Source organism: Phytohabitans sp. LJ34, from assembly GCF_052068095.1.
GTDB lineage: Bacteria > Actinomycetota > Actinomycetes > Mycobacteriales > Micromonosporaceae > Phytohabitans.
The window spans coordinates 1-57,671 of the sequence record NZ_JBQHDG010000023.1 but is presented as its reverse complement, the minus strand read 5'-3'; the positions used below and the strand labels follow the sequence as shown (position 1 = coordinate 57,671).

Genomic DNA, 57,671 nt, shown 5'->3' with positions numbered 1-57,671 from the left:
CTCGTTCATCGAGCGGCGCTATAACTCCTGCCTGGACGACGGCCAAGCGACCGCGGACCTCTGCTGGCGCTCGGAGAACGCCACGATCGCGCTCCAGGGCCGCACCTCGGAGCTCGTCCCCGTCCCCAACTCGAACCCGAAACAGTGGCGGCTCCGGAGCGACCCGCGCTGGCGGGTGGAGTGGCGGACCGGGGCGGACAACGGCGACAACGACGGCGAGCACTGGGTGGTCACCACACCCGACGGCGTGCGGTACTTCTTCGGCCTCGGCGAGAACCCCGACGTCGGCGTCGAGACGAACTCCGTGTGGACGGTGCCGGTCTTCGGCGACGACGCCGGCGAGCCGTGTGCCACGGCAACCCCCGTGGCGTGGTGTACCCAGGCGTGGCGGTGGAATCTCGACCTCGTCATCGACCCCAACGACAACGTGCAGCAGTACGAGTACACGAAGGAGATCAACCATTATTCGGCGCTCAACGGCTGGCCCGGCTTCGAGCACGTCGAGTACGTGCGGTCCGGTGTGCTGCGGGTCATCAAGTACGGCAAGCGTCGGGTGGAGACGGAGCCCTCGGCCGAGGTGCACTTCGACACCGACTACCGCTGCCGTGCCCTGGAGGGTTGCGCGGCGCCTACGCCCGCGACGGCCGCGAATTACCCGGACACGCCGGTCGACCTGATGTGCTTCACCGCCGTGTGCGGCCAGCACACACCGACGTTCTTCACCGCGCTGCGCTACACCGAGGCGACGGCGCACGTCGACGACGGCGGCACGATGGTCGAGGTGGACTGGTTCCGGCTCTCGCACTCCTTCCCCGACCCGGACCTCAACCGTTCCGGCGACGAGAAGCTCTACCTGCTTTCCGTGCAACGCATCGGCCGGTACGGCGAGGACATCGCGCTGCCGGCGGTCATCTTCTTCCCTGTCCTGCTCGCCAACCGGGTGGACACCGCGGGCGGCGCACTCTCGGCGATGCCGCACTACCGGGTAGGCGCGGTCGTCAACGAGTTCGGCGGACAGGTCGCGGTCACCTACGGCCGGCCGCATCCGTGTCCGGACCCGATTCCCAGCACACCGAACTGGGATCTGAACACCCGTAACTGTTTCCCGCACTGGCACGCGCCGGAGGGCGCGGCCGCGGGCTTCGCGGTCTTCCACAAGTACGTGGTGACCCGGGTCGAAGCGCGTGACCCGATCGGCGGGTCGCCGACCGTCGCCACGAACTATCTCTACGGCGACCAGGTGCAGGCCGGGCTGCCCAACGGCGCCTGGCATCACGACCGCGACGAGTTCTCGCCCAACAGCGTGCAGAGCTGGTCGGAGTGGCGCGGATACCAGGACGTGAAGCTGACCCAGGGCACGTCGACCCGGCGGCTACGCGTCTTCCGAGGGATGCATCGCGACCGGCTGGCCGGCGACGCCTTCCCCGGGCCCGGCTCTCGCGTCGCCACGGTGTCCAGTATGGACGGTACGGTGACCAACGTCGCCGACGAGAACTGGCTGGCCGGTCGGGCCCTGGAGGAGCTCAACCTGCGCTCGGACGGCACTGTCGAGTCGGCCGTCATCCACGGCCACCACACCGCGCGTACCGTCGACGCGCTCGGCCCCGATCCGCTGGACGACGCGTGGTTCGTGGTGCCCAACGACACCGTGGAGCGGCTGCGCCAGGCCGACGGCGGCTATGCCCGGCGCCGGATCCAGGTCGTCGTCAACGGGTTGCTGGGCACGCCGGACCGCATCATCGAGCACGGCTGGACCGCGGTCGCCGGTGACGAGCGCTGCACCCGCATGGAGCCGGTCGTCAACGCCGACGCGTGGCTGCTGGACCACCCGTCGTCGACGACCCGCTACGCCAACGGAACCTGTACGGGGGCCGAGGTCGCGCGCAGCGAGTACGCCTACGACGGCGGTACCGTCGGGCAGGCGCCCACCAAGGGCAACCGCACCACCGAGCGCACCAAGGTCGACGCCACGACCTGGTCCGTCACTCAGACCACAGTGGACGCGCTGGGCCGGCCGACCCGGGTCACCGACGCCAACGGGCACCACGTGACCACCGCCTACAGCCCACCCGTGCGGTACCCGGCCGTCATCACGGTCACCAACCATCTAGGACACGTCGCACGCACGGACTGGAACAGGCCGATGCAGGCGGCCGCGACAGAGACCGACGCCCGCGGCCGGCGGACCACCTACGTGTACGACTCGCTGGGCCGGACGGTCGACGTGCGCCGGCCGACCGAGCAGGGCTCCGGCGCGCCGGCGACGTTCCACTTCGGATACGACATCGACCCGGACCGGCAGCGCCTGCCGGTCGTGCGCACCAGCGCGCTCCAGGACAGCGTGGGCGGGTCGCCGCGGTACGTCGACTCGTGGGCCGTCTACGACAGCCAGCTCCGCGAACGCCAGACCCAGCGCCTCTCCCCCGAGGCCGGCAAGGTCATCGTCCGCGCCACCACGTACGACGACCGAGGCCTGGTGGCCTTCGCCTCGGCGCCGCAAGCTGTCACGGGCGTCGCCGGCGCCGGCCTCCTCGCCGCGCCGGCCGGCGGCTGGGCCAACGACGTTCAGACCGCCTACGACGAGCTGCGCCGGCCGGTGTGGGAGATCAACCGGGTCGGCGGCGCATACCGCAGCTCGACCGCGATCGAGTATGCCCACGACTCCATGAAGAAGACGCCGCACCCGCCGGCGGGCGGCGTGACCCGCACGGTCTTCGACGCCTACGCCCGGCCGGTCCGGGTCGAGGAGCTCGACGGCTCCACGTGGCGCGCCACCACCTACGGCTATGACAGCGCCGACCACCTTGTGTCGGTGCGCGACCCGGCCAACAACACGATCACCGACACCTACGACATGGCCGGGCGCCGCGTCGCCACATCCGATCCGGACACCGGCAACTGGACGTTCGGCTACGACCTGGCGGGAAACCAGACCCGGACGACCAGCCCGACCGGCTTACAGCTGCACACCATCTACGACCCCCTGAACCGTGTCGTGGAGAAGCGCCGCGACTCCGTCACCGGGACGCTGCTGGCCAGCTGGGCCTACGACCGGGCGGGCGAGACCGGCCTGCTGGACCGGTCGACCCGGTTCGACCCGACGGGCACCTGGGTGCTGGACGTCGCCGGCTACGACGACCGGGAACGGCCGACCGGCCACACCTGGGTCGTACCGACCGGAGCCACCGGGCTGTCCGGCTCGTACACGCTCAGCTACGGCTACGACGCCGCCGACCACCGCACCCGGATCACCTACCCGGCCGTTGGTGGCCTGCCCGCCGAGACCGTCACCACCTCCTTCAACACGGTCGGATTGCCGGAGACGCTGACCGGCGACGCCGAGTACGTCTGGGGTGCCGCCTACGACGACCGGACCCGACCGGTCTGGATCCTCTCCGGATCGCGGACCGTCCCGTTCTCGCGCACGTTCGAGTACAACAGCGACCAGCGACTCGCGCGCCAGGCCGCAGGCGGTGGAAGCACGCTGCTGCAAGACATCCGCTTTACCTACAACGACACCACCGGCGACGTCGTCCAGCGGGACACCACGTTGAACGGCCAATCGTGGCGCGAGTGCTACGGCCACGACGACCTGCGCCGCCTGGTGCGCGCCTACACCACGACGGGTACCTGCGCCACCGGCGCCCCGGGCACGGGCGCGGCGCCGTACGACCACAGGTACCAGTACGGCGTCGACGGAAACCTCACCGCACGGGTCGAGGGCGGCACGACGACGAACTACACCTACCCGGCCGCCGGCACCGCCCACCCGCACGCCCCGACCGCCGTGGGGAGTTCCCTCTACACGTGGAACGCCAGCGGCGAGCTAGCCACCCGCACCGTCAACGCGCAGGCCGAAACGTTCAGCTGGACCGCGGAACGGCAACTGGCAAGCGTCACCGGCCCCGGCGGCGGCTCGTCGTTCGTCTACGACGCCGACGGCCAGCGGGTGCTGCGCCAGAGCGCGGGCGGCCGCACCCTCTACATCGAGGGCCACGAGATAACCGCGACCGGCTCCGGCGTCACCGCCACACGTTCCTACACCTTCGGCGACTCGCTGGTCGCCACGCGCGGCGCGACCGGCGTGGAGTACCTGGCCACCGAGAACCAGGGTTCGGTGCAACTCGCCGTGCCTACCGGCGCGACCACACCGAGCCGCGTACGCACGTACCTGCCCTACGGCAAGGAACGGTCGGCCACCGGCACGGCCCGGACCGACCGCGGCTTCGTCGGCCAGTTCGAGGACACCTCCACCAGGCTGGCCTACCTCAACGCCCGCTACTACGACCCCGCCATCGGGCGGTTCATCTCGGCCGACCCGGTCTTCCGGCCAGAGACACCACAGACCCTCAACCCATACGCGTACGGCCTGAACAACCCGGTGTCGCTCTCCGACCCGTCCGGATTGGACGCGTGCGACACCCCGGACTGCGGCGACAGCTTCACACCCACCAAGAAGAAAAAGAAGAAGCCCACCAAGGGTGCCGCGAAGGCCAAGGTCGCGAAGAAGGTGAAGAAGGGCATCAGCATCAGCCAGAAGGCCGAAAGCCCTTCGTTGTCCGAGGCGACCGCGGACGCGATCGACAAGGCCATCGACGACGTAATGAACAACGAGTTCAGCGGGCGTGGCGTCTGTCTCGGCGGGACCGCAGGCCCCAAGAAGGAGTCCGCCCTGTACGCCAACGGGTGTCTCGTCGTCCTCGAGGACGAGTGGGGCGTGCTGCTCGACGTGGGCGACATGATCGGCAGCACGGGGCCGAGCGGAGAAGCCACGACCCTGATCACGAACGCGCACACGCTCGATGACCTCAGGGGGTACGGCACGTGCGCGAACGCCACCGTGAACCACCTGTCCGGCACCATGTGTGTGAGCCTGATGCAAAGTGGCGACGGCCTGGTGCCCAGCGGCATCTTCGTCTGGATGCCCGGGGTGTCCACCAGTAAGTCCGGCGGCGGTGTCAGTTTCGGGTACACCCGGGCGCACTCGTTCGGCCGCCCGCCTCCGCTGGCCAGCCGGATCCTCGACTATGGGCTCGAACGCTTCGTGATGCAATGCCACGGCGATTTGGTCGGCTGCGCAGAAGGCATCATCGGCGACACCGTCGACCAGTTCATCGACCAAGTCCTCCCCACCGAAATCTCCTTCCCGGAGCTGCCTGACATCGGGTTCGAGAGTCCGTTCGAGTGGCCGTGACCGGGTGAGAGGGGGCGGGCCTACCGGCCCGCCCCCTCGTTGTCCGCTGTCCGAATAGGCCGGTGACGCACGTCGATCTGGAGCGCACCCCAGCGCCTTACGCCAAGCTGTACGGATGAGATGGCGGGTGCTCGGCCCGGTAGGGGTCTGGGACGGTCACACCTGGATGTCCGTGCCCGCCGGCAAGCAGCGGGAGCTCCTGGCGATCCTTCTGCTGCACCCGGGGCAGTTACTGGAGCGGGTGTGGCTCGTCGAGACGCTATGGGACGGCAGCGGCCCGCCCTCCGCCGGCCGCCTCCTGGCGCACTACGTCTGGCGGCTGCGGGGCCTGCTCGGCCACCACGCGGACCGGCTGCGCACCGTGCCGTCCGGCTACCTGCTGGCCGCGAGCGACGACGAGCTGGACCACCAGCGGTTCGGACAGCTGCTCGCCCTGGGAACCGACGCGGCACGCGAGGGAGATCCGCGCCGGGCGACCCGCGCGCTGACCGAGGCGATCGCGCTGTGGCACGGGCCGGCGCTGGCCGACGCCCGGACACAGCCGGTGTTGCTGGAGGCCGCCCGCCGGCTGGACCAGCAGCGGGTGGTCGCCCGGGAGGCGCTGGCCGACGCGCTGCTCGCCGTCGGCCGGCCCGCGGACGCGCTGGTACACCTGGAGGAGCTGACCGCGGACGAGCCGTACCGCGAGGCGTCCTGGCGGCTGCTGATGCTTGCGCTGTACCGGGTCGGACGCCGCGTCGACGCGCTCGCCGCCTACCAGCGGCTGTGGAGGTTCTGGACCGATCAGCTGGGCATCGAGCCCAGCCACGAGCTGCGGGACCTGCACCAGCGACTGCTCGCCGACGACCCATCGCTCACCACGGTCCCGACCGTGGCAGCCACGACCGCACCCGCCAATGCCTGGGTGACCGCCCGGCAGCTACCCACGGCGGTCCCGCACTTCGTAGGCCGGGCCGCCCAGATCAAAGAGCTGAGCGGGTTGCTAGACACCGACGGCGGAGTGACGATCTTTGTCATCGGTGGCACGGCCGGCGTGGGCAAGACCACGCTCGCCCTGCACCTGGCGCACCGGGTCGCCGCGGACTTTCCGGACGGGCAGCTGTACGTCAACCTCCGCGGCTTCGACCCCGCCGGTACCATCATGACCTCGGCCGAGGCCCTGCACGGGTTCCTGAACGCCTTGGGGACACCGCCGCAGCGGATACCGGTCGGCCTGGACGCGCAGGCCGCCCTCTACCGAAGCCTGCTGTCCGGCCGGCGGATGCTGGTCGTCCTGGACAATGCCCACGACTCCACGCAGGTCCGTCCGCTGCTGCCCGGCGCTCCCGGCTGCCTGGTGCTGGTCACCAGCCGCAACGACCTGTCCGGCTTGGTCGCCGCCGACGGCGCCCACCCCCTCGGCCTCGACCTGCTGCCCCGAGAAGAGGCACACGAGCTGCTGGCCCGCCGGATCGGCTTCGACCGGGTCGCCGGCGAGCCGGGCGCCGTCGACGAGATCATCACCCGCACCGCCCGGCTTCCCCTGGCCCTGACCATCGTGGCCGCCCGCGCCGCCACCCACCCACGCTTCCCCCTCGCGACACTCGCCGCGGAACTCGCCGACGCCCGAGACCGGTGGAACTCGCTCACCGGCGACGACCCGGGCAGCGACGTGCGGACCGTCCTGTCCTGGTCCTTCCGCACCCTCACCGCCGGCGCCGGCCAGCTGTTCCGCCTGCTCGGCCTGCACCCCGGTCCGGACATCTCCGCGCCCGCCGCGGCGAGCCTCGCCGGGCTGTCCCTGACCGAGCTGCGGCCGCGGCTGGCCGAGCTGACCCGTGCGCACCTGCTTACCGAGCACCTCCCGGGCCGGTACAAATTCCACGACCTGCTACGGGCCTACGCCGCGGATCTCGCCCGTGCCCACGAGCCCGAGGACGGGCGACAGGCCGCCATCCACCGGATGCTCGACCACTACCTGCACAGCGCGTACGCCGCCGACCGGATGCTGGACGAACACCGCGACCGGATCACCCTGGTGCCGCCGCGGCGCGGCGTCGTGCCCGAAGTCCTTGCCGACTACCGGCAGGCGCTGGCGTGGTTCACCGCCGAACGCGCGGTCCTACTGGCCACTGTGGACCAGGCCGCGGGTTCTGGATCCGACAGCTACGCCTGGCAGCTTGCCTGGACCCTCACCCCCTTCCTCGACCGGCAAGGGCACTGGCACGAGTGGATCACGACCCAACAGGCCGGCCTTGACGCCGCGCGCCGAGTGGCCCACCTCCCCGGCCAGGCCCACGCCCACGTCTACCTCGGCCGGGCCCACGCCCAACTAGGCCTACACGACCTCGCGCACGCCCACCACCGGCAGGCCCACCGGCTCTACACCGAACTCGGCCACCGCACCGGACATGCCTACACCCATATCAGCGCGGGCATGATGGCCGGCCAGCAGGGACACCACCAGGAAGCGCTCGACCACACCCAGCAGGCCCTCGACCTCTACCTGGCCGCCGGCAACAGCGCCGGACAGGCCCGAGCTCTAAACAACATCGGCTGGTACCTCATCCAGCTCGGCCACCATCAGAAGGCCATCACCTGCTGCCAGCAGGCACTCGCCCTACACCGCAAGATCGGCCACCGCTACGACGACGCCGCCACCTGGAACACCCTCGCCCACGCCCACGACCGCCTCGGCCACCACCAGCAGGCGATCGACTGCTTCCACCAAGCCCTGCGGCGGCAACGGCACAGCGGCTGGCGCAACGGCCAAGCCTCCACCCTCAACAGTCTCGGCGACACCTACCACACCGTCGGCAACCAAGACGCGGCCCGCCAAGCCTGGCAACAGGCCCTCGACATCCTCGACCAACTCCACCACCCCGATGCCGACCACGTCCGCGCCAAACTCGGCGCTGCCAACCCACAGGCCACCTAGTGTGGCGTGTCTGAAGTGATTTGACGGTTGGCTTTGGCGAGGATCGGGCCAATGTTCGGTACCTCGCACTCCGCCGCCCACCGGGTCATCGACACCCTCGGCCCACTGCTGCCCTGGCGCCGGTCCGCCGCCGGCCGGCCTCGATCGCGCGGGCCAGCATCCGCAACCCCAGCACCGGCTTGGTCGCGAAGCGGACCTCGCCGCCGATGCCAGCCTCCGGCCGGCGGGCCAGGTCATCGCACCAGGCGCGAGGCAGGTACAGCTCCCGGTCCAGCAGCACCCGCCCACGTGGGCTGGCATACGAAAGAAACACCCCGAGCTGGCAGTTCTCGACCCTCCCGGCGGTGCCGGAGTACTGCCGCTGCACCCCGGCGGACTTGACACCCTTCTTCAGGAAAGCCGGTCTCATCGACGATGAGGACCCCGTCCCGGTCGCCCATCTGCTCGGCGACATAGCCGCGGAGGTCGTCGCGGACCGCGTCGGCGTCCCAGCGGGCCGCGTTGAGCAGACGCTGCATCTTGTCCGGAGTCCGGTCACCGGCCGCCTCGGCCAGAGTCCAGCCGTTCTTGTCCGCCAGCGGCGACAGCAGCCCGAGCAGGTAACTACGCGCCTGTCGACGTGGCTCCACCCGACCGAAACGCGGCGCCACCACTGCCATGAGATCATCGAACGCCGACATCCACTCGGGCACCGCATCGACCGACACGATGCGACAGTCTATATAGGACGGTCGCTACCCCCGACCGGGCCACAGGCTGCCCCAAGACGGCTTGCTGACCAGGCAAGACGTCAAAGCGGAAGTGCGGCTGGAGTACTAGTGACGGCACCGGCCTGTAGGGGCGCCGCGCCCAGGCTGGCCGTCCGGCTATGCACATCGAGCTCGTCATCCTGGATCCGTCGTCGCCCATTCGGACCAACCCGAGCCGGGCGGAGCCAATGCCCTACGCCGCATCTCGAACAGACGAGGCACCTACGAGCCGCTCGTGTCCACATGGGACGCTGCGTCCCGCCAGTAGGCTGAAGAGCGGCAGGTCAAGCCCAAAATGCAGAGATGGGTATCGATATCAGTGGCGCACGCCTAAGGATTAAAAGTCCGTAGAGGTGAGGTTTCTCCCGTTTCGGAGCGTGAGGAGCTTCCGTCCAGGTTTCTCGCCGGCAATCCATGCCGCTGGTATTGCGTAGTCCCAGGTCCGGGCGTTGATGGCCGACACGATTGCCCTCGGCCGGGCGCGGGGCGTCGACTTCCTCGTCGCGGTGCACTACGACGGCCGCACACGCATCTTTGAGGCCCTGACCGGCAAACGGATCCCGGACGTATCCGAGCTGGCCTTCCGGTCGTTGGGGGTGACCACCGGACACCTCCTCGGGCAAGACGTCGTCGTGCTTGGCGGCACAGACGGCGTGGCCCGCATCGTCGAGCCAACCACCGGCCGCGTGGTGCGGCAGCTCACCGGGCACACCGCCGAGGTCCACACGGTAGCGATCGGACAAGCGGATGGCCGCGCCCTCGTGGTCACCGGCAGCACCGACGCCACCGTCCGCCTGTTCGATCCCGCAACAGGGACCAGCACCGCCATCGACGTCGTCGACATCGTCAACCAGGTGACCGCGTCCGCAGGTGGTTCCATCTTCATCGCCAGCGGCTGCTCCATAATCAACATCGGTCCCAAATTGTCGGGCTAACACCCACGCCCGACGCAACACCAGCGATACCTGCCCAGCCCTAACGATGACTGCTCGATGCTCATGCCCTGCCCCAGCAGGCCGATGACCGTTGCCACTGGAATGCGGGTACCGGCGACGCACGGCACGCCACCCGTGACCTGCGGGTCGATCGAGATGTCAGCCGCCATGGCGCCATCACCCTCCACCGACCGCGGAGAGGGCCTAACGTCGAGGTCGTGGCCGTGATCGAGGGGTGGCGCACCAAAGACCAGGAGTACTGATCCTGATCCACGAGGACCAGACGGCCGAGCTGTTCGCCGGCAAGAGCCGCGACCGGCTCACCAGCCGCCGGCCCTTGTACGTGATCACGAACAAGCCGGCCCAACTCGGCGTCGAGTGGGAAGACCTGGCGAAGGATTAGCTGCAGGTCACGGCCTTGATCAGCGCATTGGCGCGGACGGTCCTAGGCTGTGGGATACAACGCCAAACGCTGGGATCAAGTGCGTAAAAGTTTGCGCATATGCAAAACTGCTCCGCAGCATGGCTGATGCATCTGCGGATGACCTGTTAGCCGGCAGTGAAGAGGCCCCCCGCCCCCGGTGTCGGATCCATGAGGCGAGGGACTCTCCCGCTCGGGCCCGTCTTCTTAGGCGGGCCCGCAGCCGTACCAGGACGCGAGCGCCCCGAACAGCGTCACGCAACCAGCAAGGATCTTGAGTACCAAGACGCTGGCATCGCCCGCCTTCCTCCACCGGTTGGTGAACGGCGGGTTTTTGCTCGGATCCGAAGATCCGCCAGGCACATCCATAGAACCACCTCTTCATCGGGGGGAGGGCGCTCGCCTCCCCGCGCGGAGGAGGCGGGGTTTGTGGTCACCACCCGACTCCGAGGTAAGTTCGCTCGATGTCCTGCGGGACACCTTAAACCACACATCCCGGCCCACCCTGCACACGAAGAATCGGGCCGTTTCCACGAACCTGTGGACAACACGTGGACAACCACAAGTTCTTGTGGATTACCGGGATGTCGTCGCGGCCTGGTGTGGCATACGTCGCTTTGGTGATGTGCGTTAGTTCACATCTGTCGCGTAAAGCCGTTGCCGGTGAAATACATGCAGGGCCTCCGCTGGAGATAGAAGGTGCCCTCATCAGGTACGCGCACTGGTCGACGATCTCGGCCCTGTAGATCAGGCGGCGCAGAAGTCTACGGTCGGGTAGAGCTTGCGGGAGACGAAGTGGTCGTCGGCGAGCGCGAATCCAGCACGGCCGCAGGGAGTAGGAGGCGCTGCGATGGGCAGGCGAGGACCGCACCCGGCGCCGACCGCGCTGAAGTTGGTGCGCGGTACACGGCCGATCGGGTCAACGACGCCGAGCCTGTGCCAAGCGCGACCGGCGTCGAGCCGCCGGCGTGGCTCGACGACCAGGCGGTGGAGATCTGGGACGAGTACCCGCCCGACCTGATCCACAGGGCGTGCTGACCGCCTGGGATGTCGAGGCGTTCGCGGTCACGTGCGACGAGGCCGCCCGCCGCCGGCGCGCGGCCGCCGCGGTCGCCAAGGAGGGCGAGGTCGTCGAACTAGAGGTGTTCGGCAAGAACGGCGAGCTGACCGGGCACCGCAAGACGCGCAACCCCGTGGCTGGTCGTGCTTAACCACGCCGACGCCCAGCTGCAGCGGTGGGCGGCCCGGTTCGGCATGACGCCCAGCGACCGGGCCCAGCTGGCCGGCGGCGACGGACACCGCCAGCCCGGCGGCGGCCTGCTCACCGGATCGGGATAGGCGCTCGCCGCGTCCGCTTGGCCGTTCGGCGGGTCGGTTTCACAGTGGGCGCGGCGTCCAACACAGGGCGTGCAACAAGGTGCGCGGAAGGTGCGACGCGGGAGGCTCTAGCGCTTCAGCGCGCGGCCGACCACCTTATCGAGGTAACCGGCGAAGCGGTAGAAAAGGAACATCATCGGACCTGTACCGACTAACCCGATCGCGACGCCAAGCGCGAACCCGTTGCCCCTCAGGTAGCCAAAGAGCACGGCGGCCAAGTAGACGATCGCTGCCGCGATTAGATTCGCCGCGACCCCGACGGCTATCTCGCGTGCCACAGGGGCTGCGCGTTCAGTAGTCCATGCTCGCGTCGTCACCCCCACACCGTAAGAAACGCCTGCGAGGCCCCGGGCCGCCGAAGTTGCACTGTGATATCTACCGTGGCCGGGACCGAGGGCCGGCGCGGCCGCCAGTGAGCTGACAGGCTGCCGGTCCTGGATGAACTGCCGGTGTGCCGGCGCACGTAGCCCCGCAATCGCGACCCATTCGGTTCAGAGGGTGGTGGTCGCGCCACCCGCCCGCTTTCCACGAACCACAAACTCGATGTCGAGCCAGCGTGGGTGCGCGCGGAGGGGATGCGGGTCGCGGTGTTGTTCGCGACGCGCACGGCTGCTGCTGCTCCGGCAATGTTCGGATCGGATGATCTCGTCGATGTTCGAACGACCTCACCGAATGCCTCCGTCGGGCCCGACACCGCGGGCGGCCACGAGCATAGACCAAGCCGGTGAAAGGCGGCTCGAGCGACGGGCGCAAGACGGGTTGATCTTTCGGAACCGAGGTTGGCGGGAATGGCACCAGCAATGCGATCCGTTGTGGACCCGCTGTTGCTGCGTCGGCCCCGAGGGTGGCGTCGCGCTGGCAGGCTTGGTGCATGGCCGGGCGTGATGTGGTGTTGTGGTCCGTCGACGACACTGTTCTCGACGATGGTGAACGCCGGCGCCCGGATCGGATCACCGACGTGTTCTATCGCTCGCACCGGCCCGCTCCGGGCTCTCTAGTGCTCGGACTGTCCTGGGCTGCGGCCGACCAAACGGAACCGCCCTCGGTGCGCGTGGTCGGTGTCGCACGTAGCTCGCAACAGATCGCGACCGGCAAGGACCGCAGCCTGATCACGCCGCTGCTGCACATCGATCCGGTGCCATTTGACCACGTCCAGAAGCGGCTACCGGTAGCCATGCAGCGGCGACTTGACTTCGGTAACCGTGCGCCCAACCCACTGGCACCAACCCGCCTCAGCCCTCAGCTTGGCGCCGCCGTCGTGGCGGTCCTTCGGGGACTGTCCCCGGCCACCGCCCGATGGCTCGATGCGTTGGTCGAGTCAGGCACACCTATCGGCGGCGATCGAGGCGCCCGCCTGCGTGAGGAACGCGATGCGGTGTCGCTGGCGATCGACATCGCCGACATGTCCGCACCCGAGGGTCTGCTGCTGCCTTCCACCGCTCCGGTGGACGTCACGGCACCGTTCGGGGCGACGTTCAACCCGCTATTCGTGATCGACAGTGAGGACGACCTTCTAGCCGAAGATCTGCGACGCTTCGACCCGCGCAGCGTGCTGAGGTTGCGCAGCGCGAGTGTGGCCAGGTTCACCAGTGACCGGTTCGCGTTGACCGTGATGAACGTCAACCGCAAGCCGTTGGAGCAGGTCCTCGGCGTCGATCTTGTCTACTGGGACGAATTGGCGCAGATCTTCACCCTGGTGCAGTACAAACGGCTGAGCCGGAGACCAGGTGGACCGGAGACAGCACGGTGGGCCTACACCAACCGCGAGGATCTGCGCCAGCAGTTGGGGCGGATGAACCTCGGGCCGCAGGAACCGGTGAACTCTGCCGACTGGCGGCTGGCCAGCAGCCCGTTCTGGTTCAAATTCGTCAGGGCGGAGGACTTCACCGCTGGCGACCGATTCGTCCTCAAAGGAATGTACGTTCCAGCGGATTACCTGAGCCTCGCGATGGCCGACGGCTCTCTGCGCACCGGTCCTCGTACCGGGTTCGAGATCACCTATGCGAACGTGCGATACCTTCCCCGGGAGCCGTTCGTCGAGCTCGTGCGGCGAGGGTTCGCCGGCACGACACGTTCGGCCACAGAGGCTGTCCTTGAGATCATCAGGGAGCTGTCTACCGCAAACGAGGTCGTCCTGGCCATGAAGACACCGATTGGCGAGCACGAAGCCCGCAACTCGGGGCGTGGCGCTTCGCCATACTCGTTCTGATCGGGAGGTGTAGGTCCTAGCGACGGCAGTTCATACCTCTACCGGGTCGACCCGGCGGAATCGCGGATGAGCCCATGGCGTGGTGACATCCGGCGGCGGAGGCGGAGCCGTCCCGTCGTTGATGATGTGCGCGAACACCTGCTGGTGCGTGCCGACGTGGAGGGTCTCGGCGTGACAGCCTCGGCACGGCCCCCGTCGATCGCAGCCGGCGCTGGTCACGAGGTTGCGGACGTGGTGGTAGGCGTCGTTGGGGTGATCGGCTTTGACGGCGTACCACTGGCCGGAGCGATCGGCGTCCGGTACGTTGGCGGCCACCGACGGCCGCATCGGTAGGTAAAGGTCGCTGCCGGTGTGGCGCACGACGAAGGTCCGGTCCAGATAGTCACAGTCGTCCGGATCTGGGTGGTGCTCAGCGAACCAGGCGGCGGCTTCGGTAATGGATCCCGGCCCCCACAGCAGGTCCGTTGGGAAGTGGGCTACTTCGAACCGGGCGTCGTATTCGTGTAGACCGGGGTCGGCGACGCGGTGGTCGGGGCGGAAGACGGCGCGCAGAATGACGCACCGCCACGTTTGGTCGTCGGGGTCCACCGCGTGCGGCAGATCCTTCGCAAGCGCTGTATTCATATCGGTGCCCGCATCGTTCCACGCCATCACGATGACCTCGCGCCGGATGGGGGCCGGGTAAAGCCGCCCTCCTGGGGTGGGCATACCCCACAGGTGGTTGATGATCTCGGCGAGGTCGCTGAGCGTGCCGGCCGCCTCGACGGGGCCGCCGAGGTGGTAGCCGTTCGGGTGTGCGACGAAGTTGCGCAGGTTGGACAGGGCCTGCTCGATGCCGCGGTTGCGCTGGCCGCGCAGCAGCCCGACATGGCGAGCCCACTCACGTAGGCCGGCAAGCGTGCCGTTGAACCGCATCATGAGGCCGTCGGTGACGCGCAGCTGCCAGTTCCGATGCCTTGAACTGAACTCGGATACCTGCTCGTACCGCTGAGCGGTGACCCGGTGGTCGACGCCGTCGGGGTCGACGAAGGTGACCGTACCGTCGTGGTAGTCGATAAACCGGTCGCGTAGCGCCTGCTCGATCACCAGCAGGGCGTGGTCGCCGACCAGGGTGAAGATCTCGTAGCACAGCACGCCGTAGGCGAATACCGTTCGAAGGTCCTGGAAGCTCTTGCGGGTTCCCTCGGCAACCGCGGGAGCGAGCTCGAACTGCGCGACCACCTGCTGCTGAAACTGTGCGGCGTCATCCGGACGCATCTGCACGCCGACGCCCAGACCCATGGGTGTGAAGTGAAGGGTGCGTTGATCGACCTGGCGCAGCTCGTCGAGCGACTTGATGTCCATCCTGATGCCTTCCGGGAAGTGGCGAACCGGTCAGGATATGCCGGCGGAGCGGATCAGGGGGTTGTGGTCGGCTCGTGTCGCAACATCGGCATGCGGATGTGGTGCGACCCGCCCTGGCTCTAGCAGGCCACCACGATGCCTAGGCGATCGCGCAATGGCCGCTCATCCGAGCTGGACGGACGGTGCGTGGGCCCTCGGTTGCTGGCTAGAGGCGTCTGTCACGTGCTGGGCGCCGCGAGGTCCAAAAATCGGACGAAGTCGCCGCCGATCTCGCCGCAGCGGCTCACGTCATCAGGTATGGGCAGCACCAGGTCACCATCAAGTCGAACCCCTGCGGCTGCTATCTGACCCAGCACCTCGTTCCGGAACTTACCTAACTGGCGGTCGGTAAGCCGACCAAGCCCGTGCGACAAGGCGTTGCGCACCTCGACGAACCCGAGAAATGCTTGCCAATGCTGGTAGCTGCTCAGGTCGACTCCACCGTGCTGCCTCCACATCTTGACGCGGTCGGCCCACCTCATGACTTGGTCGTGGGACACGGCTGGTCGCAGGTTCAGCAGACGGGCGACGGTAAAGGACTCCACCACTGCGACAAGGTCCGTCAGCGCGTTGCCGTGCCGGACGACGTCTGCGTCTCGGAGGTGACGACCGTGGCGGTTGTGGACCGATCCCATGGGCGATCGCAGTGTGCGCCAGTCGGCGAGGCGGATGGCGAGCTGACCGAGTGCTGCCTCGCCCAGGCTCGTCATGCCGGCAGTGCTAGGCACCGGTGGGCGCCCAGTCATAAACCCACTGGTGTAGTGGGTTGTCCTGGGTGACCGCCTTGCGGATGTTGCCAGGCGGATTTGTCAGAGCGAGGCCGGCGACCAGCGATGGACGAGCTATGGCTCCCATCCGGTCATACAGGCCGAGCAGTTGGTCAGCGGCGAACTGCCCGTGGCGGGCCAAGGTGAGTGCGGCATATGCGCGCTGTGTCGGGGCCTCATGCTGAGCGTTGAGCGATTCGCGGACCCACCGAAGTCGCCGCTCGGCGCCGCCACCTGTACCGAACTCTGGCCGGCAGGCGATTGCCTTTTGTAGCCACCACGCCTGCCAGCCGTTGAGATAGGCCCTGGACGCCAGCAGCCTATCGAAGGCCGTGACTACCGGGTCGGGATCTGTGCGTCCCGTCAGGTACCGGCAGACGGCTGGTGTCATTTGGCGGGCGAAGCGCAGCATTTGCATGAGGCACCGCAACACTTCCGGGCTTGTACTTGGCTCGGTTTCCAAGGTCGTTAAGGCCGAGGACATCAGGTCCAGCAGCGCCCGGTGCTCCTTCGCGCGTCTGGGTGCGATCTGGCTGCGACCGGCGACTTTGGCCCAACGTTCCACGATCCGTGCCGCCGCCTCTCGGTCGACATCGCTGGGGTTGGGTGGCGTCAAAGCGGCGACGTCGCCGTACGGGTCGTGCTCGACGAGCGTTAGGTCGTACTGGGCTTCGGCCGCGATCTGGTTGCGGAGGTCGTCGGCCTCGTCAAGGGACTTCCGGTATGTCGAGCGTCTCCAGGTGATCGTCTTCAGGTCGTTCATCGTTAAGCCGAGGCGCCGCGTCTCCTCGACGAAGATCTCGATCGCGCGGACCGTGTCGGACCAGGACCGGCAGGTGAATCGGAAGTCGTCGTTGTACCGTCCAACCTGGATGCCTCGACGTACCAACACACGCTCTAGGCGGGCCAGAATGACCTCGGCAAGCATGTCGCTCGCCGTCGATTGCTGCGGCAGGCCATACGTCCGGCCCTGCGTAGCGGAAAGTAGCTCGCCGAGCAGGCTGACGGCGGCGTGGTCGCCGACCTGCACGAGCAACTCGTCCATGAGGAGGGTGTGGTCAAGGTACTGATAGCAGGACGCGATATCTGTGGCGACGATGTATGCGCCCTCGTGATCCAGTGGTGCTCGTTTGAAAGCCGTCCACTGCGCCCGCCCGCGATCAACTGGCGGCAGCGCCTGTCCCAGGCGTAACGCCAGCGCACCGTACAACACCCGGGTCGGTACGTCCCAAACAGCTACCGGCCGCACACCGTGGTTGATCTTGCTCGCGGCGACCGTTTCCTCGGGTGAAGACGCGAACCGGCTGCTGCCAACCACCTTCTGAACCCATTCGGCCGCCCTTACGCGCCGCGTGGACAAGGCTTGCATCGCCAGGTTGGGCGGCAGCATCCGAGGAGGCTTGTCGATCTCTCGATCCAGGGCCCCAGTGAGGTCGAGGTCCGACAGGAGGGCAGGGTCGACATTCACCGCTCCGGTCTACCAGCAACACGCTGCTCTACACCTACAGACACGGCGTCCGGATTGACCCAACACCGGACGACAGGTTGGTGTGCACCGTCGCGTGATGCTGATCGTGTTATCCGATCTTGCTCGCGCGGGCGTGTGAACTGCAGAAACGCGACGTTCGCTTCGAACGAGTGAACAAGGGCGAACGCAATCGCGGCAGCCGGTCCCTCCCTCGTCCAGAAGGCCGAGGGAGGTACCGGCTTGAGCTTGTCTCTATGTCGCCGCAGTGAGCGGATGGCGCTCACCCGTGAGCGTCTCCAAGGCGGACGCAATCTCGTGCGGGCTGGCCCGGACGTAGGTGGATGTTGAGGTACTTGCTGCGTTGTCGGTGTGGCCGGCGTAGGCGCGGGCGACCGCGTGACCGTAGGTGCGTTCCACCCAAGTGAGGGTGGTGTGTCGCAGCCAGTGGATGCTGATCTGCTGGGTGCGGACCCACGGCAGGTGCTGTCCGATCCTTTCCCAGAGGTGGTCGTAGCGGCGGTAGGTCAGCGGCCGTCCGCGGCGGTAGCGCAGCAACGCCCCGTTCCGGTCGCCGTCGCCCCGCTCGGCATGGTGCGCGACCAGGTGCCGCATCAGGGTTGGTGAGACGGGCTGCCAACGCGAGGTGCCGCCTTTTTCCCGCAGAAAGATCAGACACTGGTCCCGATCGAGGTCCCGTGGCCGGAGGGCGAGCGCGCCGGCGCGGCGGCACGCGGTCTCGGTGTGCAGGCGGATCAGCAACGTGTCCAGCGCTGGGTCGTTGCCCGTGGTCGCCGCGACCTGGTTGATCTGCGCCAGCCGGCTGTCCGCGATCGCGTGCCGAGTACTGGGCAGCCGGCGCGGCTTGTCCACCTTCAACGCGGGGTTGTCGGCCGCGTCCAGGTAGCCATCCGCGACCGCCCGCCGATACAGGCAGCGCAGCGCGGCCACCAAATTCTCGGCCGCCGACCGGCCACCCCGCGAGTTGCTGCGCACCACGACGTTGGCCTGTACCCGGGTCCGCAGCCCCTCGATCTCCGACGGGCGAGGCTCATCGATCCGCCGCCCGCCCCACTCATTGACGACCCGCTTCCAGTACGAGCCGTAGGCCCGCAGCGTTCCGGGCGTCACCGCCGCCGCGACCACCGGCACGTACTCGGCAAACGTCGGAGCCGGCGGCCGAGACACCCGTACATCCAGCAGATCGGTCGGGGAGATACCCATCCGCTCCAGCAGAAGCCGAGCGGCTTCCAGCTCCGGCTGCGCAGCAACGGATTGGCTCACGGCGCTCACCGCCAATCGCTGCCGAGAGCGCGGGAGCCAGCATGTGCTCCAGCACCGGAAGCGGATGGGCGGCCAGAACGCCCGTAGCGCGGTGGGCGACCAACAGCACACGGTCCCCGGCCGTCAGCCGGCACCACCGTCGCGCCGCCAACGGCAAGATCAGATATCCGCGATCGTCGACCGCGCCGATGCCGTCCGAGGCCAGGCACGCCACGATCAGGCCCGCCCGTTCACGGATGTCCAGCCGGGCTCCGGGCTCCCACCCGAGCGCCCGGACGATGCTGCGGTCGGCGACCCGCCCGCTCTTGTCCACCGCGCTCAACGCATAGACGGCTTCGTTCACGGGCACCGGGTCGGGGGCAACAGCAGGCAGGGGCAGCGGGCTCCGGCGCCGCCCGGCTGGGCCTGCAACGAGGCCGCCACCACGAGGGGACGATGGGATCACCGCCGGCACAGGCATGTTGGTCATCGCAACCACCGCCGTGCCCGACCAGCCACTGCTGGATCGAGGGACAACTGCAGGACGAGGTGTTCAAGTAGCTTTGAACACCAACACCGGAAACTGCGCACCCATGCGGAAAATCGGTGTCCGAGGGGGACTTGAACACCGGTTCCCCGAGCGAGGTGCAGCACGGGCGTGTCAGTCGTTCGTCTGCGGCGAGCGGACGGTTATTTGCGGTGCTACGCCAGGGTGCCGCATGTCGACGCGCGGCGCGCCATCCCTTCGACACATACCTGGCTGTCCGCTCACTTACGATCTTCCAGATCGAGTCGGTACCGGTCGGCGGCCGCTCGTGCTCGCACCGTATCGCGGAACGCTTCACGCATCTCGTCGTCTAGTTCGTCGTCGTCCGGGTCCTCCGGGTCGGCGCCCGTGACGGTGTACTCGCGGTAGAGAACCCAACAGCCGCGAATACCGGACAGCAGATCCTCAAGCATGTCGCGGGCGGGTCGAAGCGGGTCCAGAGTGGTCAGCCGAATTGTCATGTTCTCGGCGGCCGCCTCGGGATCACCTGGCCGGTACCGCTCGGCTTTCTCTTCGGCGTCTGCGATCTTCTGGCGTAGATTGTCGATGTCGGGGGCATTGCCCTCGGCAACCGCCATGGCTTCACGGATCAAGCTGGTCACGACGTCTGTCGGCGACAGACCGATCTCCATCAGCTCGAGCACAGCGGCGGGTGTCGCCTGCGGCAGTGCCTCGATCTCGTCGGCCTCCACCAGGACGTGGGTAGGAGTACCGGTGGAGGCCTCCGCCGCCACGTCGGCGGCCGCCCGCAGCCAGTGCGCCGCCGCCACGCACGCCGAGGTCGGATCGAGTTCAAGAAACAGTTCGTCGCCGCCGAGCGGGTCGTTCGCCAGAATCCGGTCGGCGGCCGCGACCTGGACCGGCGACGCAGCTTGCCGCGTCAGTTGCACGGCCTGCGCCGAGCGCCCAGACAGGTCCCCCAACTCGGCGCCCTCCACCGCCGCGATCTCCAACTCCACATCTGCGATCACCGCCGCGGTCAGATCGGCATCCGCGGCCGCGTGTAGACAACGGCCAACACGGTGGGCGCGCTCCTCCACCGGGTCGTACGACACCATCAACATGCCGTCGCTGTCAGGCAGGCTCGGCTTCCTGATATCGGCGGCCACGGAAGCGAACGTGTTGCGGGTCTGCTCCCGCCGCCAGCCCTCGGAGTTGAGCTCCAGGCTGTCGGCGGCGCTCGCCGGGTGCGTATAGCAGCGCCACAGTGCCCTCGGACAGGCCCGACAACTCAGCCGCCAGCGCCAGCCGCCGTCTCGCCCCGATTTTCGCCGCCAGCGGCGCCACCCGAACCGCGACCGCGCCGTGGCGGTCTCCCAGGTCGCCAACAGCTCGCTGCGGCCCGCGTCGACCGAATATCGCGTCATCGTCGCCCCCAACCACTGCCCCGAGTCCGCCGCAGCGTACCCGTGACGACGCGATCACACACAGCCCTGCCATGTGCGATCGCGTCAGCCGATCGAGCTACACGCGCTCACCGATGCCCAGTCGGGCCTGGGTCTGCTGCGCCCGCTCTGCCGCGGCGCTCGCTCCGTAGTGGCGGGGCATGTCCTCCGACGTCCAGCCGAGCAGCAGCATGAGGTCGCCGGTGTCGCCGCCGGCGAGTTTCCATTCGTGGGCGAAGGTGTGCCGCCACCGGTGCGCGTGTACGGTCCCGGCCACGCCGGCAGCGGCGCCGAGCCGCTTGAGCCGGATCTTGATGCCGTTCGGCTCCAGCCGCCGGCCGCCGCGGTCGGCTAGCCAAAGGTGCGGGAGGTGGGCGCCGGTGTGCTTGGTGCGGGCGCGTAGGTAGCGGCTGAGCGCGCGGGCGGTCTTGGGTCCGAACCGGACCCGCCGGTCTTTGGCGCCCTTGCCGCGGTAGTGCACCGACTCGGTGGCCAGATCCACGTCGTCGACGTGGAGGTTGCCGACCTCGGACAGGCGAGCGCCGGTGTTGGCCAGCACCCGGATGATCGCCTCGTCGCGCAGCCCGGCGAAGCCCTTGCCTTTGAGCGAGTCAAGCAGGCTGCGGGTGTCCTCGTCCCGTATCACCGGGATGAGCTTGCGGGGTGTCTTCGGCTGGGGTACCCGCTCCATCGGCGACCGGGTGATCTCCTGCTCGCCGAGCAGGAACTTGAAGAACTGCTGCAAGCACTTGTGCTTGTTCAGCGCGGTGGACGCCGACCGGGTGTCGATCATCCATGCCTGGAACGACTCCACGTGCGCGCGGGTCACCGCGCACGGGTCGTCGGCGGCCTCCTCCGCGTCCGGGTCGGGAGAGTGCTCGGCCAGGTAGCGGCCCAGTTGGGCGGCGGCGATCAGGTAGTTGTAGCGGGTGGTCTCCGGATGGTTGGCGGCGCGCAGGGTCCGGTCCCAGTCGCGCAGGAACCCGGCCCAGACTCCGGACAGATCGACGGTGAGCTTGGTGATGTCGAGCTTCGACATGGCGGCAACCTCGGCGAGTCAAGTGGTCCAACAGCGGCGTGCTAGACCGGGCATTCATGCCGAGCTATGAAAAGAGGGCCCTCGCAAGTCGCTGACCTGCGAGAACCCTTCCGCTGTCGGGACGGCCGGATTTGAACCGACGACCCCTTGACCCCCAGTCAAGTGCGCTACCAAACTGCGCCACGTCCCGTTGCCGACGGACCAAAACCCCGCCCGCGGCAGCCGGTACAGCGTAGCGCAACCACCTCCCCCACGCGCACACGCCCCACGGCGCCGGCCCGAGGAGCCGGAAACCTAGCCGTGGGCCTTGCCACGGCCGCCGGGACCGGTGCGCTTGCGGGGGCGTACCGACACCTCGACCGGGCTGCCCGCGAAGCCGAACTCTTCGCGGAGCTTGCGTTCGACGAACCTCTGGTAGCCGGCGTCCAGCGGGCCTGTGGTGAAGAGCACGAACCGGGGTGGGCGGGTGCCCGCCTGCGTGGCGAACAGCACGCGCGGTGCCCGCCCGCCGCGGACCGGGTGTGGCGTGGCCTGCACCAGCGCGGTCAGCCACTGGTTGAGCTGGCCGGTCGGCACGCGGGTCTCCCAGCTCTCCAGTGCCGTGCGCAGCGCGGGCGCCAGCTTGTCGACGGCGCGGCCGGTCTTGGCGGAGAGGTTCATCCGCAGCGCCCATGGGATGCGGCGAAGCTCGCGGTCGATCTCCTTCTCCAGCTGGTAGCGGCGGTCTTCGTCGACGAGGTCCCACTTGTTGAACGCGATGACCAGCGCCCGCCCCGACTCCACGACCATGCCGAGGATGCGCTGGTCCTGCTCGCTGATCGGCTCGCTGGCGTCGAGCAGGACGACGGCGACCTCGGCGGCCTCGATGGCGCCGGCGGTGCGCAGGCTCGCGTAGTACTCGGTGCCGCTGGCCCGCCCGGCCCGTTTGCGCAGGCCGGCGGTGTCGACGAGCTGCCAGGTCTCGCCGCCGATCTGCACCAGGCTGTCGACCGGGTCGACGGTGGTGCCGGCTACCGCGTCGACGACCGCGCGTTCCTCCTTGGCCAGGCGGTTGAGCAGGCTGGACTTGCCGACGTTGGGGCGGCCGACCAGGGCGACGCGGCGAGGGCCGCGCTCGGCGGGTTCGATGATCGGGGGTGGCTCGGGCAGCGCTTCGAGGATGGCGTCGAGCAGGTCGCCGGAGCCGCGGCCGTGCAGGGCGGAGACCGGGTAGGGCTGGCCGAGGCCGAGCGACCACAGGCCGGCCGTCTCCAGCTCGATGGCCTGGTTGTCGGCCTTGTTGGCGACCAGGAGCACCGGCTTGGCGCTGCGGCGCAGCATCTTGACGGCGGCCTCGTCGACGTCGGTGGCGCCGATCATGCCGTCGACGACGAAGAGGACCACGTCGGCGGTGGCGACGGCGGCCTCGGCCTGGGCGGCGATGGCCGCGGCGCGGTCTTTGGCGTCCGGCTCCCAGCCGCCGGTGTCGACGACGGTGAACTGTCGGCCGGACCACTGCGCGTCGTACGGCACGCGGTCGCGGGTCACGCCCGGCGTGTCCTCGACGACCGCCTGGCGGCGGCCGATGATGCGGTTGACCAGCGTGGATTTGCCGACATTTGGTCTGCCGACGACAGCGACGACGGGCACCGGACCGGTGACCGCCTCCTCCTGCGGAACAGCTTCCAGGCTCACGCGGACACCCGCCCATCCAGCATGGCGCGCAGCCGCGCCACGACCTCGTCGATACCCAGCTCGGTCGTGTCGAGCACCACCGCGTCCGCGGCCTGCTGGAGCGGGTCGGCGGCGCGGGTGGAGTCGAGGCGGTCGCGGCGGTCGAGGTCGGCGGCGGTGGCGGAGAGGTCGGCCGCGTTTTCCGCGCTGCGGCGGCGGGCCCGGGCGTCGGCGGACGCCGTCAGGTACACCTTGAGGTCCGCGTCGGGCGCGACCACCATGCCGATGTCGCGGCCCTCGACCACGATGCGGCCGGCGGCCGCGATGATCTTGCGTTGCTGGGCGACGAGCAGCTGGCGCACCCAGGGCACGGCCGCCACCGCGGACACCGCGGCGGTCACCTCGGGACCGCGGATGGGGCGGTCGACCGGGGTGCCGTCGACCCGGGTGTGCGGGGCGTCGGGGTCGGTGCCGATCTCCAGGTCGATCTCACCGGCGACCTTGGCGACCGCCTCGGCGTCTCGCGGGTCGATGCCGGAGACCAGCGCGGCCCAGGTCACGGCCCGGTACATAGCGCCGGTATCGAGGTATTGGGCGCCCAGCGCCGCGGCGAGCCGGCGGGAGACGGTGGACTTACCAGAACCGGACGGGCCGTCCACGGCCACCACACACCGCCCGGACCCCACCATCTGTGACACCACGCCTCCTCGCGCAGGACAACTCAAAACCACTCTCAATCATGCCCGGTCGCCCGGACGCGCATGCCGGCGCCACCGTCTGTGCCCTCTGTGACGTTTGGGTACCCTCGCGCGTATGCCGCGCGGCGTGGCGCTCGTGATGGCCGCGGCCGTGCTCTGGGGCACCATCGGGACAGCGCAGGCGATCAGCGGATACGACGGCTCGTCCCTGCCCCTCGGCTCCGCGCGGCTGGTGGTGGCGAGCCTGGTCCTGGCCGGCATCGCGGCCTCCCGGAGGGTGTCCTGGCGCCAGGCGTTCGCCAGCCGCCGCACGGCGGCGCTGGTCCTGCTCGGCTGGCTGTTGCCGCACGAACCCGTCACCGTTACCGGCCTCGTCGGCGCGGCGCTCGTCATCGCCGGTCTCGCGATCACGGCGATCGGCCGCTCCCCCGTTCCCCGATCAAGTCCGTAGGATCATTCAGGTGCGACCTCTAGCGACTGGTGTCGTCGTCGGCCTCGACGTCGGCGGCACGGCCACGAACGCCACGGTGGTGGACGAGACCGGCCGGTTCCTCGTAGACCAGCTCGTGGAGACGCCGAGCTGCGTTCTCGACGGCCCGGCCGCGGCGCTCGACGCCCTCGCCCGCTCGGTCGACGTGGTGCTGGAGCTCACCGGCACCGACCGGAGCGCGGTGCGCGCGGTCGGCCTCGACACGCCCGGCCCGTCCAGCGCCGACGGCGTGCTCTCCGCGAAGGGCGCGACAAACTTCGCGCTCCCGGCGTGGTACGGCTTCGACATCCGCACCGCGCTGGAAAAGCGGCTCGAGCTGCCGGTCGTCTACAACAACGACGGCAACGCGGCCGCGCTCTACGCGCACGTGGTCCACTTCGGCGCCGACGCGCCACGCCGCTCGTCGGTCTCGGCGATCGTCGGCACCGGGCTGGGCGGCGGTGTCATCGAGTCCGGCCAGGTCGTCAAGGGTGCCACCGGGATGGCCGGCGAGCTCGGCCACGTGCACATCCCGATGCAAGGGCTGCTCGCCGAGGGCCAGACGCTGCCCTCCTGCAACTGCGGCTTCGACGGCGACGTGGAGAGCGTCGCGTCGCTGACCGGCATCGTGAAAAACCTCCTGCCGTACTGGCTGACCCGCTACCCCGACCACGAGCTCGCCGCCGTGCCGATCAAGCAGGCGGCCAAGCTTGTGCGCGGCCTCGGCGAGCGGGGTGACGAGCTGGCCCGCGCGATCTTCGAGCAGCAGGCGATGGCGCTGGGCCGCCTCTTCACGATCGCGGCCAACTTCACCGACCCGCACGCGTACTTCGTCGGCGGCGGTGTCGTCGAGGCCGCCCCCGACTTCCGAGACTGGTTCCTCGACCGGGTGCGGGCGCACACCAAGCTGCGCGAGGAGCAGGCCAAGGCGACCACCTTCGCGCTGGTACCCCATCTCGACATGGCCGGGGCGCGCGGTGCCGCACTGGCGGCGCTCGGCCCGGTGGCGGTCTGACCGCATGGCGACCGTCGAAGAGTTGGCCGCCCGCGCGGTGCTGCTCGCCGCGGAAAACGCGGCCGCCGGGCAGTTGCCGTTCGGGGCGCTGGTGGTCCGCGACGGCGAGGTGCTCGCCACCGGCGTCAACACGGCCCTGCACGACCATGACCCGGCCGCGCACGCCGAGGTGACCGCGGTCCGCGCCGCCTGCGCCGTGGTCGGCGAAGTGCACGTTACCGGCGCGATCGTCGTATCCAGCTGCGAGCCGTGCGCGCTCTGCCACGCGGTCGCCGCCACCGCCGGCGTCGAGCGGATCTACTACGCTGCCCCGAAGGAGTACGTGCCCGACCTCGGCTACCCCGCGCCGGCCGTGCACGGCGACCTGCTGGTGAGCATGCAGCGGCTGTTTCGCGAGGCCGCGCCCGACCAGGTCGTGTACGTGCCGACCGAGGGAGCCGACGTGCCCTTCCGCCGCTACCTGGAGGCCCGCGCATGACCAAGCTTGGCCTCTTCATCCCCAACTTCGGGCCGAACGCGACACCCGACATCCTGCGCGGGTGGGTGCGGTTCGCCGAGTCGCACGGCTTCGACCTGGCGATGACCTCCGACCACGTCGCGCCCACGCCGGACGTCACCGACCTGTACCCGACGCCGTTCTACGACCCGTTCGCCACGCTGGCCTGGCTGGGCGGGCTCACCGAGCGCATCGAGCTGGGCACGACCGTCACGATCATCCCGTACCGCCACCCGCTGCTGGTCGCCCGCATGGCCAACAACATCGACCAGTTCACCGGCGGGCGGTTCATCCTCGGCACCGGCGTGGGCTGGTCCGAGGCCGAGTTCGCCGCGGTCGGCGTGCCGTTCCGCGAACGCGGGAAGATGACCGACGAATACCTGAAGGCCATCACGGACGCCTGGACCAACGACGTGGTCTCGCTCGACGGCGCCTATGTCTCCTACCGCGACGTCGCGACCGGCCCACGCGCCGCGCGGGCCCCACACCCGCCACTGTGGATCGGCGGCTGGGGCCCGGCCGCGGTCCGGCGCACGGTCCAGTTCGGCGACGCCTGGCACCCCAACCAGCTCGACCTGGAACGGGTACAGGCCACCCTGCCCGCGTTGCGCGACGAGGCCGAGCGGCAGGGGCGGCCGGTGCCCGCGTTCTGCCCGCGCATGCGCACCCAGCTGACCGACGGTCACCTGCTGGAGACCGGGCGCCCGTTCGGCCGCGGCAGCCTCGACCAGATCCGCCGCGACCTGGCCACGCTGATCGAGCTCGGCGCCGCCTACGTGGTGCTCGACGCCCTCGCCGACAACCCGGCCGACCGCCTGTCACCCGAACGTGACTGGGAGACACTGGCCGCGGTGATCGCCAGCTAAAACCCGCGCTCCGGGTGAACCGGACCCGTGCCGACCGCGTATTGCCTCTGACCGAGGTATCGGGCCGGCGTGGTGGGCTACGACGCCGGCCCGACCTCGGGATTCCGAGGGGAGGCGCCATGGCCCTGATGGAAGCGGTCGACGTCCTGGAGCGGCGGCAGCCCGCGTGGATCGCCCTCGCCGACACCGCGCGGAGCCTCTGGCGCACCCACGCCACACTCCCCCTGACGAAGCCGCTCACCGGTCATCCCCACACGGACGCGGCGGTCGCCACGGTCCTGGCCGCGTTTCCGGCGGCCCTGACCCGGATCACCGCGCGGCCCGGCACCGCGCACAGCCGCGCCGCCCACGCCACGCGCGCTCCCGCACGGCGGGTCGCGACCCCCACCGAGGCCGTCGCGTGCGGAATCCCCGCACTTCAACGCCTGGCCATGCGCGCCCACCTGTACGCGGACGAACTGGAACCCATCCGCGCCGTCGCCTGGCGCGCGATCGGCCCGCTCGTCGCCCAGCTACGCGAGTTCGGGCAGCAGTGCGACACACTGTCGTTCCACCTCCGGCCGGCCCGCTACCAGATGGAGGAGGCGCTGACCGGCCTGGACACGATCGGCATCGGCCGCGACGCGCTGTCCCACCTCACCCGCTCGGCCAGCGGCCGCTACGCCCCGATCTACGCGGACGAGGCGGCGGTGGAGGCGTTTCTCGCCAAGCACCCCGAGCGCCGGGACGCCTTCGCCACCCACGTGGCCCGCGCCACCGACGCCTACGCCCACGCCGACGCCGCCCGCGACAAGCTCACCGAAGACCTGGCGCTGATCCTGGCCACGGTGAGCGAGCTCTAAAGCTTTCGGTGTCGGGCGGTCTCGCCCTTGGTGAGACATATTTGCCCACGCTCGCGTCAGCTGTCGACCGTTTGCTCCCGCGGGCACCGCTCCCGGCCGGCGGCTCGCAGCGCTCGCCGAAACCCCCGGCCGTCCGCTGCCGGGTCCGCGGTGCAAGCCCGTTCGAGCCGCTTCACCGCTCGTTTCGGGTTGCGGCTACTCGGCGCCTCCGGCGGGTCGTGATCGTTGGCCTGGAGCGTTGGCTCAACTTCGTGGTCGTGCGCCGCGGGCCTGGCAGCGGAGGTCGGGGATCTCGGCGAGCCCTGGCGAGCCGCCGACCTGCGCGGTCTCCGGCGGGAGCGACGGTCCGCAGCTGACGCGGGCCCGGGAATCCGGAAGATCGAATCTTCAGGTGCGGTTTTCTTCGACGGCGCGGAAGAGGGACGCGACCTCGGGGTTGGAGAGGCGGCGGGTGCGGCCGACCTTGAGGTCGCCGAGCCTGATCGGGCCGATGGCGGTGCGGATGAGGCGGGAGACCGGGTGGCCGACCTCCTCCATCAGGCGGCGCACGATGTGGTTGCGGCCCTCGTGCAGCGTGATCTCCACCTGGGCGGTGCGGCCCAGCGTGTCGACGAGCTTGAACGCGTCGGCCTTCACCGGCCCGTCCTCCAGCTCCACGCCGGCCAGCAGCCGCCGCCCCACCGCGCGGGGCAGCGGGCCGGCCACCTCGGCCAGGTAGGTCTTCGGCACGCCGAACGACGGGTGCATCAGGCGGTGGGCGAGCGTGCCGTCGTTGGTGAGCAGCAGCAGCCCCTCGCTGTCCGCGTCGAGCCGCCCGACGTGGTAGACGCGCTGCTCGACGGTGCCCAGGTAGTCGGAGATCGCCTCGCGGCCGCGTTCGTCGGCCATGGTGGAGACGACGCCGCGCGGCTTGTTCATGGCCATGTAGACCAGGCGCGTATCGGCGACCACCCGCTGGCCGTCGACGTAGATCTCCGCCGTCGCCGGGTCCACCTTGTCGCCGAGGCGGGCCACCCGCCCGTCCACCACGACGCGGCCGCGCGCGATCAGGTCTTCGCTGGCCCGCCGCGAGCCGACGCCGGCGGACGCGAGAACCTTCTGGAGGCGTTCCTCACTGGGTGGCATCGGCTATCTCTTCCACGTCGTCGGGGAGGAACGGGGCGAGCGGTGGCAGGTCGTTGACCGAGTTCATGCCGAGCTTTTCCAGGAACAGCGTGGTCGTCCGGTACAGGAACGCGCCCGACTCCGGCTCCGTGCCACACTCTTCCACCAAACCGCGGGACACGAGGGTACGGATGACGCCGTCGCAGTTGACGCCGCGGATCGCCGAGATGCGGGAGCGGGTGACCGGCTGCTTGTAGGCCACCACCGCGAGCGTCTCCAGGGCCGCCTGGGTCAGCCGCACCGACTGCCCGTCGAGCACGAAGCGCTCCACGTAGGGGGCGTACTCGGGCCGGGTGTAGAGGCGCCACCCGCCGGCGACCTTGCGCAGGTCGAAGCCGTGCCCCGCCGCGGTGTACCCCTCCGCGACGGTGACGAGGGTGGCGGCGATGCGCTCGGTGGGCTGTTCGAGGATCTGGGCGAGGACGATCTCGGTGACCGGCTCGTCAACGACCAGGAGGATCGCTTCGAGGGCGCCCTTGAGCTCGGCGTCGTCGATGAGCGCGAGGGCGGACTGCTCCTCGGGGGCGGGCTCGATCGCGGGGTCCGCTTGCGGTTCGGGGGGTGCGGCCCCGAGGGTGGTGGGCTCGATGTCCGTGGCCAGCTCGGCATGGGAGGCCGGGTCGGCGTCCGCGGCGGGCTCGGCGTCCGCGGTGGGCTCGGCTTGGGGAGCGGGCTCGATGTCGGCGAGCGGCTCGAGCGCCGTGGCGGGCTCGGTTTCCGCGGGCGGCTCGGCGTCCGCGGCTGGCTCAGCCGACGGGGCTGGCTGGGCGTCCACGATCGACTCGGCCGCCGTGTCCGGCTCGGCGTCCATGATGGGCTCGGCGTCCGTGACGGGCTCGGCGTCCGCGGCAGGCTCGGCGTCCGTGACGGGCTCGGCGTCCGTGACGGGCTCGGCGTCCGCGGCAGGCTCGGCGACCGTGACGGGCTCGGGGTCCGCGGCAGGCTCGGCGACCGTGACGGGCTCGGGGTCCGCGGCAGGCTCGGCGTCCGTGGCCGCCTCGGTTTGTGCGGCCGGCTGGGTGTCTGCGGCCGCCTCGGTTTGTGCGGCCGGCTGGGTGTCTGCGGCTGGCTCGACGGCCTCGGCTTCCACATCGGCCGGTAGCGGGGGCTCGTCCGCCCGGCTAGATCTGGAGTCGTCAGCCCCGGAACCCTCAACCTCCACATGAGACTCAGGGTCGGCCGACTCTTCGGGCTCTGGGCGCTCCCAGGGCGGCACCCACGCGGCGGCCTGGTCGGCGAGGGTCTCGCGCCGCTCGTCACCCGTCACTGCGGCTCCTTCACATCGTCACCAGCACCCGGCGAAGCCGCGTCCGCTTCCGCCTCCGCGGAAGCGACAGCCGGCGCCGCAGCATCCGCAGAAGCGACAGCCGGCGCCGCAGCATCCGCGTCCGCGGAAGCGACAAGCGGCGCCGCGGCGTCCGCGTCAGCCGAAGCGACAGCCGGCGCCGCGGCATCCCCGTCCGCATCCGCGGAAGCGACAACCGGCGCCGCGGCATCCCCGTCAGCGGAAGCGACGACCGAAGCCGAGCCCTCCGCATCCGCGGAAGGGTCGGCCGGAGTCGCCGCCGGAGCGGGCTCGGGCGAGCCGGCGTACTCGTCGATATCCAGGTCGCCGCCCGCGTCGTCGCCGCCGGTCCAGCGGACGGTCAGCTCCCCCAGCGCCTGGACCTGGGCAAAGCCGACAAGGCCCTCGCGGTACAGCTCCAGCAGCGCTAGGAAGCGCGCGACCACCTCCAGCGTCGACTGGCAGTCGGCGCACAACACCCGAAATGTCGCGGTCCCGGCCAGCCGCAGGCGGTCTCGGAGCAGGGCGGCGTGCTCGCGGACGCTCACGCGTACGTCGTGGACGTGGGCGATCGACACCACCGGCACGGGCTTGGGTGTCATGGCCTTGATGGCGAGGCGGAGCAGGCGGTCCGGGCCGATGCCGAGCACGAGGTCGGGCAGCGCGTCGGCGTAGCGGGGTTCGAGCGCGACCGCCCGCGGGTAGCGGCGGGCGCCGGCCGTCTCCATGGCGGCGATGTGCGCGGCCGCCTCTTTGAACGCCTTGTACTGGAGCAGCCGCGCGAAAAGCAGGTCACGCGCCTCCAGCAGCGCGAGGTCTTCTTCGTCCTCGACCTGGGCGGCGGGCAGCAGGCGGGCGGCCTTGAGGTCGAGCAGCGTGGCCGCGATGATGAGGAACTCGCTGGCCTCGTCGAGGTCCCAGTCGTCGCCCATCGCCCGGATATACGCGATGAACTCGTCGGTGACCTTGTGCAGCGCCACCTCGGTGACGTCCAGCTTGTGCTTGCCGATCAGCTGGAGGAGCAGGTCGAAGGGGCCAGTGAAGTTGGCGAGCCGCACCGTGAACTTCCCGCTGGGGGCATCCACGAGAGGTTCGTCCACCACCTGACCGTATTCCACGGTCGACGTCATCGCCTCGGCAGGCTACCTCTCCGCCTGTGCGGCGATGACCTCGCGCGCCAGCTGCCGGTAGTTGCGGGCGCCGGACGAGGCCGGGTCGAGGGTCGTGATCGGCGCGCCGGCCACCGTCGACTCGGGAAACTTGACCGTCTTGGTGATGACGGTCTGGTAGACCTTGTCGCCGAACGCCTCGACCACGCGCTGGAGCACCTGGCGGCAGTGGGTGGTGCGGCTGTCGTACATGGTGGCGAGGATGCCTTCGAGCTCCAGGTCGAAATTGAGCCGCTCGCGCACCTTGTCGATGGTGTCGAGCAGCAGCGCCACGCCGCGCAGGCTGAAGAACTCGCACTCCAGCGGGATCAGCACGCCGTGCGAGACGGTCAGCGCGTTGATGGCGAGCAGGCCGAGCGAGGGCTGGCAGTCGATCAGGATGTAGTCGTACTCCTTGCGCACCGACCGGAGCACCCGGGCCAGCGCCATCTCCCGCGCGACCTCGTTGACGAGCTGGATCTCGGCGGCGGAGAGGTCGATATTGGCCGGGAGCAGGTGGAGGCCGGCCACGTCGGTCTTGATGAGCACGTCTTCGGCGGTCACGTCGTCCTGCATCAGCAGGTTGTAGACGGTCAGGTCGAGGTTGTGCGGGTTGACGCCGAGGCCGACGGAGAGCGCGCCCTGCGGGTCGAAGTCGACGAGCAGCACCTTGCGTCCGTACTCGGCCAGGGCGGCGCCAAGGTTGATGGTGGTCGTGGTCTTGCCGACGCCACCCTTCTGGTTGGCCATCGCGATGATGCGCGCGGGGCCGTGGCGGTCGGCGGGCATCGGCTCGGGGATGGGCCGGCGCATCGTGTACGCCGCGGGATCCGCTGGGCCGAGCTCGGCACCCAGGTCCATCGCGTGCTGCTCCGCGCGCAGCGTCGAGGTCCACGACTCGACCTGCTCACCGTTACCAGCCATGGCCTTGTGCGCCCCCTCCCGACGACTGCTCGGCGCCGGAGCCGACCGAACCCCCGCTGCGCCGCCACACGAGCCCGGGCCGTTGCCCGACTGTACGCCACTACCCTGCTCAGGGCTGGGGCGACACTCCGGCCATGGGGCGGCCGCTCCACACTAACCAACGCGCGGCGGCAGTGGTGGACACGGGGTCGTCAGCGGGCGCGTGGATGCGCGGTGGCGTACACCTCGCGCAACCGTTCGACCGTCACCAATGTGTACACCTGGGTGGTCGTCACCGACGCGTGGCCGAGCAGCTCCTGCACGACCCGCACGTCCGCGCCACCGTCCAGCAGATGCGTGGCGTACGAGTGACGGAGCGTGTGTGGCGACACCGCGCGCGGCCCCTCGACCGGCAGCCCGGCGCGGGCGGCGGTGCGGTGCAGGATGGTCCACGCGCTCTGCCGGGAGAGCGGGCCGCCGCGTGCGTTGAGAAACACGCGCGGGGTGCCCCGCCCGGCCGCGGCTAGTTCGATCCGCGCGCCGGCGAGGTATGTGCGCAGCGCGGTGCACGCGTAGCCGCCGACCGGCACCAGCCGCGTGCGTCCGCCCTTGCCGTGCAGCAGCGCGGTCCCCTCGTCCAGGTCGAGGTCGTCGACGGCGGCACCCACCGCCTCGGAGATGCGCGCACCGGTGCCGTAGAGAAACTCGAGGAGCGCGCGGTCGCGTACCTCCAGAGCGCTGGCCTCGCCCGCGGCCGCGAGCAGACGTTCCACATCGGACACATCGAGCGCCTTGGGGAGCCGGCGCGGCGGGACCGGCGGGCGCACGTCGCGGCCGGCGTCGTCGGCGACCAGGCCCTCGCGCACCGCGAAGCGGTGCAGGCCGCGCACCGCGCTCACCGCGCGCGCCACGGACGCCGGCGACAGCGGAGGGGGCCCACCGCGCAGCGCCGCGACGTAGCCGGAAACGTGGGCGGGCGTGACCGATCCCAGGTCGGCCACGCCACCCTCCGCCAACGTGGTCACATAGCGGTCCAGATCCCGCCGGTACGAGGTGAGCGTGTTCGCCGACAGCCCGCGCTCCACCGTCAGGTGGTCGAGGTACGTCCGCACCGCCTTGCCGAGGTCGCTCAGGCCGCTACTCCTTCCGCTCGCGACCGCGGGGCTCGGTCGCTAGCGCTCCCTCACTCCTCGCGCTCACCGATCACCTCCTCCAGCGGCACCGACGCCATGCCGTGCGCCTCGGCGACCGGGCCGTAGGTGACGTGCCCGTCGTGCGTGTTGAGGCCGAGCGCGAGCGCCGGGTCGTGCCGCAGCGCGTCGCGCCAGCCGTGGTTGGCCAGTTCCAGCGCGTAGGGCAGGGTGACGTTGGTCAGCGCGTACGTGCTGGTGTGCGGCACCGCGCCGGGCATGTTGGCGACGCAGTAGAAGACCGAGTCGTGCACCTTGTACACCGGGTCGGCGTGCGTGGTGGGGCGCGAGTCTTCGAAGCAGCCGCCCTGGTCGATGGAGATGTCGACCAGCACGCTGCCCGGCTTCATGCGCGAGACGAGCTCGTTGGAGACGAGCGTCGGTGCCTTGGCGCCGGGCACCAGCACCGCGCCGATTACCAGGTCGGCGTCGAGGACGGCCCGTTCCACCTCGTACGCGTTGGAGGCGACCGTCTGGAGGTGCCCCTGGTAGATCGCGTCGGCCGAGCGGAGCTTGTTGATGTTGCGGTCGAGCAGCAGCACCTCGGCCTGCATGCCGAGCGCGATCGCCGCCGCGTTCATGCCGGAGACGCCGGCGCCGATGACCACGACCTTCGCCGCGTACACGCCGGAGACGCCGCCCATCAGCACGCCGCGCCCGCCGCCCGAGCGCATCAGGTGGTACGCGCCCACCTGCGGCGCGAGCCGCCCTGCGACCTCGGACATCGGCGCGAGCAGCGGGAGCGTCCGGTCGGCCGCCTCCACGGTCTCGTAGGCGATGCCGGTCACCTTGCGGTCCAGGAGCGCGTCGGTGCACTCCTTGGAGGCCGCGAGGTGCAGGTACGTGAACAGCACCTGCCCCGGCCGCATGCGGTGGTGCTCTTCGGCGATCGGCTCCTTGACCTTCAGCACCAGCTCCGCGGTGCCCCACACGTCGTCCGCCGTGGGCAGGATCCGCGCGCCCGCCACGGCGAACTCGTGGTCGGTGATGGAGGACCCGAGGCCGGCGCCGGATTCGACATAGACCTCGTGACCGGCGCGGGAGAACTCGTTGACGCCCGCTGGGGTGATCGCCACGCGGTACTCGTGGTTCTTCACCTCGCGTGGGATTCCGACCTTCACGTTGCCAGTACCTTTCCCCGGGGCGGCGTCCCCCGGGCTACGGCCGCGGCGGCCCCATTGCCGCCGCGATCCAGCGCCGCTGTCACGCTCTGTAGCCTGTCCGCGGCCGCTCACCGCCTCACCACTGCTGGCGGGCGCCGCCGTCGGCGGCAGTCTAGGGCCGGTTGGTTTCCCGGATCAGGCGACATGGTGACAGGCGGTTAATACCCAAGCTGACGGTCTGTCAGGCACCGGCCCTACCCGATCGGACACAATTCTCAGCCTACCGTCTCACAGAGTGGACCCTGCTCCCGACACATTCCGCTGGGATCACTATGGTGGCGGCTCATGACCACTCCTCCGCAATACCCTGAGCAGCCGCAGTACGGGCAGCAGCCGCAGTACGGGCAGCAGCCCCAGTACGGCCAGCCTCAGTACGGCCAGCCGCAGTACTCGCAGCAGCAGGGCGCGTACGGGCAGCCGGGCGTCGTGTACTCGGACAAGAGCAAGCTCGTCGCGGGCCTTCTCGGCATCTTCCTCGGCACCTTCGGCGTGGGCCGCTTCTACACCGGCCACACCGGCCTCGCCGTCGGCCAGCTCCTGGTCGGCGTCCTGACCTGCGGCCTCGGTGGCCTGTGGGGCCTGATCGACGGCATCCTGATCCTGGTCAACGGCGGCACCGACGCCCAGGGACGCGTCCTCCGCGACAGCTGACCACCCGCCTACTGTTCGTAGCCGCCGGCCGTGAGGCCGGCGGCTACGTCGTCTTCCACGACCCGGATTCACCCGGGTCCGGGTCAGCTGGCAAGCAGTGCCCTAACGGTGCACATGGCCGCATGGCTGTGCGCTACGCGCCATTTCTGCGCCGCTCCGCGACCAACGGCGGACGGTTGAGGCCGCGGGAGCCGCGGTCCGGACCCGATGCCACTCACCGTAAGTCGACCATGGTCTGGTCCGCTGCTCCCCCGGCTCACCCTCGCGTTTGGTCGCGGTGACCCGTTCCCCCCCCCGGCGGATGCGCGGCCCGCGCCACAGGTGCGGCGGTGTTTGTCCACAATGTCTGTTGCCGGTCACGCCGCGGGAGATCAAAAACGGCGCCCGTCGCTCTATGTAACCGCCGCCGCCGTGCGAGCGGCGCAGGATTCGAGATCTTGGAGAGTTAGGGCGCTATTTCAGCCCTAACTGTCCTAGATCTCGACCTCTCCGCTGAGCCTGCTGACGCTGCGTCACAGATGGGACCGGCGAGGCCGGCTCACCCTGCGCGGGCCGGAAAATCCCCGCACTGCCGGGGCCCGTCGCCGGTCCAGTCCCCCGTGCCGCCAAGTGTCCAGGTCAGCACCCTGATCAACTCGGGGGTGAGTGGCCAGCTTCGCCGGCCCGGGTGAGCGGCGGCCGAAGGCCGCCGCTCACCCGATGAAGGTTGGTGGCCACCGCACTAGTGGGACAGGACGTGGGCGGCGGCGAGGATGCCGGCGACCGTCGGGCCGTTGGTGATCTCGCCGGCCAGGGCCATCCTTACCGCCTCGGCCAGCGGAAACCTCCGCACCTCCAGCTCCGCCTCTTCGTCATGCCGCTCGTACCCCGAGGTGATGGGGCTCAGGTCGCGGGCCAGGTAAAGGCGGATCCGCTCGTTGGAGCAGCCGGGCGTGGTGTGCAGCTCGAGCAGGTGCTCCAGCCGGCCGGCCACCAGGTCGGTCTCCTCGGCCAGCTCGCGCGCGGCCACGTCGGCCAGCGCCTCACCGGGGATGTCGATCAGGCCGGCCGGGACCTCCCACAGGTGGCTGCGCAGCGCGTGCCGGTACTGGCGGATCAGCACCACCTGCCCGAGGTCGTCGACGGCGACGACGCCGACGGCACCCACGTGTTCCAGGTAGTCGCGGTCGACGACCCGGCCCCCGGGCATCACCACCTCGTCGGTGACCACCCGGAAGACCGGTCCGCGGAAGCGCTCGTGCTGTGCCCGTACCTCGTATGTGTGTGACGCGGTCACGAGGTGGCGGCCGTGGTAGCCGGCTTGGCCTGGGCCGCCGACGAACGCGAGTTGCGGGTGCGGGCCGGCGGCGCCGGCGTGGGGTCGGCGATCTCGACCGGCAGCTGGTCGGCCTGCGAGTACGTCACCGCGGCCTTCACGAACGCGGCGAACAGCGGGTGCGGCCGGGTCGGGCGGCTCTTGAGCTCGGGGTGCGCCTGGGTGGCCACGAAGAACGGGTGGAGTGCCGGGTCGAGCTCGACGAACTCGACCAGCCGCCCGTCCGGCGACGTGCCGGAGATGCGCAGCCCGGCCTTGGTGAGCGCCTCGCGGTACGCGTTGTTGACCTCGTACCGGTGGCGGTGGCGCTCGCTCACCTCGTCGGTGCCGTACGCCTCGCCCACGAGCGAGCCGTCGGCCAGCTGCGCCGGGTAGGCGCCCAGCCGCATCGTGCCGCCCAGGTCGCCCTTGCCGGCGACGATGTCCTCCTGGTCGGCCATGGTGGCGATGACCGGGTGCTTGGCCTTCTCGTCGAACTCCAGCGAGTTGGCCCCGTCGAGCTTGCCCAGGTGGCGCGCCACCTCGATGGTCATGCACTGGAGGCCGAGGCACAGGCCGAGGATCGGGATGCCGTTCTCCCGCGCGTACCGGCTGGCTCCGATCTTGCCCTCGATGCCGCGGACGCCGAAGCCACCGGGGATCACGATGCCGTCGACGCCGGCCAGGGCCGCGGCGGCGCCGGAGGCGCTGACGCACTCGTCGCTCGGCACCCAGCGCAGCAGCACCCGCGCGCGGTGGCCGAACCCGGCGGCGCGGATCGCCTCGCTCACCGAGAGGTAGGCGTCGGGCAGGTCGACGTACTTGCCGACGATCGCCACGGTGATCGTGTGGTGCGGGTGGTGCACGCGCTGGAGCAGGTCGTCCCAGCTGGTCCAGTCGACGTCGCGGAAGGAGAGGTTGAGCCGGCGCACCACGTACGCGTCGAGGCCCTCGCGGTGCAGCACCTTGGGGATGTCGTAGATGCTCGGCGCGTCCGGCGCGGCGATCACCGCCTCGCGGTCGACGTCGCAGTACAGCGAGAGCTTGTGCTTGAGCTTGTCCGGGATCTCGCGGTCGGAGCGGCACACGATCGCGTCCGGCTGGATACCGATGTTGCGCAGCTGGGCGACCGAGTGCTGGGTCGGCTTGGTCTTGAGCTCGCCGGAGGGCGCGAGGTAGGGCACCAGCGACACGTGCAGGTAGAAGCAGTTGTCGCGGCCGATCTCGTGGCGCACCTGGCGGATCGCCTCCAGGAACGGCAGCGACTCGATGTCACCGACCGTGCCGCCCACCTCGGTGATCACCACGTCGGGTGTGCGGCCGTCCTCGTCGGGGGAGGCCATGGCCCGGATGCGGGCCTTGATCTCGTTGGTGATGTGCGGGATGACCTGGACCGTGTCGCCGAGGTACTCGCCGCGCCGCTCCTTGGCGATCACCGCCGAGTAGATCTGGCCGGTGGTGACGTTCGCCTTGCCGGAGAGGTCACGGTCGAGGAAGCGCTCGTAGTGTCCGACGTCGAGGTCGGTCTCCGCGCCGTCGTCGGTAACGAAGACCTCCCCGTGCTGGAACGGGTTCATCGTGCCGGGGTCGACGTTCAGATACGGGTCGAGCTTTTGCATCACGACGCGCAGCCCGCGCGCGGTGAGCAGGTTTCCGAGGCTGGACGCGGTGAGGCCCTTGCCAAGCGAGGAGGCGACCCCCCCGGTGACGAAAATGTGCCTGGTCGTCCGTGCTGAAGGGGCCAACGCCAGCTCCCGTGGGGTAGTCCGTCCGGTCGTGCGGACCAGCGCGTTGATCAAGTGTTGATCGCGCCATCCACGGGATTCCACGGTAACACCTTCGCCGCCAACCGCACGCCGCCGCCCTGCTCGTGTCGCTGATCACTGTCCGTCGTGGGCCCGCCTTCGCCGCCCTCTACGTCGGCGTCGGCCTGACGCTCACCGGTTGCGGGCCCCAGGCCCGCGGAGTGCGGCGCCGCCGGCCGGACGATCTCCGCGGACATCGGAGCCACCGGTGGGTGGGTGCGGTCCGAGGCGTGGTCCAGCACCCGCAGGGACGCCAGCGCTGCCATGGGTACCGTGAGCGCCGCGACCGCGCCGGCGACGTCCAGCCCGGAGCCGCCGAGCACGCCGCCGATCACGGCCGCGGTCGCGATCCCGGCCATCGCCGCGCGGATCGCCGGATATATGCCGAAAAGTCGCTTGAGTCCGCCCCAGGGTCGCAGCAGCGCGAACCACACGAGTACCGCACCGACCAGCGCGAGGACGGTCAGCGGGCTGTCCAGGGCGCCCACGCTCGACGCGGCGGCCCGCTGCACCGCCCGGCCGCCGGTGCCGTCGCCGAGCGCGGCCAGGAAGCGGCCCAACCGGTCTCGCTCGGCGTCCGGCCGGCTCAGGTCGATCAGCGCGAAGCCGGCGGTCACCACCAGGCCGGCGAGCGTCGCCCAGGCCAGCCGGCCGAACGTCAGCCATCCGCCGGTGCTGATCACGGCCGCGATGCCCACGCCGGCGGTGAGCGCGATCGCGCCGACCGCGTCCGCGCCGAGGTACGGGCTGCCCGCCAGCAGCACGCCCGCCCCGCCGACGATGCCGACCACGTACGGGCGCCACGCGCGGCGGACCCGCTGGGCCAGGCACCCGGCCACGAGCAGCGTCCCGGCCACGAACACGCCGAGCCCCACCCGCCCGAGTCCGGCGTACCGGCCGCCGGTCAGCGCCGAGTACCCGGCCACGCCGTTGAGCTGTAGCCGCGCGCCGGTGAGGAGATCGGCCGCGACGACGACGGCGGCGATCGAGGCCACCATGGCGAGCGGGCCGAGCGTCTCCCGGTACGCGGGCGTGAGCCGCACGGCCGCGGTGCCGGCGGCGAGCAGCGCGAGCGTGACCGCGCCGAAGAGCAGGCCGGGGTGGCCGGCCCGCCACCACGGCACCGCGTCGGCGACCAGCGCGGCCGGGATGGCCAGCGCGGACGCGACGAGCAGCACCTCGATCACGTTGACCAACGCCCGCGGCGCGGCCAGCCGCCGTGGCCGGACGGCCCGCCGCACCAACCCGTGAAACCCGAAGCGCGGTGACGTCGACTCGACCGGCGAGGCCGGCATCCGGGCCCGGCGCAGCAGCGGCACGACGGCCACCGCCAGCGCGAACTGCACCCCGGCGAGTACGCCGAAGAACCAGGTGGCGATCCGCCGCTGCGCGCCCGCCTCGCGGTCGGCGTCGGCCGGCTGGGTGACCGCGACGTCGAGCTTTTCCGGGCGGCCGGGGACGCTGCGGGCCGGCTGGCCGGAGAAGACGTTTTCCGGCAGCGCCCGCCCAGTGGCGCTCAGCGCGGTCGGCGCGAGGTCGACGAGCTGGAGGTACCCGTCGCGGCCAGTGCTCGCCGAGGTCAGCCAGCCGCGTTCCCAGCCGGGCCCGTCGGCCACGACGACGTGCAGGCGGCGGGAGTCGTCGGTGTCGGAGAGCCCGGCCACGATCACCAGCGAGTCCGCCGGCCGGGCGGCGAGTACGCGGGCCAGCTGGGCGTCCGCGGCGCGCGCCTCGGCCTGGCGGGCGGCCGGCTCGGCGCCGGCGACGGTGCCGAGGTCGACCATCGTCAGCACGCACTCGTCGAGCAGGTCGCGGGCGTCCTGCGGCAGCTCCGGCTCGTACCTGTCGACGCGCCCGAACGGGCGGGCCGCCGCGACCGCCGCCCCGGTGCCGACCGCGACCGTGCAGCGCACCGCCCCGGCGAGCGCGCCGGGCACGGCACCGTACGGCAGCCGCTCCTGGTTGTGCCGCACGACGTTGCGCTGGTCGGGCAGGAACGCACCGATCCCGTCCGGCCGCTCCACGTCGACCGTCACCTCGGGGCAGGCGACGCCGGGGCTGGGCGGGGCGGCCGGCCCGGCGCTCCACAGCGCGCGGTTACCGGCGCCGAACGTGACCCACCCGTCGAGCGGGCAGGTCGGCTGGTGCGCGGACTGCACCGACAGCGAGCCGATCGAGCCGCGCTCGGCCATCGCCCAGAGCGTGGGCGTGGTCTGCGCGCTCACGTCCTCCCAGCGCAGCCCGGGCACGCCCGCGACGATCACGTAGTCGACGGTCGGGGCGGGGGTCGCCGGAGCGGCCTGGGCGGCGGTGCCGCCGGCGAACGCCAGCACCAGGGGGATGACGGCCACCCACCGCCTCATGACGGATGCGCCGTCTCCGCCGCTACGACCTCGGCGTACACCGCCTGGACGGCCTCGACCGTGTCCGTCTCGTCGGGCCAGGTGTCGGCCTGGGCCGGCCCGCGGCGGGCGTACTCGGCGCGCAGCTCCGGGTCGGCCAGCAGCTCGCGCACGGCCGCGTCGACCGCGTCGACGTCATCCGGCGGCACGAGCCGCGCGGCGTCGCCGACCAGGCCGGGCACGCCGCCGACCGCGGTGGTGACCAGCGGTACACCGGCCCGCAGCGCCTCCTGCGCGAACAGCTGCCGCGCCTCCCAGTCGCTGGTCACGACCGCCAGGTCGGCGCCGGCCAGCAGGTCGGAGACGTCGTTGCGGTGGCCGAGCAGGGTGACCGGCGCCCGCATCTCGGAGATCCGCGCGGCCAGCGGCATGTACGCCGGCCCGCTGCCCGCGATCACCACCACCGGCACCGGGGTCAGCTCGCGCCAGCGGGCGGCGGCGTCGACGAGCACGTCGTACCGCTTCTGCGGGTGCAGCCGCCCCACCGACAGGATCAGCGGCCGGTCACCCGTCACGGCGAACTCGGCCCGCACCGCCGCGCGGCTGCGGTGTGGCGCGGGCAGCACCGGCGCGGCGACCGGGCTCAGCCGGGCGTCCCGGGCGCCGAGCTGCCGCGCCGTGTCGACGAGGTCTTCCGAGGCGCCGAGCGTGATCCGCGCGGCGCGGGCGACGGCACGCGCGGCCAGGCGCGAGGCGGTGCCCCGCAGGCCCTTGGCGATCACCGCGTTGTGCCAGGTCACGACCAGTGGCGGGCGGGGACGGACGAGCGCGGCCACGAAGCCGGCGCGCAGCCCGTGCGCGTGCACCACGTCGACCGCGCCGATCGCCCGGCGCAGGTCGCCCACCGCGCGGGCGTCGGTAACCCGCGGGTTGGGCGGGATCTCGACGGCCTCGAAACGGGCACCGCCTTCGGAGAAGCGGAAGCGCTCGTCGGTCGCCGCCGGACCGCACACGGTGACGGCGGCGCCGCCGGCCACCAGGCCGCGGGCCAGGGACGCGACGTGCTGGCCCACCCCGCCGGTGCTGGACGCGAGGACGAGGGCTACCGCCCCGTCGAAACTCAAGGATCAACTCCCTTCCCCCGTGCGACCCGTCCGAGCCGTCGCGTGATCGTCGTGAGCATGGGGCGCATGTCGCGGCGGTCCAGCGGGTAGGCGACACCGAGGAACACCATGCCCACGACGGCTCCGGACAGCATGCCCTGAAGCACCGCGCCGCTGGCGCCCGGGGTGCCGGTCGCGCGCGTGACCAGCCATCCGGCGAGCGCGGCGAGGCCGCCGGCGACCAGGCCCGCGGCGGCCGCCCGGTCGAGGCCGGCGAGCGCGTGCCGCCCGGCGCCGCGCAGCACCGCCACCACCAGCAGAGCGCCGAGCACCGCCATCCCGATCGAGTTACCGAGGGTGAGCGCGAGCACCCGCTGATCATCGGCGAGTCCGGCCGAGAGCGCCAGCGCGGCGAGCGCCGCGCAGGCCCAGCCGGCGACCGTGGCCAGCGCGGCGGGGCGCGGCTCGCCCCGGGCGTACAGGGCGCGGGTCAGCACCGCGAACATCCCGTAGCCGAGCAGGCCCGGCGCGAACCCGGCGATCCCGTCCGCGGCACCCGGCACGTCGAAGAAGCGCGCCACCGGCCCGGCCACCGCGACCAGCGCGGCCGCACCGGCGCAGCAGAGCAGCAGCACGCCGCGGGCGGTGGGCGCGAGCGTGTCCCGGTAGCGGCCCTGCGCGCCTTCCGCGTGGGCGGCCACCAGCGTCGGGTACGCGGCGGTGGCGAGCGGCACCGCCAGCACCGCCCACGGCAGCAGGTAGATCGTCTGGGCCAGGTTGTACACGACCGGGGTACCCGTCGGCCCGGCCAGCGCCAGCCAGAGCGTGACCAGCAGCGCCACCTGCTGCGCGCCGACCGTCGCCGCACCGGCCAGCGCCAGCCCGCCGACCGTTCGCCGCGCCTCGGCGCCGAAGCGGTACCCCGCGCGCAGCCTCAGCCCCAGCCGCCGCACCGGGATGACCAGGCACAGCGAGAGCACGACGACGCCGAGCGTGGTGCCGACCGAGAGGATCAGCTCGCCGCCGCGCCCCACCTCGGGCAGGTCGGCGCGGCGGCCCTCGACGGCGCCGAAGAGCAGGTACGCGCCGATCACGGTCACGCTGGACAGCAGCGGCGCCAGTACCGGCCAGGCGAAGCGGCGGTGCGCCTGTAACACCCCGGTCAGCACGATCCCGATCCCGTAGAGCGGCAGTTGGGGCGCGAAGACCCGCAGCATCCGCGCGCCCGCGTCCGCGTCCGTGCCGGTCGCGCCGAGCACCGTCATGATCGGTCCGGCCGCGACCGCGACGAGCGCGGCCAGCGGCAGCAGCAACGTCAAGGTCCAGGTCAGCAGCGCCGACGTCGTGGCCGAGACCGTCGCCCGGTCACCCGCCGCCACGCTCCCGGCCAGCAGGGGTACCACGAGGCTGGCCAGCGCACCGCCGGCCACGATCTCGAAGATGATGTTGGGAACGGTGTTCGCGACCACGTAGATGCCGCCGAGCCCGGTGTCGCCCACCACCCACGTGAAGACGCCGGTGCGGGCGAACCCGGCCAGCCGGCTGGCCACGGTGAGCACCGCGATCAGCGCCGCCGCTCCCGCGATCCGCGCCGTTCCGGGCGGAAGCCGCCGCCCGCCACCCTCGTCGCTTCGCTCCTCCGGCGGGCGGTCGCCGGCCCCCGCGACCCCGCCCACCGCGCTCGCTCCGCTCCCTGACGCCGCGGGATACCGGCGCCCGCCACCCTCGTCGCTTCGCTCCTCGGGCCGGCGGTCGCCGGCCCCCGCGGCGGGAGGCACGTCAGGAGCTGCGGCGCCCGAGCGCGTCGAGCTGGCGCAGCACCGGGTGGGCCTCGATGACCTTGGTGAAGCTGACCTTCTCGCTGGCCGCGGTCAGCGCGGCGATGGCGGCGAGCGCGGCGGCCCGCCCGGCCGGCCCGGTGCGCGCCGCGAGCGCCACGCCGAGCAGCGCGCCCAGCGCGTTGGCCCCGCTGTCGCCGAGCATCACGCGCTCGTCGAGGTCGTCGGGGAGCACGCTGGCGGCCACGCCCAGCGGCCCGGCGGCCAGCCCGCCCGCGCGCCCCAGCGACAGCGGCGCGCCGACCAGCCCGCTCACCTTGAGCGCGCGGCCGGGGCGCAGGTCGAAGAGGTTGAGCAGGTTCGCTGCACCCGCGATGACGCCGGCACCCAACAGCAGGTCGGCGGCCCGGCCCGCGCGGGTGACCGGGCGCGGGCGGCCGGGGTCGGCGGCGAGCAGCGCGGAGGCGGCCAGCCCGGCCGCGCCCACCCCGACGATCTTGACGAGCCCGCTGGTCACGCGCCCCTCGCGGAGCGCGGCGAGGTGCCCCGCGAAACCTTTGGCCGCCTTCTGCTCCGGCCGGTTGCCCACGACGTCGTCATAGAAGCCAACGGCTCCGGAGCCCATGCCGGCGGCGAGCGCGGCCGCCGCGGCGGCCGGGCCGGGTGCCGCGACCGCGGCCGACACGGCGGCACCCGCCGCCAGCGCCGGTCCCCCGGCGAGCGAGACGGTGCGGCCGCGGAAGTTGGTGCGGTGCAAGGATTCCTGGGTGCCCAGCGCGCGAAGCACCGCCCGGGCCCCAGCGACCCCGGCGGCGACCGCCAGAAGGCGCCTCACTCCTTGGGCTTCGGCAGCAGGGAGCTGGCGCCCGCGTTGAGGCCGTAGTGGCCGGCCTTGCCGTCGACCAGCTGCTCGGCCACGGCGAGCGCGGTCACCACCCGGCCCTGCGCGGTGTTGCCGTTGTCCACAGTGGAGATGCTCTTGGCGAGCGTGGGGTCGCCCCGCACCGCGCCGATCACGTTGCCGTTGCCGCCCCAGCTGCCCGCGACGATGACCGGCCCCGCCCGGTCGAGCTGGGACACGATCGTCACCACGTTTTCGTCCTTGGGCGCCGAGTCCTTGTCGGTGTGCGGCTGCCCCGCCACCACGACCACGGCCTCGGCCGGCCCGGTGACGGTGTCGTCCTTCACGCTGATGTAGCCCGCCGAGGAGTACGCGGTCAGCAGTGCCTTGAGGTCGGCCGGTGCCACCTGCGGCGCCGGCGCCGGCCGGTCGAGCAGCGCGGTGCCGAGCAGCGCGCTGGCGGTCTCGACGCCCACGCTGTTGGCCGGCAGGCCGGTCAGCGGGATCGTCGGCTGCGAGGCGCGGTCGGCGAGGTCGAGCAGCTCGGGGCTGTTGTCCGGGTTGACGAACTTGTCTTCGATGTCGATCCGCCCGGTGATCGTCGCGCCGGCGATGGTCAACATCTCCGTGACGCCGTCGACGAGGTCGTCACCGCTCGGCGTGGTCACCACCGCGATCCGCCGCCCGGTGAGCTTGCCGGCCAGCATGATCGGCGCGGCCTCCGTGGCGAACTCCTCCTCGCGGTTGGCCTCCTCCTGAAGGCTGCTCACCGTCTCGCGCAGCTGCCGGTTGTCCTTGCGCAGCGCGTTGACGTTGTCGCTGAGCGAGTCGGCCACCGGACCGTTGAGTGCCGCGGTGCCCACCACCAGTCCGATGGCCAGGGCCAGGAAGACCGCGGTCAAGGACACAACGTGGTAGCGGAAATTGATCACGCGTACTGCCGTCCCTCAGAAGAGCTGTCCGAGCTGGAACACCAAATTGTCCCACCACTCCGAAACGACAGCGAGGTAAGCCTTGCCAACCGTGGAGACCGCGACCGCCGACGCCATCGCGGCCACCGCCGACAGCACGAGCAGGAGCAGGGACGATCCGGAGATGCTCTGCCGGTAGAGCCGGCTCACCCCCTTGGCGTCGACGAGCTTGCCGCCCACCTTGAGCCGGGTGAGGAACGTCGAGGCCATCCCGCCGCGGCCCTTGTCGAGAAACTCGACGAGCGTCGCGTGCGTGCCCACCGCGACGAGCAGCGAGGCACCCTTTTCGTCGGCGAGCAGCATCGCCAGGTCTTCGCTGGTCGCCGCCGCCGGGAAGGTGATCGCCGACAGGCCGAGCTGCTCCACCCGGGCCATGCCCGGCGCGCGCCCGTCGGGGTACGCGTGCACGATCACCTCGGCGCCGCAGCGCAGCACGTCGTCGGTGACCGAGTCCATGTCGCCGATGATCAGGTCAGGCGTGTAGCCCGCCTCCACCAGCGCGTCGGCACCGCCGTCGACACCGATGAGCACCGGCTTGAACTCCCGGATGTACGGCCGGAGCACGTCGAGGTCGGCCTTGTAGTCGTAGCCGCGCACGACGATGAGGCAGTGCCGCCCGGAGATGTGTGTCTCGATCTCCGGCACGCCGACACCGTCGAGCAGCAGGTCACGCTCCTGCTTGAGGTACTCCATCGTGTTGGCCGCGAACGCCTCCAGCTGCACCGACAGCCCCTCGCGGGCGTCGGCCATAGACTTCGCGACACTCTCGAGATCTTGCCGCACCCCATGTGCGACCGGCTCACCGTCGACGTAGACCGTGTTGTCGTCGATACGGACGGTGTCGCCCTCGCGCACCTGCTGGAAAATGCCCTCGCCGAGGTCGTCGACCAGCGGGATGCCCGCCTTGACGAGCACCTCGGGCCCAAGATTCGGGTAGCGCCCGGAGACGGACGGCTTCGCGTTGAGCACCGCCGACACCCCGACCGCGACGAGCGAGTCCGCGGCGACCCGGTCGAGGTCGACGTGGTCGATCACGGCGATGTCGCCCGGACGCAGCCGCCCCGCCAGACGCTTGGTCCGGCGGTCGAGGCGCGCGGTGCCGGTTACATTTCCCGGTTCGACGCTCCGGGTCCGGCGCAAGGCTGGTAGACGCATCGTGACCATCGTGGCATGTCCCGGCATGTTTTTCCGGACACGACGCGCATGACCAGGGGGAAGGCGATTTCTATGTGACCGGGCTCACTGTCGATAAACACATTTCCCGGGTCCGCGTCAGCGCCGGACCGCTGCTCCCGCCGGAGACCGCGGAGGGCGGCTCCTCGCTGGCGCTCGTCGAAACCCCGCCCTCCGCTGCCAGGTCCGAGCGACAAGACCGAACCCGCACCGCGTCGCTTTCTGGCCGCGGTGACCCCCGCTGCCTCCGGCGGGGCCTGGGACTCCGGATGCGGCGCCGGGCCTGCGGCCGCCTGCGCGCCAAAGTCGCCGCGTATCTCATGTGGCGCGATATCCGGCTCATGGTCCGGGACGCGTGATGATCGTTAGCCCGGAAACCCGATGACACGCCGTGGGAACTACGGTTTCTGGGCTAACGATCAACGGTGGACGCATCCGTGCGAGCAGGTCGACAGCGTCCCGGTCCCGCGCACCCGGGCCTAGCCCGCACCGACGAAGACCCTGGTCGGTGGCAGTGACCCACGACGGGGCTTCGTTGCTCCGGCGAACCCGACGGCGCTAGCCGCGCTTTTCGCGAGCGGCCACCGCGAGCAGCTCTTCCGCGTGGGCGATGCCCAGGTCGGAGTCGGGGAGACCGGCGAGCATGCGGGCCAGTTCGCGGGCGCGGTCGGTGTCTTCCACCACCCGCACGCCGCTCGTCGTCACCGCTCCCCCGGTGTCCTTGGCGACCACGAGGTGGCGGTCGGCGAACGCCGCGACCTGGGGCAGGTGGGTGACCACGAGCACCTGGTGGCTGCGGGCCAGCCGGGCCAGGCGGCGGCCGATCTCGACGGCGGCCTGGCCGCCCACACCGGCGTCGACCTCGTCGAAGACCAGCGTGGGTGGGCCGCCCGCGCCGGCGAAGACCACCTCGATCGCGAGCATCACGCGGGACAGCTCACCACCCGAGGCGCCGCGCTGGAGGGGCAGCGAGGGGGCGCCCGGGTGGGCCAGCAGGCGCAGCTCCACCTCGTCGGCGCCGTCGGGGCCGATCTCGCGGGGCACGACGGCGACCTCGATGCGGGCGTGTGGCATCGCCAGGCCGCCCAGCTCGACGGTGACCTGCTCGGCGAAGCGCCCGGCCGCCTCCTGCCGGGCCGCGGTCAGCCGGCCGGCCAGCTCCGCCGCCTCGGCGGACAGGCGCTGGCGCTCGCGGTCGAGCTCCTCCAGCAGCTCGTCGGAGGTGTCCAGCTCGGACAGCCGCTCGCGGGCCCGGGAAGCCCAGGCGATCACACCGTCCACATCGTCGGCGTACTTGCGGGTCAGCCCCCGCAGCGCGGCCCGACGCTCGTACAGGGCCTCGAGGCGGGCCGGGTCGGCGTCCAGCGCGTCGAGGTAGGCCGACAGCTCGGCGGAGACGTCGCCGATCAGCGTCGCCGCCTCCTCCAGCCGCACCGCCAGGTCGCCGAGCTTGGCGTCGAGCCCGGCCTGGGCCTCCAGCGTGCGCCGCGCGGTGCCGATCAGGCTCGTCGCGTCGGGTGTCTCGTCGCCGCCCTCGACGCCGGCCGCGATCGACCCGTACGCCAGCGCGGCCGCCGTGCGCAGCCCCTCGGCGTGCTCCAGCCGCTGTGCCTCGGCCTTGAGCTCGTCGTCTTCGCCGGGCTGCGGGTCGACCCGGGTGATCTCGTCGAGGCCGAGCCGCAGCAGGTCGGCCTCCTGGTTGCGCTCGCGCGCGTTGCGCCGGCGGTCGGCGAGGTCGTCTTCGACCGCGCGCCACTGGGTGTAAGCCTCGCGGAACGTCTCCAGCAGCTTTTCGTGCTCCGCCCCCGCGAACCGGTCGAGCGACGCCCGCTGCTCCGCCGGCCGGAGCAGGCGCAGCTGGTCGGACTGGCCGTGCACGGCCACCACCTGCTCGCCCACGTCACCCAGCACCGACACCGGCATGCTGCGGCCGCCCACGTGCGCGCGCGAACGCCCCTCCACGGTGACCGTGCGGCTGAGCAGCACCGTGCCGTCTTCGTCGGGCTCGGCGCCGGCGTCGGCGATGCGCGCGTTGACCGCGGCGGCGGCCTGCTTGGCGAGCCGCAGCCGGCCCTCGACGACCGCCCGCCCGGGGTCGGCGCGCACCCGCCCCGCGTCGGCGCGACCACCGAAGAGCAGACCGAGCCCGGTGACCACCATCGTCTTTCCCGCGCCGGTCTCGCCAGTGATCACATTCATCCCGCCGGTGAGCGGGAGGGTGGTGTCCTCGATGACGCCGAGGCCGGTGATGCGCAGCTCTTCCAGCACGCCACCAGACAGTAGTAGCGCGGTCCGACCCTTGGCCACCCGCCGTGCTCCGATCAAGGCCTTCAAATTCCCAAGCCGCCTCCGGCGGGACGGCTCCGCCCCCAAGAGGGCAGCCCTGTCACCGCCTGGACGGGTAGCCGGGACTCCTTCCGGGAATTCACGCCCAAGAGGGCTGCCTTCTTGGGGCTTGGCGCGCGGAGGTGGCAGCGGAGGCCGGGGATCTCGGCGAGCGCCAGCTCGCCGCCGGCCTCCGCGGTCTCCGGCGGGAGCGGCGGTCGGCCGCTGAAACGGCCCGGGAAAATATCTGTCACATCCTGGTGCGACGGGCTTCGACGGCCAGCACGAGCAGCAGGACGGCGATCAACGCGACCAGCTGTCCACCCGCGACGATCAGGCCCAGCGGGATGGTCGCGAGCGCGAGCACGACGCCGGCCGCGCGATAAGGCACGTTGCCGAGGCCGAGCACCCGGCGGAAGGCGGCGTCACCCGCCAGGTACAGCGCGAGGCCGCCGGCGAGCGCGACCGCCTCGGCGAGCTTGAGCTCCTCGCCGGCGTGCCCGACGACCTTCTTGGTGCCGGCCGCGGCGACCACGACGCCGAGCAGGAGCACGTAGTGCGCGTAGCCGTAGGCGCGCATCGCCACCATCGCGCGGCGGCTCTCCGGCACGGCGGCCAGCGCGTGCTCGGCGGCCTCGTCGCCGTCGCCGAAGTAGACCCACCACATCAGATACGACAGGGTGAGGGCGAGCGCGGCGACGATCACCAGCGGCAGGTCGACGTCGAGCCCCGCCGCGCCGACACCGATGGCGACGACGGACTCGCCGAGCGCGATGATGACCACCAGCCCGTGCCGCTCCACGAAGTGGGACGGCGAGATGGTGAAGCCGCCGATCGGCCGGATGTAGGGCGCGACGACGTCCACCGCGAAGGCTAGCGCCCACAGCGCCCACCGCCACCCGCCGGGCGTGAACCCGCCGACCAGCACGAGGGTGGCGCTGGTGAGGTTGACCGGCGCGAGGCGGAGCATGGCACGCGCCGCGCCCGGACCGCCGGCGAGCACGAAGAGTCCACTGTGGACGGCGTTGACGACGAAGTAGCCCACGCCGAACGCCCACCCCGAGTCGCCGAACGCGTCCGGGATCGCCAGCGAGATGGTGAGGAAGCCGCCCATCCCGACGAGCATGAGCGAGCGGCGCAGGCGGTTGTTGGGGATGACGGCGTTGGTCAGCCAGGCAAACCCGCCGTACATCCACAGGATGATGCCGAGCATCAGCGCGACCCGCGCCGCGCCCGGCCAGTCGAGCTCGTCGGCGAGCAGCCGGGTGAGCTGGGTCAGCGTGAAGACGAAGACGAGGTCGAAGAAGAGCTCCAGCGTGCTGACGCGCACGGCGCTCTCGGCCGCGGACTCCCGCCGGGTATCGGACACGCCGCCCAGCGTAGAACCTCAACGGCGGTTGCCGCGCCACCCTTCCACCGGCAGCTCGAACTTGGCCACCAGCCGATCGGTGAACGGTTCCTGCCGCAAGCGGACGATCCGGACGGGCAGCTCGCCCCGCCGCACCGTCACCCGCGCGCCCGGCGGCAGGTCGAAGACGCGCCGCCCGTCGCAGCAGAGCGCCGCGAACGAGGTGTACGGGTCGACCGTGATCACGAACGTGGACGTGGGCGCGGTCACCAGCGGGCGGCTGAAGAGCGCGTGCGCGCTGATCGGCACCAGCAGCAGCGCCTCCACCTCGGGCCACACGACCGGCCCGCCCGCCGAGAACGCGTACGCCGTCGAGCCGCTCGGGGTCGCGCAGATGACGCCGTCGCACCCGTAGCGGGACAGCGGCCGCCCGTCCACGTCGACGAGCAGCTCGAGCATGTGCGCCCGCTGTCCTTTTTCGACACTCACCTCGTTGAGCGCCCAGGACTCGGCGATCCGCTCACCGTCCACTTCGGCCATAACGTCGAGGGTGAGCCGTTCGTCCACTGTGTACGAACGGGCGACCACGTCGCGCACCGCCTGGTCGAGGTCGCGGATCTCCGCCTCGGCGAGGAAGCCGACCTTGCCGAGGTTGATGCCCAGCAACGGGGCGGCCACCGGGCGGGCCAGCTCGGCCGCGCGCAGGAACGTGCCGTCGCCGCCGAGCGCGAACACGATCTCCACGCCGTCGGCGGCCGCCAACCCGCTGACCGGCTTGACTTCGGGCAGGTCGAGATCGGCGGCCTCCTCGGCCACCACCCGCACCTCGAAGCCGGCCGCGATAAGGTCGGCCGCCACGGTGCGGGCGTGCTCGGTGCTGTCCTGCCGCCCCGTGTGCGTGACGAGCAACGCCGCCCGGTTCATGCCCCCACCACTTCCCGCACGCGTTCTCCGTCAACCTCGGGCGCGTCGCGGCGCAGCCACAGGAAGAACTCCACGTTGCCACTCGGACCGGGCAGCGGGCTCGCCGCCACGCCGGCCACACCGAGCCCCTCGGCGCGCGCGGCCGCCGCCACGTCGAGCACGGCCGCACCACGCAGCGCCGGCTCGCGGACCACGCCGCCGGCACCGACCCGCTCCTTGCCCACCTCGAACTGCGGCTTGACCATCAGCGCGAGGTCCCCCTCCGCCTCGGTGCAGGCGGCCAGGGCGGGCAACACCAAGCGCAGCGAGATGAACGACAGGTCGGCCACGGTCAGCCCCACCTGCCCGCCGATAGCGTCCGGGGTGAGGGTGCGGACGTTGGTGCGCTCGAACACGCGTACCCGCGGATCGTTGCGCAGCGACCAGGCGAGCTGGCCGTAGCCGACGTCGACGGCGACGACCTCGGCGGCCCCGGTGCGCAGCAGCACGTCGGTGAAGCCGCCGGTGGACGCGCCCGCGTCGAGGCACCGCCGCCCCTTGACGGCCAGGCCCTCGAACGCCGCGAGCGCGCCGGCGAGCTTGTGGCCGCCGCGCGACACGTACTCGACGGTGTCGCCAACGACCCGCACCGCGTCGGCGGGGTCGACCATCGCGGCCGCCTTGCGGGCCGGCACGCCACGCACCTGCACCCGCCCGGCCTCCACGAGCTCGGCGGCCTGCTCACGCGAACGGGCCAGCCCCCGGCGGACCAGCTCCGCGTCGAGGCGGGCGCGGCGTGCCATCAGGCCTGGTCGATGGTGGCGAGCGTCTCCTGGAGCGTGGCGTGCGCGGCCTCGTACTCGGCGATCTGGTCGCGAGGCGGCAGGTCGGCCGCGTTTGCCAAAGCCTGGACGACCGCGTCGACGGCGGGGTGCCCCGAGCCGCCACCCTCCACAGTGTCCTCACCCGTCGCCGGGGCCGGTATCTCCACAGTGGCCGGTGGCGTTGGCGCCGAGGGCTTCACGGACGGCGGTGGTGACGGCACCGGCGGGCGGAACGGTCCGGGGGTCGGCTGCATCAGGAGGCCTCACCCGCGGGCGGCGCCGTCTTCTTCGCGGCGGTCTTGCGCGGTGCGGCCGCCTTCTTCGCGGGCGCCGCCTTCGCCGGCGGCGTGGTCGGTGGCACCGCGTCGGCGGCCGGTTCGACGGACGTGGCCTTCTTGGCCACCGCCTTCTTCGCCGCAGCTTTGTTTGCCACGGCCTTCTTCGCCACGGCCTTCTTGACCGGAGCGGTCGCCGTCGCGGGCGGGGCGTCCGCCGCCTTCTTGGCCACCGTCTTTTTCGCGACCGCCTTCTTGGCGATGGCCTTCTTCGCGACCGGCACGGTGGCGGCCGCGACAGTGGCGCCGTCGGTGGCCGGCGCGCCCGCCGGCTCGGCGGTGGCGCGGGCCTGCCGCAGCTCCTCCTCCAGGTCGCGCACGCGCGCCGTCAGGTCGGCGACCTCTTCCGCGGTGGCGAGGCCCACCCGGCCGAGCGTGCGGTCCACCTCGAAGCGGACCAGCTTGGACAGCGCCTCACGGTTGGCCAGGCTGGTGGAGACCAGGTCTTCGGCCAGTGCCTGGAGCTGCGCCGCGGTCACCCCACCCTTGCCGACAAGCTTCTTGGCGACCTTCTGCGCCTTCTTTCGGGACGCCTCGGTGAGCCCCAGGGCAAGCTCGAGGTATGCCCGCCACGCATCCTGCATTACACAATCCTTCCGCCTGCGCCCGATAGTCCAACCCCATACGCTACCGGGCGGTCACGCCACCTCCTGCGGTACCGTGCGGAGGACCTTGTGTGGTGTCGATCGGAGGTTAGCGTGGCCACCGTGCAGGAGTGCCGCGAGGCGCTGGACGATCTCGCCAAGCGCTTGGCGGCCAACGCGGCTGACGCCCGCAAGCGGCTCAACCTCGACCGCACGCTGGCCTGCCGCATCACCGACCTCGGCGTGGCCTTCCACGCGCGCCTTGTCGGCGGCCAGCTCGTCGACATCCAAGACGGCGACGACAAGAGCGCCAAGATCGCACTCACCACCACGAGTGACGACCTGGTCGCGCTCGTGCGCGGCGACCTCGACTTCGCCCGCGCACTCGGCGCCCGCCGCGTCTCGATCAGCGCGAGCCCGTTCGACCTGCTGAAGCTCCGCAAGCTCCTCTAGGTTTCACACCAGCCCACGCTGCTCTGGGTTTCACGCCAGCCCGAGCGCGTGGAGCGCGTCCCGCGCGGCGGGCGTGTCCGGGGTGACCTTGGTGACGTCTCCCCCCGACCAGGCCAGCCCGCACAGCAGCCGCAACGCGTCGATGGCGCTGCCCTGGCCGGCCAGGTGCGCGTCGCCTTCGCGCTGTTCGGTTTCGAGTCGCCAGCCGTCGACCTCGCCCGGCGGCACCGTGGCCGCCCCCGCCGCGTCGAAGAGGCCGGCCAGGTCAGGCGCCACGAACGTCGGTCGCCGCTCCGGCGGCGCCGCCACAAGGTCGGCCGGCCCGCTCACGCCGGTCAACACCAGCAGGCTGTCCATGCCGGCCCGCACCGCGCCCTCGATGTCGGTGTCGAGCCGGTCACCGACGACCAGCGGCCGCACGGCACCCACCCGCCGCGCCGCGGTCGCGAAAAGCCCCGGCTCCGGCTTGCCCACCACGAGATCGGGTTCCCGCCCGAGCGCCGTGCGCAACGCCGCCACCAGCGACCCGTTTCCTGGCAGCGGCCCGCGCGGGCTCGGGAGCGTACGGTCGGTGTTCGTCGCGACCCACTGCGCGCCGCCCCGGATCGCGACGGCGGCCTCGGCCAAGTCGGCCCAGCCCACCTGCGGCCCATACCCCTGCACCACCGCCACCGGCCGGTCCTCGGCCCGCGACACCGGCTCCATGCCCGCGTCGCGCACCTCGGCGCGGAGCGCCTCCGCCCCCACGACCAGGACCTTCGACCCCAGCGGCAGCCGCTGCGCCAGCACAGCCGCCGACGCGCCCGCCGACGTGACCACCTCACCGGCATCAGCTGGTACACCGAGGCCGGCCAGCAGGTCGGCGACCTCGGCCGAGCGGCGCGAGGCGTTGTTCGTCGCGTACGCCAGCCGCACGCCGGCCCGATGCAGCTCGCCGACCGCCTCGACAGCGCCGGCGATGGGCCGGTCGATCAGGTAGATCACGCCGTCGAGGTCGAAGATCACCAGGTCGTACGCGTCGACCAGCCGCTCACTCACGCCCGCGACCCGGTCTCGCCATCCCTGTCGGCCGCGTCACGCTCGCCCACCGCGCGGCTTGCGCCGCGTTCGTGCTCGCCGGTTGGCTCGCGTTCGCCGGCCTCGCCGGTTGGTTCGTCTTCACTGGCCGGACCGCCCGCGGTGACCTCGCCGTCGTCGCCGCCGTCCTCGTCGTCGAAGTCGGCGTCCGGGTCGTCGTCGTAGCCGACCTCGTCGTTTTCACTTGCTTCGACGTCGCCGGCTTCGGCCTCGCTGCGTTCGGTGCCTTCGCTGGCCTCGTCTTCGCTGGCCTCGACCTCGCCGGGTTCGGTGCCTTCGCTGGCCTCGTCGTCTTCGTCTGCCTCGTCGACGAGATCGCCGCGCTCGGTGGCGGTGCCGCGGGCGTCCTCCTCGTCCTCGAAGCCGTCCTCGTCATCGTCGAAGCCATCGTCGTCTTGGTCGTCGTAGTCGGCGTCCGGGTCGTCGTAGTCGGCGTCCTCGTCGTCGTGGCCGTCCTCGTCGTCGTGGCCGTCGGCGTCGGAGTCGCCGCGTGCCTCGGCCTCCGCACCGCCAGCGGCGCTGTCCCCCGCCGCGAAGTCGTCCTCTTCGAGGTCGGTCTTCTCGTCGCCGCTCAGGACCACGCCGTCGAGCTCCAGCAGCCGCTCGGCCGCGTCGGTGGTCGCCTCGGGGTCGGCGTCCGCCGCCCGCGCGAACCACTCCCGCGCCTCCTCGCGCCGCCCGACCGAGAGCAGGGCGTCGGCGTAGGCGTAGCGCAGGCGCCCGGCCCACGGCTCGTCCGCCGCGCCGGCCAGCTCGCGCACCTGGAGCATCGCCACGGCCGCGTCTTTCTGCCCCATGTCACCGCGCGCGCCGGCCGCAACGATAAGCAGCTCGATCGCCTCGGCGGGCCCGAGCCCGGCCTTGTCGGCGGCCCGGTAGATGTCCACCGCCCGCTCCGGCCGCCCCAGCGCCCGCTCGCAGTCGGCCAACACCGCGAGGTGGGTCTGCTTGCCGCTCATCCGGTGGTAGGTGCGCAGCTCCGCGATCGCGGTCTGCCACTCCCCCGCGGCATACGCGGCGAGGCCAACCGCCTCCCGCACCACCGCGATCCGGGACGCGAGCCGCCGTGCCGCGAGCGCGTGCGCCATCGCCTCCTCGGGGTCTTCGTCGATCAGCTGGCCGGCCGCGACGAGGTGACGGGCGACCATCTCGGCCACCGGCCGCGCCAGCGACAGCAGCTCCGCGCGCACCTCACCGTCGAGGTCGGTCGCCTCGATGTCCTCGGGGATGGCGGGCGCCACCGGCCGTCCGCCGCGATCCAGCGCGTCACCGTCGTCCCGGCGGTCGGAACGCGACTCGCCAGCCTCGGCGTCGCCCACCCGCTCCCGGTCATCCCGGTAGCCACCGCGCCCGTCACGGTCGCGGTCGGACCAGCGGTCACCGCCGTCGCGACGCCCCGGGCTGCGGTCTTCGAACGTGCGCCGCGGCGGCCGCCCCTCACCACGCGGACCGCGCCCGCCGTCGCGGTCGCCGTAGCCGCTGCGGTAACCCCGCTGCTCGTAGCCGCCCTCGCGACGCCCACCGCGGTCGCCGCCGTCACGCCGGTATCCACCCTCGCGCGGACCCCGATCGCCATCGCGGTCGCGCCGGTCACCCTGGAAGCCGCGCGGACCCCGGTCGTCCCGGCCGCCGGCGAAGCCGCCACCACGCGGACCGCGATCGCCCTGGCCGCCACGTGGGCCTCGGTCGCCGCGGTCGTCCCGGTCACCCCGCGGACCCCGATCGCCAAACCCGCCGTCGCGCGGACCCCGGTCGCCGCCGAAACCGCCGCCGCGTGGGCCGCGATCGCCGCGATCCCCGCTGAACCCGCGGTCGCGCGAAGCGCTCCGGTCACCGCCGAAACCGCCGTCGCGCGGACCCCGGTCGCCGCGGAAGCCCCCGTCGCGCGGGCCACGGTCGCCGCGGAAGCCCCCGTCGCGCGGGCCACGGTCGCCGCGGAAACCGCCGCCACGCGGGCCACGGTCGCCGCCCTCACGCGGGCCGCGATCGCCGCCGTCACGTGGACCACGATCGCCCGCGAAGCCGCCGCCACGCGGGCCACGGTCGCCGCCCTCACGCGGGCCGCGATCGCCGCCGTCACGTGGACCGCGGTCACCCGCGAAGCCGCCGTCGCGCGGGCCGCGATCGCCGCCGAAGCCGCTGTCGCGGGGGCCGCGGTCGCCCTGGAAGCCTCGTGGGCCTCGGTCGTCACGGCCACCGGCGAAGCCGCCGCCGCGCGGGCCGCGGTCACCGCGGTCACCCGAGAAGCGCGGGCCGCGGTCGTCGCGCCGGCCGGCGAAGCCGCCGCGCTGGCCTTGGTCGCGGGAACCGCCCCGGTCATCGCCATCGCGGCGGTAGCCGCCGCTCACACTCCGGTAGCCACCTTCGCGCGAACCCTGCTGGTCGCGCCGGAAGCCGCCGGGGCGCGCTTCGCGGTCGCCGTAGCCGCCGCGGTATCCGCCGTCGCGGCCACCCTCGCGGGAGTCGCGGTCGCGCTGGCCGCGGGAGTCACCGTCTCGTCCGCGGAAGCCACCGTCACGGCCGCCACCACCGGCTCCGCCGCCCCGGAAGCCGCCGCCATCGCGCGGACCGCCACCGAAGCCGCCCTCGCGCGGGCCCCGCCCGCCGAAGCCGCCCTCGCGACGCCCACCACGATCGTCGCCGTCGCGCCGGTATCCGCCCTCGCGCGGGCCACCACCGGATCCGCTGTCGCGCCCGCCACGGAACTCGCCGTCGCGGCCGCCCTCGCGCGGGCCGCGCCCGCCGCTGGAGAAGCCACCTTCACGCGGGCCCCGCCCGCCGCCGGAGGAGCCGCCCTCGCGTGGGCCGTGCGGACCGCCGCGGAAGCTGCCCCGCGAGCCCTCGCCGTATCCACCGCGCGAGCTGCCCCGGAAGCCGCCCTCACGACGCCCACCACGATCGTCGCCGTCACGGCGGTAGCCGCCTTCGCGATCGCCGTAGCCACGGCCACGGTCACCCGAGTCGCGGTATCCGTCGCGCGGACCGCCCCGGTAGCCGCCATCGCGCGAACCGCGCGCCGGCCGGTCACCGAAGCGACCTCCGCCGCCAGCGTCGCGCCCAGATCCTCGGTCGCGGCCGCCATCTCGATCGCCGGAGCCGCGGTCGCCGCGCTCGCTGCCGCGCCGACCTCGACCCTCGTCGTCGCGGTCGCCGTCGCGCGGTGCGTCGCCTCGCGGTCCCTGGCTCACGGATACATCCTCCCAATACGCAGTGAAGGCCACCCCGGCGGGGTGGCCTTCACTGAAAGAAGTCCGGCGGTGTCCTACTCTCCCACACCCTCCCGGGTGCAGTACCATCGGCGCTGGAAGGCTTAGCTTCCGG

At 71.5% G+C, this 57,671-nt stretch carries 45 protein-coding genes, 1 tRNA gene, 1 rRNA gene and 3 pseudogenes (1 of these 50 running past the window's edge); 15 read left to right on the top strand and 35 right to left on the bottom strand.

Going from position 1 to position 57,671, the window contains the following annotated elements; translation table 11 throughout:
• The 3 genes and pseudogenes from ACTMTJ_RS34485 to ACTMTJ_RS34475 form a co-directional block, all read left to right on the top strand.
• Window positions 1-5,194: the 3' portion of an RHS repeat-associated core domain-containing protein gene (locus tag ACTMTJ_RS34485; RefSeq protein ID WP_441222868.1), read on the top strand. 818 nt of this gene lie to the left of the window's left edge; only the last 5,194 of its 6,012 coding nucleotides appear in the window; its start codon lies beyond the left edge, outside the window; its stop codon occupies window positions 5,192-5,194.
• A 115-nt stretch (window positions 5,195-5,309) separates the two neighbouring features.
• Complete coding sequence (locus ACTMTJ_RS34480) at window positions 5,310-8,111, top strand: BTAD domain-containing putative transcriptional regulator (protein WP_441222867.1); 2,802 nt, start codon at window positions 5,310-5,312, stop codon at window positions 8,109-8,111.
• A gap of 27 nt (window positions 8,112-8,138) precedes the next feature.
• A pseudogene (locus tag ACTMTJ_RS34475) lies at window positions 8,139-8,245 on the top strand (IS5/IS1182 family transposase); the annotation flags it as partial.
• Window positions 8,246-8,247: 2 nt separating this feature from the next.
• Here the strand turns inward: ACTMTJ_RS34475 and ACTMTJ_RS34470 are convergent.
• Window positions 8,248-8,791 (bottom strand): annotated as a pseudogene (locus tag ACTMTJ_RS34470) (IS701 family transposase); the annotation flags it as partial.
• A gap of 521 nt (window positions 8,792-9,312) precedes the next feature.
• Between ACTMTJ_RS34470 and ACTMTJ_RS34465 the strand changes: the two are divergent.
• Window positions 9,313-9,795, top strand: coding sequence for a WD40 repeat domain-containing protein (locus ACTMTJ_RS34465; protein WP_441222866.1), 483 nt, complete (start codon window positions 9,313-9,315; stop codon window positions 9,793-9,795).
• Here ACTMTJ_RS34465 and ACTMTJ_RS34460 read toward each other — a convergent pair.
• Window positions 9,792-9,965 carry a DUF433 domain-containing protein gene (locus ACTMTJ_RS34460; RefSeq protein WP_441222865.1) on the bottom strand — a complete coding sequence of 58 codons (174 nt, stop codon included), beginning with the start codon at window positions 9,963-9,965 and terminating at the stop codon, window positions 9,792-9,794. The genes ACTMTJ_RS34465 and ACTMTJ_RS34460 overlap by 4 nt on opposite strands.
• A gap of 65 nt (window positions 9,966-10,030) precedes the next feature.
• Here ACTMTJ_RS34460 and ACTMTJ_RS34455 point away from each other — a divergent pair, with 65 nt between their 5' ends.
• From ACTMTJ_RS34455 to ACTMTJ_RS34445, 3 genes are all read left to right on the top strand, one after another.
• On the top strand, window positions 10,031-10,198 hold the full coding sequence (locus ACTMTJ_RS34455; protein ID WP_441222864.1) for a hypothetical protein: 168 nt from the start codon (window positions 10,031-10,033) through the stop codon (window positions 10,196-10,198).
• 1,049 nt (window positions 10,199-11,247) lie between these two features.
• Window positions 11,248-11,427 (top strand): hypothetical protein, encoded by a 180-nt coding sequence (locus ACTMTJ_RS34450; RefSeq protein ID WP_441222863.1) that lies wholly within the window; start codon window positions 11,248-11,250, stop codon window positions 11,425-11,427.
• The gene (locus ACTMTJ_RS34445; protein WP_441222862.1) at window positions 11,420-11,554 is read left to right on the top strand and encodes a P27 family phage terminase small subunit; all 135 of its coding nucleotides are present in this window, start codon (window positions 11,420-11,422) and stop codon (window positions 11,552-11,554) included. Before ACTMTJ_RS34450 ends, ACTMTJ_RS34445 begins: the two co-directional genes overlap by 8 nt.
• A 107-nt stretch (window positions 11,555-11,661) precedes the next feature.
• Here the strand turns inward: ACTMTJ_RS34445 and ACTMTJ_RS34440 are convergent, their stop codons facing one another.
• Window positions 11,662-11,871, bottom strand: a complete 210-nt coding sequence (locus tag ACTMTJ_RS34440; RefSeq protein WP_441222861.1) for a hypothetical protein — start codon at window positions 11,869-11,871, stop codon at window positions 11,662-11,664.
• Window positions 11,872-12,464: 593 nt separating this feature from the next.
• Here ACTMTJ_RS34440 and ACTMTJ_RS34435 point away from each other — a divergent pair.
• Window positions 12,465-13,802 (top strand): hypothetical protein, encoded by a 1,338-nt coding sequence (locus ACTMTJ_RS34435; protein ID WP_441222860.1) that lies wholly within the window; start codon window positions 12,465-12,467, stop codon window positions 13,800-13,802.
• Window positions 13,803-13,832: 30 nt separating this feature from the next.
• Here the strand turns inward: ACTMTJ_RS34435 and ACTMTJ_RS34430 are convergent, their stop codons facing one another.
• The 9 genes from ACTMTJ_RS34430 to cmk form a co-directional block, all read right to left on the bottom strand.
• Entirely contained in the window at window positions 13,833-15,146 is a 1,314-nt protein-coding gene (locus ACTMTJ_RS34430; RefSeq protein WP_441222859.1) for a hypothetical protein, read from the bottom strand.
• A 218-nt stretch (window positions 15,147-15,364) separates the two neighbouring features.
• Window positions 15,365-15,895, bottom strand: coding sequence for a hypothetical protein (locus tag ACTMTJ_RS34425; protein ID WP_441222858.1), 531 nt, complete (start codon window positions 15,893-15,895; stop codon window positions 15,365-15,367).
• A gap of 10 nt (window positions 15,896-15,905) precedes the next feature.
• Window positions 15,906-17,420, bottom strand: a complete 1,515-nt coding sequence (locus tag ACTMTJ_RS34420) for an RNA-directed DNA polymerase (RefSeq protein WP_441222857.1) — start codon at window positions 17,418-17,420, stop codon at window positions 15,906-15,908.
• Between the two features lie 252 nt (window positions 17,421-17,672).
• Entirely contained in the window at window positions 17,673-18,710 is a 1,038-nt protein-coding gene (locus tag ACTMTJ_RS34415) for a tyrosine-type recombinase/integrase (RefSeq protein WP_441222856.1), read from the bottom strand.
• 738 nt (window positions 18,711-19,448) lie between these two features.
• A complete protein-coding gene (locus ACTMTJ_RS34410) occupies window positions 19,449-20,594 on the bottom strand; it encodes a hypothetical protein (RefSeq protein ID WP_441222855.1) in 1,146 nt (381 codons plus the stop codon).
• 97 nt (window positions 20,595-20,691) lie between these two features.
• On the bottom strand, window positions 20,692-21,651 hold the full coding sequence (locus ACTMTJ_RS34405) for a tyrosine-type recombinase/integrase (protein ID WP_441222854.1): 960 nt from the start codon (window positions 21,649-21,651) through the stop codon (window positions 20,692-20,694).
• 116 nt (window positions 21,652-21,767) lie between these two features.
• A tRNA-Pro gene (locus ACTMTJ_RS34400) sits at window positions 21,768-21,841 on the bottom strand.
• 104 nt (window positions 21,842-21,945) lie between these two features.
• Complete coding sequence (gene der, locus ACTMTJ_RS34395) at window positions 21,946-23,325, bottom strand: ribosome biogenesis GTPase Der (RefSeq protein WP_441222853.1); 1,380 nt, start codon at window positions 23,323-23,325, stop codon at window positions 21,946-21,948.
• On the bottom strand, window positions 23,322-24,002 hold the full coding sequence (gene cmk, locus ACTMTJ_RS34390) for a (d)CMP kinase (protein WP_441222852.1): 681 nt from the start codon (window positions 24,000-24,002) through the stop codon (window positions 23,322-23,324). The genes der and cmk overlap by 4 nt, the downstream gene beginning before the upstream one ends.
• A gap of 115 nt (window positions 24,003-24,117) precedes the next feature.
• On the opposite strand from cmk, the gene ACTMTJ_RS34385 reads away from it, so the two are divergent.
• From ACTMTJ_RS34385 to ACTMTJ_RS34365, 5 genes are all read left to right on the top strand, one after another.
• A complete protein-coding gene (locus tag ACTMTJ_RS34385; RefSeq protein WP_441222851.1) occupies window positions 24,118-24,453 on the top strand; it encodes a hypothetical protein in 336 nt (111 codons plus the stop codon).
• Window positions 24,454-24,463: 10 nt separating this feature from the next.
• On the top strand, window positions 24,464-25,486 hold the full coding sequence (locus ACTMTJ_RS34380) for an ROK family protein (protein WP_441222850.1): 1,023 nt from the start codon (window positions 24,464-24,466) through the stop codon (window positions 25,484-25,486).
• Between the two features lie 4 nt (window positions 25,487-25,490).
• Window positions 25,491-25,964, top strand: a complete 474-nt coding sequence (locus ACTMTJ_RS34375) for a nucleoside deaminase (protein WP_441222849.1) — start codon at window positions 25,491-25,493, stop codon at window positions 25,962-25,964.
• The gene (locus ACTMTJ_RS34370) at window positions 25,961-26,848 is read left to right on the top strand and encodes a TIGR03619 family F420-dependent LLM class oxidoreductase (RefSeq protein WP_441222848.1); all 888 of its coding nucleotides are present in this window, start codon (window positions 25,961-25,963) and stop codon (window positions 26,846-26,848) included. Before ACTMTJ_RS34375 ends, ACTMTJ_RS34370 begins: the two co-directional genes overlap by 4 nt.
• Window positions 26,849-26,967: 119 nt before the next feature.
• Window positions 26,968-27,690: a hypothetical protein gene (locus tag ACTMTJ_RS34365; RefSeq protein ID WP_441222847.1), complete on the top strand. Its 723-nt coding sequence runs from the start codon at window positions 26,968-26,970 to the stop codon at window positions 27,688-27,690.
• Window positions 27,691-28,077: 387 nt separating this feature from the next.
• Here the strand turns inward: ACTMTJ_RS34365 and ACTMTJ_RS34360 are convergent, their stop codons facing one another.
• The 6 genes from ACTMTJ_RS34360 to ald form a co-directional block, all read right to left on the bottom strand.
• On the bottom strand, window positions 28,078-28,815 hold the full coding sequence (locus ACTMTJ_RS34360; RefSeq protein ID WP_441222846.1) for a pseudouridine synthase: 738 nt from the start codon (window positions 28,813-28,815) through the stop codon (window positions 28,078-28,080).
• Window positions 28,802-29,665, bottom strand: coding sequence for an SMC-Scp complex subunit ScpB (gene scpB, locus ACTMTJ_RS34355; RefSeq protein WP_441222988.1), 864 nt, complete (start codon window positions 29,663-29,665; stop codon window positions 28,802-28,804). Before scpB ends, ACTMTJ_RS34360 begins: the two co-directional genes overlap by 14 nt.
• A gap of 452 nt (window positions 29,666-30,117) precedes the next feature.
• Window positions 30,118-31,269, bottom strand: a complete 1,152-nt coding sequence (locus tag ACTMTJ_RS34350) for a segregation and condensation protein A (RefSeq protein ID WP_441222845.1) — start codon at window positions 31,267-31,269, stop codon at window positions 30,118-30,120.
• 12 nt (window positions 31,270-31,281) lie between these two features.
• The gene (locus ACTMTJ_RS34345; protein WP_441222844.1) at window positions 31,282-32,211 is read right to left on the bottom strand and encodes a ParA family protein; all 930 of its coding nucleotides are present in this window, start codon (window positions 32,209-32,211) and stop codon (window positions 31,282-31,284) included.
• A gap of 191 nt (window positions 32,212-32,402) precedes the next feature.
• Window positions 32,403-33,323 (bottom strand): site-specific tyrosine recombinase XerD, encoded by a 921-nt coding sequence (locus ACTMTJ_RS34340; protein WP_441222987.1) that lies wholly within the window; start codon window positions 33,321-33,323, stop codon window positions 32,403-32,405.
• Between the two features lie 50 nt (window positions 33,324-33,373).
• Window positions 33,374-34,501 (bottom strand): alanine dehydrogenase, encoded by a 1,128-nt coding sequence (gene ald / locus ACTMTJ_RS34335; RefSeq protein WP_441222843.1) that lies wholly within the window; start codon window positions 34,499-34,501, stop codon window positions 33,374-33,376.
• Window positions 34,502-34,828: 327 nt separating this feature from the next.
• On the opposite strand from ald, the gene ACTMTJ_RS34330 reads away from it, so the two are divergent.
• Complete coding sequence (locus ACTMTJ_RS34330) at window positions 34,829-35,194, top strand: TM2 domain-containing protein (protein WP_441222842.1); 366 nt, start codon at window positions 34,829-34,831, stop codon at window positions 35,192-35,194.
• A gap of 721 nt (window positions 35,195-35,915) precedes the next feature.
• On the opposite strand, the gene ACTMTJ_RS34325 is transcribed toward ACTMTJ_RS34330, so the two are convergent.
• From ACTMTJ_RS34325 to ACTMTJ_RS34260, 14 genes are all read right to left on the bottom strand, one after another.
• Complete coding sequence (locus tag ACTMTJ_RS34325; RefSeq protein ID WP_441222841.1) at window positions 35,916-36,470, bottom strand: NUDIX domain-containing protein; 555 nt, start codon at window positions 36,468-36,470, stop codon at window positions 35,916-35,918.
• A complete protein-coding gene (locus ACTMTJ_RS34320; protein ID WP_441222840.1) occupies window positions 36,467-38,233 on the bottom strand; it encodes a CTP synthase in 1,767 nt (588 codons plus the stop codon). The genes ACTMTJ_RS34325 and ACTMTJ_RS34320 overlap by 4 nt, the downstream gene beginning before the upstream one ends.
• Before the next feature lie 50 nt (window positions 38,234-38,283).
• On the bottom strand, window positions 38,284-40,656 hold the full coding sequence (locus tag ACTMTJ_RS34315; protein ID WP_441222839.1) for a hypothetical protein: 2,373 nt from the start codon (window positions 40,654-40,656) through the stop codon (window positions 38,284-38,286).
• Window positions 40,653-41,759, bottom strand: coding sequence for a glycosyltransferase family 4 protein (locus ACTMTJ_RS34310; protein WP_441222838.1), 1,107 nt, complete (start codon window positions 41,757-41,759; stop codon window positions 40,653-40,655). Before ACTMTJ_RS34310 ends, ACTMTJ_RS34315 begins: the two co-directional genes overlap by 4 nt.
• Window positions 41,756-43,324, bottom strand: coding sequence for a murein biosynthesis integral membrane protein MurJ (gene murJ, locus ACTMTJ_RS34305; RefSeq protein ID WP_441222986.1), 1,569 nt, complete (start codon window positions 43,322-43,324; stop codon window positions 41,756-41,758). The genes ACTMTJ_RS34310 and murJ overlap by 4 nt, the downstream gene beginning before the upstream one ends.
• A 193-nt stretch (window positions 43,325-43,517) precedes the next feature.
• Window positions 43,518-44,351, bottom strand: coding sequence for a hypothetical protein (locus ACTMTJ_RS34300; RefSeq protein WP_441222837.1), 834 nt, complete (start codon window positions 44,349-44,351; stop codon window positions 43,518-43,520).
• Entirely contained in the window at window positions 44,348-45,289 is a 942-nt protein-coding gene (locus tag ACTMTJ_RS34295; protein ID WP_441222836.1) for a copper transporter, read from the bottom strand. Before ACTMTJ_RS34295 ends, ACTMTJ_RS34300 begins: the two co-directional genes overlap by 4 nt.
• Before the next feature lie 15 nt (window positions 45,290-45,304).
• The gene (steA, locus tag ACTMTJ_RS34290; protein WP_441222835.1) at window positions 45,305-46,483 is read right to left on the bottom strand and encodes a putative cytokinetic ring protein SteA; all 1,179 of its coding nucleotides are present in this window, start codon (window positions 46,481-46,483) and stop codon (window positions 45,305-45,307) included.
• Window positions 46,484-47,059: 576 nt separating this feature from the next.
• Entirely contained in the window at window positions 47,060-48,769 is a 1,710-nt protein-coding gene (recN, locus tag ACTMTJ_RS34285; RefSeq protein WP_441222834.1) for a DNA repair protein RecN, read from the bottom strand.
• A gap of 307 nt (window positions 48,770-49,076) precedes the next feature.
• The gene (locus ACTMTJ_RS34280) at window positions 49,077-50,195 is read right to left on the bottom strand and encodes a low temperature requirement protein A (protein WP_441222833.1); all 1,119 of its coding nucleotides are present in this window, start codon (window positions 50,193-50,195) and stop codon (window positions 49,077-49,079) included.
• A gap of 18 nt (window positions 50,196-50,213) precedes the next feature.
• A complete protein-coding gene (locus ACTMTJ_RS34275; RefSeq protein ID WP_441222832.1) occupies window positions 50,214-51,098 on the bottom strand; it encodes an NAD kinase in 885 nt (294 codons plus the stop codon).
• The gene (locus ACTMTJ_RS34270) at window positions 51,095-51,880 is read right to left on the bottom strand and encodes a TlyA family RNA methyltransferase (RefSeq protein WP_441222831.1); all 786 of its coding nucleotides are present in this window, start codon (window positions 51,878-51,880) and stop codon (window positions 51,095-51,097) included. The genes ACTMTJ_RS34275 and ACTMTJ_RS34270 overlap by 4 nt, the downstream gene beginning before the upstream one ends.
• Window positions 51,880-52,155: a hypothetical protein gene (locus ACTMTJ_RS34265; protein WP_441222830.1), complete on the bottom strand. Its 276-nt coding sequence runs from the start codon at window positions 52,153-52,155 to the stop codon at window positions 51,880-51,882. The genes ACTMTJ_RS34270 and ACTMTJ_RS34265 overlap by 1 nt, the downstream gene beginning before the upstream one ends.
• Entirely contained in the window at window positions 52,155-52,820 is a 666-nt protein-coding gene (locus tag ACTMTJ_RS34260) for a phasin family protein (RefSeq protein WP_441222829.1), read from the bottom strand. The genes ACTMTJ_RS34265 and ACTMTJ_RS34260 overlap by 1 nt, the downstream gene beginning before the upstream one ends.
• Window positions 52,821-52,934: 114 nt before the next feature.
• Here ACTMTJ_RS34260 and ACTMTJ_RS34255 point away from each other — a divergent pair, with 114 nt between their 5' ends.
• A complete protein-coding gene (locus ACTMTJ_RS34255) occupies window positions 52,935-53,273 on the top strand; it encodes an alkyl sulfatase C-terminal domain-containing protein (protein ID WP_441222828.1) in 339 nt (112 codons plus the stop codon).
• A 30-nt stretch (window positions 53,274-53,303) separates the two neighbouring features.
• Here the strand turns inward: ACTMTJ_RS34255 and ACTMTJ_RS34250 are convergent, their stop codons facing one another.
• From ACTMTJ_RS34250 to rrf, 3 genes and pseudogenes are all read right to left on the bottom strand, one after another.
• Window positions 53,304-54,311, bottom strand: coding sequence for an HAD-IIA family hydrolase (locus tag ACTMTJ_RS34250; RefSeq protein WP_441222827.1), 1,008 nt, complete (start codon window positions 54,309-54,311; stop codon window positions 53,304-53,306).
• Window positions 54,312-54,685: 374 nt separating this feature from the next.
• Window positions 54,686-55,498 (bottom strand): annotated as a pseudogene (locus tag ACTMTJ_RS34245) (tetratricopeptide repeat protein); the annotation flags it as partial.
• A gap of 2,101 nt (window positions 55,499-57,599) precedes the next feature.
• Window positions 57,600-57,671, bottom strand: a 5S ribosomal RNA gene (rrf, locus tag ACTMTJ_RS34240); the annotation flags it as partial.

Coding starts and splice junctions, on each gene's coding strand:
- ACTMTJ_RS34480 (WP_441222867.1), top strand. CDS start 5,310: ATGAGATGGCGGGTGCTCGGCCCGGTAGGGGTCTGGGACGGTCACACC.
- ACTMTJ_RS34465 (WP_441222866.1), top strand. CDS start 9,313: ATGGCCGACACGATTGCCCTCGGCCGGGCGCGGGGCGTCGACTTCCTC.
- ACTMTJ_RS34460 (WP_441222865.1), bottom strand. CDS start 9,965: ATGGCGGCTGACATCTCGATCGACCCGCAGGTCACGGGTGGCGTGCCG.
- ACTMTJ_RS34435 (WP_441222860.1), top strand. CDS start 12,465: ATGGCCGGGCGTGATGTGGTGTTGTGGTCCGTCGACGACACTGTTCTC.
- ACTMTJ_RS34430 (WP_441222859.1), bottom strand. CDS start 15,146: ATGGACATCAAGTCGCTCGACGAGCTGCGCCAGGTCGATCAACGCACC.
- ACTMTJ_RS34425 (WP_441222858.1), bottom strand. CDS start 15,895: ATGACGAGCCTGGGCGAGGCAGCACTCGGTCAGCTCGCCATCCGCCTC.
- ACTMTJ_RS34410 (WP_441222855.1), bottom strand. CDS start 20,594: ATGACGCGATATTCGGTCGACGCGGGCCGCAGCGAGCTGTTGGCGACC.
- ACTMTJ_RS34405 (WP_441222854.1), bottom strand. CDS start 21,651: ATGTCGAAGCTCGACATCACCAAGCTCACCGTCGATCTGTCCGGAGTC.
- ACTMTJ_RS34385 (WP_441222851.1), top strand. CDS start 24,118: ATGCCGCGCGGCGTGGCGCTCGTGATGGCCGCGGCCGTGCTCTGGGGC.
- ACTMTJ_RS34375 (WP_441222849.1), top strand. CDS start 25,491: ATGGCGACCGTCGAAGAGTTGGCCGCCCGCGCGGTGCTGCTCGCCGCG.
- ACTMTJ_RS34370 (WP_441222848.1), top strand. CDS start 25,961: ATGACCAAGCTTGGCCTCTTCATCCCCAACTTCGGGCCGAACGCGACA.
- ACTMTJ_RS34365 (WP_441222847.1), top strand. CDS start 26,968: ATGGCCCTGATGGAAGCGGTCGACGTCCTGGAGCGGCGGCAGCCCGCG.
- ACTMTJ_RS34360 (WP_441222846.1), bottom strand. CDS start 28,815: ATGCCACCCAGTGAGGAACGCCTCCAGAAGGTTCTCGCGTCCGCCGGC.
- scpB (WP_441222988.1), bottom strand. CDS start 29,665: ATGGACGCCGAGCCGGACACGGCGGCCGAGTCGATCGTGGACGCCCAG.
- ACTMTJ_RS34350 (WP_441222845.1), bottom strand. CDS start 31,269: ATGACGTCGACCGTGGAATACGGTCAGGTGGTGGACGAACCTCTCGTG.
- ACTMTJ_RS34345 (WP_441222844.1), bottom strand. CDS start 32,211: ATGGCTGGTAACGGTGAGCAGGTCGAGTCGTGGACCTCGACGCTGCGC.
- ACTMTJ_RS34330 (WP_441222842.1), top strand. CDS start 34,829: ATGACCACTCCTCCGCAATACCCTGAGCAGCCGCAGTACGGGCAGCAG.
- ACTMTJ_RS34315 (WP_441222839.1), bottom strand. CDS start 40,656: ATGAGGCGGTGGGTGGCCGTCATCCCCCTGGTGCTGGCGTTCGCCGGC.
- steA (WP_441222835.1), bottom strand. CDS start 46,483: ATGCGTCTACCAGCCTTGCGCCGGACCCGGAGCGTCGAACCGGGAAAT.
- ACTMTJ_RS34275 (WP_441222832.1), bottom strand. CDS start 51,098: ATGAACCGGGCGGCGTTGCTCGTCACGCACACGGGGCGGCAGGACAGC.
- ACTMTJ_RS34270 (WP_441222831.1), bottom strand. CDS start 51,880: ATGGCACGCCGCGCCCGCCTCGACGCGGAGCTGGTCCGCCGGGGGCTG.
- ACTMTJ_RS34265 (WP_441222830.1), bottom strand. CDS start 52,155: ATGCAGCCGACCCCCGGACCGTTCCGCCCGCCGGTGCCGTCACCACCG.
- ACTMTJ_RS34260 (WP_441222829.1), bottom strand. CDS start 52,820: ATGCAGGATGCGTGGCGGGCATACCTCGAGCTTGCCCTGGGGCTCACC.